Annotated in this window: 51 protein-coding genes and 1 pseudogene (2 of these 52 running past the window's edge); 23 read left to right on the forward strand and 29 right to left on the reverse strand. The window is 35.0% G+C overall.

Translation table 11 applies throughout. The annotated features are described in order from the left end of the window. Positions 1-106: the final stretch of a carbonate dehydratase gene (gene can / locus HMPREF1052_RS02015; protein WP_005759258.1), read on the forward strand. It extends 596 nt beyond the left edge of the window; 106 of the gene's 702 nt are visible here — the last part of the coding sequence; the start codon falls outside the window, past its left edge; it ends in the stop codon at positions 104-106. A gap of 320 nt (positions 107-426) precedes the next feature. Then, positions 427-1,431, forward strand: coding sequence for an HTH-type transcriptional repressor PurR (purR, locus tag HMPREF1052_RS02020; RefSeq protein ID WP_005758996.1), 1,005 nt, complete (start codon positions 427-429; stop codon positions 1,429-1,431). Between the two features lie 52 nt (positions 1,432-1,483). Here purR and HMPREF1052_RS02025 read toward each other — a convergent pair whose 3' ends face one another. The 4 genes from HMPREF1052_RS02025 to sppA all read right to left on the reverse strand — a co-directional run bounded on the left by HMPREF1052_RS02025 (position 1,484) and on the right by sppA (position 6,967). After that, the gene (locus HMPREF1052_RS02025) at positions 1,484-2,455 is read right to left on the reverse strand and encodes an oxidoreductase (RefSeq protein ID WP_005759020.1); all 972 of its coding nucleotides are present in this window, start codon (positions 2,453-2,455) and stop codon (positions 1,484-1,486) included. 135 nt (positions 2,456-2,590) lie between these two features. Further along, positions 2,591-3,718, reverse strand: a complete 1,128-nt coding sequence (gene tyrA / locus HMPREF1052_RS02030) for a bifunctional chorismate mutase/prephenate dehydrogenase (RefSeq protein ID WP_005759199.1) — start codon at positions 3,716-3,718, stop codon at positions 2,591-2,593. Between the two features lie 76 nt (positions 3,719-3,794). Continuing rightward, a complete protein-coding gene (locus HMPREF1052_RS02035; protein WP_005759055.1) occupies positions 3,795-4,844 on the reverse strand; it encodes a 3-deoxy-7-phosphoheptulonate synthase in 1,050 nt (349 codons plus the stop codon). Between the two features lie 233 nt (positions 4,845-5,077). Next, on the reverse strand, positions 5,078-6,967 hold the full coding sequence (sppA, locus tag HMPREF1052_RS02040) for a signal peptide peptidase SppA (RefSeq protein ID WP_005758962.1): 1,890 nt from the start codon (positions 6,965-6,967) through the stop codon (positions 5,078-5,080). Between the two features lie 189 nt (positions 6,968-7,156). On the opposite strand from sppA, the gene HMPREF1052_RS02045 reads away from it, so the two are divergent. Beyond that, the gene (locus HMPREF1052_RS02045) at positions 7,157-7,711 is read left to right on the forward strand and encodes a nitroreductase family protein (protein WP_005758800.1); all 555 of its coding nucleotides are present in this window, start codon (positions 7,157-7,159) and stop codon (positions 7,709-7,711) included. Positions 7,712-7,819: 108 nt separating this feature from the next. Here HMPREF1052_RS02045 and rplY read toward each other — a convergent pair whose 3' ends face one another. Then, positions 7,820-8,107 carry a 50S ribosomal protein L25 gene (gene rplY, locus HMPREF1052_RS02050; RefSeq protein ID WP_005759123.1) on the reverse strand — a complete coding sequence of 96 codons (288 nt, stop codon included), beginning with the start codon at positions 8,105-8,107 and terminating at the stop codon, positions 7,820-7,822. A gap of 244 nt (positions 8,108-8,351) precedes the next feature. On the opposite strand from rplY, the gene HMPREF1052_RS02055 reads away from it, so the two are divergent. Further along, entirely contained in the window at positions 8,352-8,975 is a 624-nt protein-coding gene (locus tag HMPREF1052_RS02055; protein WP_005758943.1) for a DedA family protein, read from the forward strand. 29 nt (positions 8,976-9,004) lie between these two features. Here HMPREF1052_RS02055 and HMPREF1052_RS02060 read toward each other — a convergent pair whose 3' ends face one another. The 3 genes from HMPREF1052_RS02060 to glnS form a co-directional block, all read right to left on the reverse strand. Next, entirely contained in the window at positions 9,005-9,445 is a 441-nt protein-coding gene (locus tag HMPREF1052_RS02060) for a YcgN family cysteine cluster protein (protein ID WP_005758889.1), read from the reverse strand. 161 nt (positions 9,446-9,606) lie between these two features. Then, positions 9,607-9,753: a hypothetical protein gene (locus HMPREF1052_RS11310; protein WP_005758857.1), complete on the reverse strand. Its 147-nt coding sequence runs from the start codon at positions 9,751-9,753 to the stop codon at positions 9,607-9,609. Beyond that, positions 9,753-11,417 carry a glutamine--tRNA ligase gene (gene glnS / locus HMPREF1052_RS02065; protein WP_005758804.1) on the reverse strand — a complete coding sequence of 555 codons (1,665 nt, stop codon included), beginning with the start codon at positions 11,415-11,417 and terminating at the stop codon, positions 9,753-9,755. The genes HMPREF1052_RS11310 and glnS overlap by 1 nt, the downstream gene beginning before the upstream one ends. Before the next feature lie 357 nt (positions 11,418-11,774). On the opposite strand from glnS, the gene HMPREF1052_RS02070 reads away from it, so the two are divergent. From HMPREF1052_RS02070 to tdeA, 3 genes are all read left to right on the forward strand, one after another. Next, a complete protein-coding gene (locus HMPREF1052_RS02070) occupies positions 11,775-12,959 on the forward strand; it encodes an efflux RND transporter periplasmic adaptor subunit (protein WP_005759208.1) in 1,185 nt (394 codons plus the stop codon). Positions 12,960-12,977: 18 nt separating this feature from the next. Continuing rightward, positions 12,978-14,909: a MacB family efflux pump subunit gene (locus HMPREF1052_RS02075; RefSeq protein WP_005759039.1), complete on the forward strand. Its 1,932-nt coding sequence runs from the start codon at positions 12,978-12,980 to the stop codon at positions 14,907-14,909. Between the two features lie 148 nt (positions 14,910-15,057). After that, a complete protein-coding gene (gene tdeA, locus HMPREF1052_RS02080; RefSeq protein ID WP_005759204.1) occupies positions 15,058-16,449 on the forward strand; it encodes a toxin/drug exporter TdeA in 1,392 nt (463 codons plus the stop codon). Between the two features lie 139 nt (positions 16,450-16,588). On the opposite strand, the gene cspD is transcribed toward tdeA, so the two are convergent. After that, the gene (cspD, locus tag HMPREF1052_RS02085; protein WP_005759081.1) at positions 16,589-16,798 is read right to left on the reverse strand and encodes a cold shock domain-containing protein CspD; all 210 of its coding nucleotides are present in this window, start codon (positions 16,796-16,798) and stop codon (positions 16,589-16,591) included. Between the two features lie 236 nt (positions 16,799-17,034). Continuing rightward, entirely contained in the window at positions 17,035-19,641 is a 2,607-nt protein-coding gene (topA, locus tag HMPREF1052_RS02090) for a type I DNA topoisomerase (protein ID WP_005758915.1), read from the reverse strand. Positions 19,642-19,851: 210 nt separating this feature from the next. Between topA and HMPREF1052_RS02095 the strand changes: the two genes are divergently transcribed. Then, the gene (locus HMPREF1052_RS02095) at positions 19,852-20,745 is read left to right on the forward strand and encodes a LysR family transcriptional regulator (RefSeq protein WP_005758855.1); all 894 of its coding nucleotides are present in this window, start codon (positions 19,852-19,854) and stop codon (positions 20,743-20,745) included. A 28-nt stretch (positions 20,746-20,773) separates the two neighbouring features. Here HMPREF1052_RS02095 and recD read toward each other — a convergent pair whose 3' ends face one another. The 10 genes and pseudogenes from recD to HMPREF1052_RS02125 all read right to left on the reverse strand — a co-directional run bounded on the left by recD (position 20,774) and on the right by HMPREF1052_RS02125 (position 32,927). Beyond that, entirely contained in the window at positions 20,774-22,660 is a 1,887-nt protein-coding gene (gene recD / locus HMPREF1052_RS02100) for an exodeoxyribonuclease V subunit alpha (RefSeq protein ID WP_005759275.1), read from the reverse strand. Between the two features lie 9 nt (positions 22,661-22,669). Next, complete coding sequence (gene recB / locus HMPREF1052_RS02105; protein WP_005758972.1) at positions 22,670-26,314, reverse strand: exodeoxyribonuclease V subunit beta; 3,645 nt, start codon at positions 26,312-26,314, stop codon at positions 22,670-22,672. Between the two features lie 143 nt (positions 26,315-26,457). After that, positions 26,458-28,650, reverse strand: coding sequence for a type III restriction-modification system endonuclease (locus HMPREF1052_RS02110; protein WP_005759048.1), 2,193 nt, complete (start codon positions 28,648-28,650; stop codon positions 26,458-26,460). Beyond that, complete coding sequence (locus HMPREF1052_RS11440; protein ID WP_005759179.1) at positions 28,651-29,559, reverse strand: DNA methyltransferase; 909 nt, start codon at positions 29,557-29,559, stop codon at positions 28,651-28,653. It lies immediately after the preceding gene. A 165-nt stretch (positions 29,560-29,724) separates the two neighbouring features. After that, a complete protein-coding gene (locus HMPREF1052_RS11445; protein WP_231284606.1) occupies positions 29,725-30,069 on the reverse strand; it encodes a DNA methyltransferase in 345 nt (114 codons plus the stop codon). After that, positions 29,997-30,548, reverse strand: a complete 552-nt coding sequence (locus HMPREF1052_RS11450) for a hypothetical protein (protein WP_005758841.1) — start codon at positions 30,546-30,548, stop codon at positions 29,997-29,999. The genes HMPREF1052_RS11445 and HMPREF1052_RS11450 overlap by 73 nt, the downstream gene beginning before the upstream one ends. A 207-nt stretch (positions 30,549-30,755) precedes the next feature. Then, a pseudogene (locus HMPREF1052_RS11625) lies at positions 30,756-30,866 on the reverse strand (IS1595 family transposase); the annotation flags it as partial. After that, positions 30,844-31,062 (reverse strand): IS1/IS1595 family N-terminal zinc-binding domain-containing protein, encoded by a 219-nt coding sequence (locus tag HMPREF1052_RS11685; protein ID WP_430017914.1) that lies wholly within the window; start codon positions 31,060-31,062, stop codon positions 30,844-30,846. The pseudogene HMPREF1052_RS11625 and the gene HMPREF1052_RS11685, both read right to left, overlap by 23 nt. Positions 31,063-31,244: 182 nt before the next feature. Next, positions 31,245-31,601, reverse strand: coding sequence for a DsrE/DsrF/TusD sulfur relay family protein (locus HMPREF1052_RS02120; RefSeq protein ID WP_005758816.1), 357 nt, complete (start codon positions 31,599-31,601; stop codon positions 31,245-31,247). Positions 31,602-31,616: 15 nt separating this feature from the next. Continuing rightward, entirely contained in the window at positions 31,617-32,927 is a 1,311-nt protein-coding gene (locus tag HMPREF1052_RS02125; RefSeq protein WP_005759116.1) for an NCS2 family permease, read from the reverse strand. A 303-nt stretch (positions 32,928-33,230) separates the two neighbouring features. Here HMPREF1052_RS02125 and HMPREF1052_RS02130 point away from each other — a divergent pair, with 303 nt between their 5' ends. Beyond that, positions 33,231-33,554, forward strand: a complete 324-nt coding sequence (locus HMPREF1052_RS02130; protein WP_005759106.1) for an HI1450 family dsDNA-mimic protein — start codon at positions 33,231-33,233, stop codon at positions 33,552-33,554. Positions 33,555-33,597: 43 nt separating this feature from the next. On the opposite strand, the gene bioD is transcribed toward HMPREF1052_RS02130, so the two are convergent. Beyond that, positions 33,598-34,326: a dethiobiotin synthase gene (gene bioD, locus HMPREF1052_RS02135; RefSeq protein WP_005759238.1), complete on the reverse strand. Its 729-nt coding sequence runs from the start codon at positions 34,324-34,326 to the stop codon at positions 33,598-33,600. A 143-nt stretch (positions 34,327-34,469) separates the two neighbouring features. Here bioD and moeA point away from each other — a divergent pair, with 143 nt between their 5' ends. From moeA to yedF, 4 genes are all read left to right on the forward strand, one after another. Next, a complete protein-coding gene (moeA, locus tag HMPREF1052_RS02140; RefSeq protein ID WP_005758888.1) occupies positions 34,470-35,699 on the forward strand; it encodes a molybdopterin molybdotransferase MoeA in 1,230 nt (409 codons plus the stop codon). Between the two features lie 6 nt (positions 35,700-35,705). Then, the gene (gene moeB, locus HMPREF1052_RS02145; protein ID WP_005759108.1) at positions 35,706-36,431 is read left to right on the forward strand and encodes a molybdopterin-synthase adenylyltransferase MoeB; all 726 of its coding nucleotides are present in this window, start codon (positions 35,706-35,708) and stop codon (positions 36,429-36,431) included. Between the two features lie 209 nt (positions 36,432-36,640). Beyond that, positions 36,641-37,855, forward strand: a complete 1,215-nt coding sequence (gene yedE, locus HMPREF1052_RS02150; protein ID WP_005759009.1) for a selenium metabolism membrane protein YedE/FdhT — start codon at positions 36,641-36,643, stop codon at positions 37,853-37,855. 36 nt (positions 37,856-37,891) lie between these two features. Then, positions 37,892-38,161: a sulfurtransferase-like selenium metabolism protein YedF gene (gene yedF, locus HMPREF1052_RS02155; RefSeq protein WP_005758852.1), complete on the forward strand. Its 270-nt coding sequence runs from the start codon at positions 37,892-37,894 to the stop codon at positions 38,159-38,161. 118 nt (positions 38,162-38,279) lie between these two features. Here yedF and purF read toward each other — a convergent pair whose 3' ends face one another. The 3 genes from purF to yfbV form a co-directional block, all read right to left on the reverse strand. Next, positions 38,280-39,797: an amidophosphoribosyltransferase gene (gene purF, locus HMPREF1052_RS02160; RefSeq protein ID WP_005759083.1), complete on the reverse strand. Its 1,518-nt coding sequence runs from the start codon at positions 39,795-39,797 to the stop codon at positions 38,280-38,282. Between the two features lie 13 nt (positions 39,798-39,810). After that, entirely contained in the window at positions 39,811-40,302 is a 492-nt protein-coding gene (locus tag HMPREF1052_RS02165) for a CvpA family protein (protein WP_040596165.1), read from the reverse strand. A gap of 185 nt (positions 40,303-40,487) precedes the next feature. Then, on the reverse strand, positions 40,488-40,928 hold the full coding sequence (gene yfbV / locus HMPREF1052_RS02170; protein WP_005758924.1) for a terminus macrodomain insulation protein YfbV: 441 nt from the start codon (positions 40,926-40,928) through the stop codon (positions 40,488-40,490). A 222-nt stretch (positions 40,929-41,150) separates the two neighbouring features. Between yfbV and HMPREF1052_RS02175 the strand changes: the two genes are divergently transcribed. The 10 genes from HMPREF1052_RS02175 to HMPREF1052_RS02220 all read left to right on the forward strand — a co-directional run bounded on the left by HMPREF1052_RS02175 (position 41,151) and on the right by HMPREF1052_RS02220 (position 53,074). Further along, entirely contained in the window at positions 41,151-42,371 is a 1,221-nt protein-coding gene (locus tag HMPREF1052_RS02175; protein WP_005758809.1) for an acetate kinase, read from the forward strand. A 67-nt stretch (positions 42,372-42,438) separates the two neighbouring features. Further along, positions 42,439-44,577 (forward strand): phosphate acetyltransferase, encoded by a 2,139-nt coding sequence (gene pta, locus HMPREF1052_RS02180; protein WP_005759202.1) that lies wholly within the window; start codon positions 42,439-42,441, stop codon positions 44,575-44,577. 411 nt (positions 44,578-44,988) lie between these two features. Continuing rightward, complete coding sequence (locus HMPREF1052_RS02185) at positions 44,989-46,890, forward strand: FTR1 family iron permease (RefSeq protein ID WP_005759013.1); 1,902 nt, start codon at positions 44,989-44,991, stop codon at positions 46,888-46,890. Positions 46,891-47,053: 163 nt separating this feature from the next. Next, positions 47,054-47,578 (forward strand): iron transporter, encoded by a 525-nt coding sequence (locus HMPREF1052_RS02190; RefSeq protein WP_040596188.1) that lies wholly within the window; start codon positions 47,054-47,056, stop codon positions 47,576-47,578. A gap of 188 nt (positions 47,579-47,766) precedes the next feature. Beyond that, on the forward strand, positions 47,767-49,158 hold the full coding sequence (locus HMPREF1052_RS02195; protein WP_040596167.1) for a Fe-S-containing protein: 1,392 nt from the start codon (positions 47,767-47,769) through the stop codon (positions 49,156-49,158). Next, positions 49,158-50,465 (forward strand): ABC transporter permease, encoded by a 1,308-nt coding sequence (locus HMPREF1052_RS02200; protein ID WP_005759255.1) that lies wholly within the window; start codon positions 49,158-49,160, stop codon positions 50,463-50,465. Before HMPREF1052_RS02195 ends, HMPREF1052_RS02200 begins: the two co-directional genes overlap by 1 nt. Beyond that, positions 50,452-51,609 (forward strand): ABC transporter permease, encoded by a 1,158-nt coding sequence (locus HMPREF1052_RS02205; protein ID WP_005758873.1) that lies wholly within the window; start codon positions 50,452-50,454, stop codon positions 51,607-51,609. Before HMPREF1052_RS02200 ends, HMPREF1052_RS02205 begins: the two co-directional genes overlap by 14 nt. A 1-nt stretch (position 51,610) precedes the next feature. Then, on the forward strand, positions 51,611-52,282 hold the full coding sequence (locus HMPREF1052_RS02210; RefSeq protein WP_005758951.1) for an ABC transporter ATP-binding protein: 672 nt from the start codon (positions 51,611-51,613) through the stop codon (positions 52,280-52,282). After that, complete coding sequence (locus HMPREF1052_RS02215; RefSeq protein ID WP_005758882.1) at positions 52,272-52,760, forward strand: TlpA family protein disulfide reductase; 489 nt, start codon at positions 52,272-52,274, stop codon at positions 52,758-52,760. Before HMPREF1052_RS02210 ends, HMPREF1052_RS02215 begins: the two co-directional genes overlap by 11 nt. Positions 52,761-52,765: 5 nt before the next feature. After that, positions 52,766-53,074, forward strand: a complete 309-nt coding sequence (locus HMPREF1052_RS02220) for a c-type cytochrome (protein WP_005759158.1) — start codon at positions 52,766-52,768, stop codon at positions 53,072-53,074. A 108-nt stretch (positions 53,075-53,182) separates the two neighbouring features. Here the strand turns inward: HMPREF1052_RS02220 and HMPREF1052_RS02225 are convergent, their stop codons facing one another. The 5 genes in view from HMPREF1052_RS02225 to HMPREF1052_RS02245 are tightly spaced (at most 21 nt apart) and all read right to left on the reverse strand, a layout consistent with a single transcriptional unit that may run on beyond the window. Beyond that, the gene (locus HMPREF1052_RS02225) at positions 53,183-54,292 is read right to left on the reverse strand and encodes a lytic murein transglycosylase (protein WP_005759063.1); all 1,110 of its coding nucleotides are present in this window, start codon (positions 54,290-54,292) and stop codon (positions 53,183-53,185) included. A gap of 21 nt (positions 54,293-54,313) precedes the next feature. Then, the gene (locus HMPREF1052_RS02230) at positions 54,314-55,123 is read right to left on the reverse strand and encodes a glycosyltransferase family 2 protein (RefSeq protein ID WP_005758927.1); all 810 of its coding nucleotides are present in this window, start codon (positions 55,121-55,123) and stop codon (positions 54,314-54,316) included. Positions 55,124-55,125: 2 nt separating this feature from the next. Then, positions 55,126-56,010 carry a glycosyltransferase family 2 protein gene (locus HMPREF1052_RS02235; protein WP_005758782.1) on the reverse strand — a complete coding sequence of 295 codons (885 nt, stop codon included), beginning with the start codon at positions 56,008-56,010 and terminating at the stop codon, positions 55,126-55,128. After that, positions 56,010-57,197: a hypothetical protein gene (locus HMPREF1052_RS02240; protein WP_005758935.1), complete on the reverse strand. Its 1,188-nt coding sequence runs from the start codon at positions 57,195-57,197 to the stop codon at positions 56,010-56,012. Before HMPREF1052_RS02240 ends, HMPREF1052_RS02235 begins: the two co-directional genes overlap by 1 nt. After that, positions 57,197-57,671, reverse strand: partial view of a glycosyltransferase family 25 protein gene (locus HMPREF1052_RS02245; protein WP_005759156.1) — the 3' portion only. Its footprint extends 299 nt past the window's final position; the window shows 475 of its 774 coding nt (coding positions 300-774); its start codon lies beyond the right edge, outside the window; its stop codon occupies positions 57,197-57,199. Before HMPREF1052_RS02245 ends, HMPREF1052_RS02240 begins: the two co-directional genes overlap by 1 nt.

Consider the following 57,671-nt stretch of genomic DNA (forward strand, 5'->3'; position numbering starts at 1 on the left):
AACCCTAGAAATTTCTTATCGTAATGCAATTGCTCGTTTAAAAACCCTTAGTGAGGGTGATATTTTACGCAAAAATATCCCGTTGCCTGAAGATAATTCAAAATAAAATTTTTCATAAAAAAACCGCACTTTGATAGTGCGGTTTTATATTTTATAGTTAATTAAAAAATAGCTACAGATAAGCCCACAACAATAGCTAATGAAAGTACAACCATTACCATTGCATAACCGAAGTCGCTCATTTCTCACTCCTAGATCAATTATTGTCTAGTTAATTCTAACAAGAAACTTGATATAAATCTATTTATATACTTCTATAATTAAAAATATGTGACAAACTGCAAACTTTTGTAATTATTAGCTATAAAAGATTAACCTAATGCCATTCTATCTTTATAATAGATAAAATTTTTAGGAGATAAATATATGGCAACAATCAAAGATGTCGCAAAAATGGCTGGGGTTTCCACTACAACCGTTTCCCATGTGATTAATAAAACTCGTCATGTCGCAGATGAAACCACACAAGCTGTAATAGATGCAATAAAAGCCCTTAATTACTCTCCTAGTGCGGTTGCTAGGAGTCTAAAAGTAAATACGACAAAATCTATTGGTATGGTTGTAACAACAAGTGAAGCACCTTATTTTGCAGAAATTATTCATGCTGTTGAGGAGCAATGTTATCGCCAAGGCTACTCTCTATTTTTATGTAATACACAAAATGATCCAGATAAAGTGAAAAATCATTTAGAAATGCTAGCTAAAAAACGTGTTGATGGCGTTTTAGTAATGTGTTCTGAATATTTAGATGATAGTCGCCATGCATTAAAAGATTTCAGTTATATGCCAATGGTGGTTATGGACTGGGGTCCTGTAAACCCTGATACAGATTTAATTCTAGATAATAGTTTTGAAGGTGGTTATTTAGCGGGTAAGCATTTAGTAGAAAATGGACATAAAAAAATTGGCTATTTAAGTGCCGAATTAAAAAAAGTAACGGCTAAACAGCGTTATCAAGGTTTTATGAAAGCGCTTTCTGAAGCGAATGTAACAATGAATCCAGATTGGTTATTTGAAGGTTCTTTTGAACCTGAAGATGGCTATGAATGCATGAATAAATTACTTGCTATGGAAAATAAACCGACGGCAGTTTTCTGTTGTAATGATATTATGGCATTAGGTGCAATTTCAGCGATTGCAGATAAAGGTTTGCGAGTGCCTGATGATATTTCTGTGATCGGTTATGATAATGTTCATTCATCAAGATTTTTTGCCCCACCTCTTACGACAATTCATCAGTCCAAAGCACATTTAGGTGAAAGAGCATTAAAATTACTTTTTGAACGAATTAGTAATAAAGAAGCAAAACGTGAAACTATTGAAATTCACCCTGAATTAGTGGTTCGTAAATCAGTAAAAAAAATTCTATAACTAAAAGAAAAGGCTCAATAATATGAGCCTTTTCTTTTAGTTATAGAATAGATTAATAGCCTTGTTCATAGATTAATTCAACTAGTTTCACCGCTAAAAATGCCAAGGTAAAACGCTGTTCATCTGCCACTAACCAAAATTGTACGCCGTTATCAATACTTTCGGCATTACTGATATGTAATTGAACAATTTGTTCATTACTTTCCATTTCGCCATTAACCACTGGTGTAATCATTTTTTCACTATGATATTGAATAAAATCATGAGAATTCCATTGGTTAAGTAAATTATCAAGATTCAATTCATATTCTGATTTTACACTTACCATTTGCGCTAAGCCATAAAATACAGGCACTTGGATTTGGTGAAATACCACATTATCTAATTGAGAAAAAACTTTTTGTAATTGTGCAGTTAAATTTACAGGAGCCGCAGGAAATACATCAAAGGCTAAACGTTGTTGTTCATCATTTAATGGAATACCATTTAGCAATTGTGCAGTTTGTCCAACTAAGCTACTTACCGTTTCTGCATTAACATAAGACGCTGGCTGCAAAGAGCTTACCATTAATTGATGAATAGTTGATTCATTAGTAATATCTCGTAAAGCTAGAGCTAGCTGGCTCACTTGAGGATCTGGCAATGAAACAATATTACGTTGACGTAGCTCCACTAACTGATCATTATTCACTGTAGGAACCACGACAGGAACATCAGATAAAGGTGAACAAATGCCTTTCATATCAATTACAACACATCCTGTCTCTGCTGCTTGAGCTAATAATGAGGCATGATTGAAATCACCCGCGAAAAATAAATAATTAAAGTCAGACCATTCCACTTTATCTGTCGTTAATTGTGCTACAGCTTTATTATTGAAACGTACGCCTTGTTCTTCTGAAAATGGATAAATTTCTACAATGGAAAGTTTTTCAATATTCAGTGAGCTTTGTTCTAAAAACTCAGCCACTTTTTCACATAAATCAAACTCTGCGGCAATTGCAACATTTAAACTTGAACCCATATACTCTCCTTAGAAAATAAAAGGATATATTCTACTTATTTTTTTAATGAAAACAAAATAACTCATCTTTAATTATGCAATATAAGATAAAAGTGCGGTATATTTTGGGAAAATTTACGCTACGTAATCAGTTATCTAATCATGTTGTCTATGGTCATTTGCTTGTTGTAATAATTGTCGGCTTTCTCTCATAAATTGCTCTGAATAATCTCCAAACCATTGTTTTATTTGGTTAAATGTTTTGATAAAGCCATCTTTATCAGCATTTTCAAAAAATGCTAGACTATCCGTATAACTTTTCTGTAAACTTTTTATTACAGCAAGATTTTCAGGTTTATCCATGATAATATCTGCATATAATTCACCATCTTGCGCAAATAAGCGCCCAATCATAGCCAGCTCTAAACGATAAATAGGTGATGACAATGCTAATAAACTCGCTAATTTTACTGGTTGACGAGATAAATGTAGCCCACTAGTAAAGGTCACAAAGTGACGTAACGCTTGAATATATGTCATGCTATGATCGTGTTCAGCCGCATCTACTTGATAAACTTTTGCTCCCCATATTTGAATTTGTTCTAACAGCCATTCATAACGTTCAGGAAAACGTCCATCACAACGAACTACAACTTGTTTTGCCAGACTTGCTACATCTGGACCAAACATAGGATGTAACCCTACTACTGCTCCTTGATGTACTTCTAACATTTTTTCTAAGGGCTGACGTTTAACAGAGGTTAAATCTGTTAATAACATATTATCCTTCAAATAAGGTTTTAAACGTTCAATCGTATCTAAGGTTTTTGCAATAGGTACACAAACAATCACGACATCAGCATCTGCAAAAATGGCTTCTGCACGATCCCAATCTTGACTCCCTAATGCTTCTACATGATAACCTGAAGTAATAAGAAATCGCCCCCAAAGTCCACCTAATTTTCCTTTACCACCCACAATAACAATCTTTTTGATATCAGGATTAACTGTTTTAAAGCCATAATTATTTTCATTAACGTAAGATTCACGCATTAAACGACGTAATACATCTTCTATTAAATCTGCAGGCACGCCTATTTTTTCCGCTTCTATACGACGTGCTCTCAACATATCTGTTTCACGCTCAGGTACATAAATTGGTAAACCATGTTGATGTTTAATTTCACCCACTTTTTTTACTAATGCTAAGCGTTTGGCAAAAATATTTAAGAGTTCTCGATCTAATGCATCAATCTCATTTCTAATTTCTTTTAAGGCTTCCACATTGATATCCTCTAATCATAAAATTTTCATCATTATATTAAAATGGCTAATATTCACACAATTGATATTAGAAAGATTATTTATTTTTTAAATCTTGAGCAATTTGACGTAATAATGTATCGGTAGTTTCCCAATTAATACAAGCATCGGTAATTGATACTCCATATTTCATTTCAGAAATAGGTTGTTCAGAACTTTGATTACCCGCATTAATATTACTTTCAATCATTAATCCGATAATAGAACTATTACCATGTACAATTTGATGAATGGCATTCTCTGCTACCATTGGTTGACGCTTATAATCTTTATTAGAGTTACCATGGCTACAATCAATCATAATTGAAGCTTCTAAGCCCGCTTTTAATAGCTCTTGTTCGCATTGCTCAACAAATTCTTGATAATAATTTGGTGTTTTACCCCCCCGTAAAATAACATGTCCATCAGGATTACCTTCAGTATGTAATAAGTTTACTTGACCATGTTGGTTGATTCCTATAAAGCTATGTCCCATTGAGGCCGCTTTTAACGCATTAATAGCGGTAGATAAACTACCATCGGTGCCATTCTTAAAGCCAACGGCCATAGATAAACCTGAAGCTAACTCACGGTGAGTTTGAGACTCTGTAGTACGTGCACCAATTGCAGACCAACTAAATAAATCTGCCATATATTGAGGTGTCATAGGATCTAAAGCTTCTGTCGCCAATGGTAAACCTAAGTTAGCCAAATCTAATAGTAATTGACGAGCAATATGTAACCCTTCTTCTACATGAAAAGAACCATCAATACGAGGATCATTAATTAGCCCTTTCCATCCTACCGTTGTACGAGGTTTTTCAAAATAAACACGCATCACAATATAAAGTTGATCTTTTAACTCATCTGATAATGCTTTTAATCTCTTGGCATATTCAATAGCGGCAATAGGATCATGAATTGAACAAGGCCCAATCACAACTAATAAACGTTTATCTTTTTTATGTACAATATCAGCAATTTCACGGCGATGCGTTTCGATTTGTGTACGTAATCTATTGGTTAAAGGTAATTTTTGTTTTAATTCTGCGGGGGTGATCAATATTTTCTCATCAACGATATGAATATTGTGAATGCTATCTTTCATATTTTCTTCCTAGTCTAAACATTTCATTGTAAATATTTTATTACATTTAATTGTAATAAATAAATTACACTATACATAAAAACATTTCAAGACTTAAGAATGAATAATTGAAAAAATACGATTAGAGAAAAATTCTTGCTATTTAATCATAAAAAATCTGCACCTTAATAAGTGGGTTGTTTATCCCAACTTTTAGGGTGCAGATCAAATGATTTGCTTTTACAATTCCAGCATTATTTAATTTGACTGCAATTTAAACAATAAAGATATTGTCCTTTAGGATCATTAAATTGAGTCCATATACTAAGTTGATTTTTAACCTGATTTAGTTGTTTTGGTAATCCTAGCATAGAATAGAATGAAGAACTAAAGAATGATTCTGCTCCTCGTTTAAAATCTCTCATTAAGCTACCAAATAAACCACGATCATCACTTAACCATTCGATACTATAATCTGCACCTTTCTTATCTTCTGGCAATTTATCATTTAGTAGTTTCTCTACTTGAGCAACCGCTGTATCAAAGTCTCCGATCTCATCAACTAACTTATTATTATAAGCATCCTGACCTAACCAAACACGTCCTTGCGCAATTTTGTCCACATCTTCTTTTGACAAATGACGACCTTGGCTAACCACAGAAAGGAATCGATCATAACCATGGTCAATTTGCAATTGTAAGCTTTCATTTAACTCAGGAGTTAATGCTGTAAAACCACTAGGAGATACTAGCTCAGAAGTGGCTAATCCATCAGCAGATATACCCGCTTTCTTGATGGTCTTTTCTAATGTAGGAAACATTGCAAAAATGCCAATCGAGCCAGTCAAAGTATTTTTATCTGCAACAATGTAATCTGCCGTACTTGAAATCCAATATCCACCTGAAGCTGCCATATTTCCCATTGATACAACAACTGGTTTTCCTATAGCTTGAAGATTTTCAGTTTCTTGTCGAATAATTTCGGAAGCAAATGCACTCCCACCAGGGCTATTGACACGTAATACGACAGCTTTTATTGATTCATCATCATAAGCCTGGCGTAATAATTTAGCGATAGTATCACCACCTACGCCTTGTTCTGTTGAATCTCCATCGATAATAGTCCCTTCAACATTAACGACCGCAATTTTATTTTCTGAGGATATCAATCCCTCACTTTCACCATTCATACGATCTGGCAATGATGCAAGATAAGTCTCAAATTCAACCATTTTAGGTTGTTTTTCTTTATTTTCGCCAAAAAGTGCAATTAATTTTTTCGATAAATCTAAACGAGTCACGGTCTCTGTTATTAATTTACGTTGTTTGGCATAATCTGTATTATTTCCATTGAGTTTCTTTAACTCAGTGAGGTATTGTGATGCTTTAGGCAATACCATTCCTTTATCAATTTGACGATTTTGTGCAATGATATCTTGATAATTTGACCACATTGGATAAAGCCATTGCTTTAGATTATCTCTTGCTTCTTCTGACATATTGTCACGTAAAAACGGCTCTACGGCAGACTTATAGGTACCGACACGAAAAACATGTGGCGTAACCTCTAATTTTTCTAACATAGATTTAAAATAGAGATTTTGTGCTGATAATCCTTCAATACCGACTTCACCTATCTTATTCAAATAAATTTCATCCGCATAACTGGCTAATAAATATTGGGCTTGAGTATAATTATCTGCATATGCAATCACTGATTTGCCTGTAGATTGAAAATCCTGAATAGCTTTCCCAAGATAAGTTAAAGCAGGAATATCTGCACCTTCAAGATGATTTAAATCTAACACTAGACCTTTAATTCGCTCATCTTGTGCCGCACTTTCAATAGCATAAAATACATCAAAGGTAGAATATTGGTGAGGAACTTTTTCACCATTAATTTCTTGATATGCACTTTGCCAATTTAAGTTATCACCACGTTCATCAGCCAGATAACCATATAAATTGACCAATAATGCGCCTTGTTCACCTTCTAATACGGTTTTTTCTTTTAATGCACTGGTGAGACTAATTATTGACATGAATAAAAAGATAAAAAAAAGGAAAAATAAATTCATAACACAGTCACGAATAAAAGTTAAGCCTCTCCAACACCATTTAAAAAGTTTACAAATACTTTGCATAAATCTCCTTACACCTCTTTATTTGAGCAAAATTTATCACTAGTCGTGCCATTAGTTTACCGTTGAATAAAGTCGGCATAAAGTATTATTGCAAACTCCATATAAATTTATTTAAGTTTATGGCTATTCTAAACAAAGATTTGCGGTAGAATACTAAAAAATACCATAATTTAAATACAAGGATTATATATGGATGCCTTAACTTTATTAACAACTCGCCGTTCTGATAAAAAACTATCAAATCCAGTTCCAAATAAACAACAATTAGAAATAATTTTTCAAGCAGCAACTCATGTGCCAGACCATGGTAAATTACAACCTTATCGTTTTATTGTAATTGAAAAACAAAAACTGGCTAAATTAGCAGACTTATTAAAAGCTGCCGTAGTTGAATTAAAGCTAGATGAAAAACGCTTACAAAAAGCAGAAAAAATTGCCTCTATTGCTCCAATGATGATTGCAGTTGTTGCTAAAATTGATAAAAATATTGATAAAGTGCCTGGGTGGGAGCAAATGTTAACGGCGGGATGTTCAGCTTATGCCATACAACTTGCTGCAAATGCACAAGGTTTTGATAATGTTTGGCTAACGGGACCTTGGGTTGATGGAACAGAATTACGCCAAGCTTTAAATTGTCAAAAAGATGATAAAATTGTATCACTACTTATGATCGGAACCGCTGGCGAAAAAGAAGCTCGTGAGCCTAAAATCGTCAATACCGCAGATTTTGTATCTTACTTGTAGTTTTTCTTCAAGTGCGGTCGGTTTTGATAAAATTTTATTTGAAGACAGCATTGAGCATAAAAAACACCAATAATTTAGATTATTGGTGTTTTTCTATAAACAAACTAATTAAACACGTTTAAAGTCAATGTGAACTAGTTTTGGTTTGAATGGATGGCGTTGCATCGCTTGCACTTTTACTGCCACTTCTTTACCATCAATAACGAGTGTAATGACGTCAGAATAGAATTCATCTTGTGCTTGAGCATTGTTTACTTCATCGTGATTTAATACGATTGAAACAGGTGCTTCTTTACCACCATAAACGATCGCAGGGAATTGACCATTGTTACGAAGGCGGCGGCTCGCACCCTTACCTTGCGTAGAACGAACTTCAGCGTTAAATTTAAATGCCATTTTAATGTTCTCTTAAATTAAAAATTAATCTTTCAAAAATTGCAGGCGACCCAGCAATTTCCATAATTTGGCTCAAAGACTTTTTTGAGCCTGTGGATTATAAGTAATCCAATTTAAAAAATCAAATAAAATCACAATATTAGTATAAATAAATTACTAAATTAGACTGGCTATTTTTATCTAAAAAAGGCACAATAATAGCAATTTTCAGTGAAGAAATAACATACTTAGAGAATAATACCATATGGATATACTAATAGATTTTTTTATTAATTATGGTTATTTAGCCGTACTGCTCGTTTTAATCATTTGCGGATTTGGTGTCCCAATTCCAGAAGACATAACTTTAGTATCTGGTGGAATTATTGCTGGTTTAGGTTATGCCGATCCACATATTATGGTCGTAGTAAGCATGATCGGTGTCCTTGCTGGTGATAGTGTAATGTATTGGCTAGGTCGTATTTATGGTGTGAAAATTTTACGTTTTCGCCCTATTCGAAAAATTATGACACTACAACGCCTCAAAATGGTACGTGAAAAATTTGATAAATATGGTAGTCGTGTATTATTTGTCGCTCGATTCTTACCAGGCTTACGAGCACCTATTTATACTGTATCTGGCATTACTCGTCGTGTCAGCTATCCTCGTTTTGCACTTCTTGATTTTTCTGCTGCGATTATTTCTGTGCCGATTTGGGTTTATTTAGGGTTTCATGGCGGTAATAACCATGAGTGGATTGAAGCCCAAATCAAAAAAGGCCAAATGGGTATCTATAGTATTCTTGCCTTAGTGCTTTTATTTGTGGGTTGGAAAATTTATAAAAGTAAAAAACAACAAAAACAAGAGCAAGACAACATTCAAGATTAAATAAAAAGTGCGGTATTTAACCGCACTTTTTATTGTTCATCAATAATAAATTCAAACCAATCGATAACATTATCTTCATTAATCCCATTCTGAATTAGCACTTTCGCCTTAATAACAGAATCATAACTCCCTGAAATTAAAGGATGCCAAGCATTTAAAGGTTTATTTTCATAAAGTAAACGATAAGCACAGGTTTTAGGTAACCAACCAAAATCAGGTAAATTATCTTTTGTTAATTTAGTACAGTCTTCTTCTATCTCAAAACGATGTTGATAATCTCGGCACTTTCCTGTTTCACAGTTTAATAAATTGCAAGCAATACGGGTAAAATAAAGTCTTTCGCGTTTTCCCTGTCCTTCAATAAATTTACGATAACAACATTTACCACAGCCATCACATAATGCTTCCCATTCAGCATCATTCATCTCTAACAGCGTTTTATGTTTCCAAAATTCAGGCTCTAATTGCATGGTTATTTCTTTTTATTCAAGGTGATGAATATCTAAGCTATCAGCTATCTAACAAACTCAATAAATCTTTTAATCAATATCATGATACCTTTATTGTAAATAAGAAAGTGCAGTTAAAATTTTATAAATTCCAACCGCACTTTCAATATCAATACTGTCAATTATTGATTATTTACTGAGACTTTATCTGTATGATGATCATATTTAAGACCAGAATGTGAACCTTCTGAGCCATTAAAATAAATATCTTTATTTGCACAAGCTGTCATCAATGTTGCTGCTAATATCACTAAAATAAATGCTTTCATTAGAAACCTTCTTTTAAGCTTACAGTTAAATTAAATACCAAATTACCCACTTTGCTATCTTTATTATCTGCACAGTAGTAACCTTCTCGTTCAAATTGGTAAGCTTTTTCAGGTTCCGCATTGGCTAAACTTGTTTCCACTACACCATGTTTTACAACAAGTGACTCTGGGTTAATTGCCGCAATAATATCTTCCTCAGCACCTGGATTAGGGAGATTAAAGAGGCGATTATAAACACGGAATTCTGCTGGCACATTTTCAGTTGCTGATACCCAATGAATAACCCCTTTTACTTTACGCCCATCGGCTGGATTTTTACCTAATGTTTCAGGATCATAAGTACAATATACGGTAGTGATATTGCCATTATCATCTTTATCACAACGCTCAGCTTTAATTACATAAGCATGACGTAAACGAACTTCTTTGCCTAATACTAAACGTTTATATTGTTTATTAGCCTCTTCACGGAAATCCGCTTGATCAATATAAATTTCTTTTGTAAATGGCATTTCATGTGTTCCTAATTCAGGGTAATTAGGATGATTTGGTGCAGTTAATATTTCTTTGTCACCAAAGTTTTCAATTACAATACGTAATGGATTTAAAACTGCCATTGCACGTGGAGCATTAGTATTCAAATCATCACGAATACAGCTTTCTAAAGCTGAATACTCTACTACGTTATCTTGTTTTGTTACCCCAATACGACGACAAAATTCACGTAATGATGCTGGTGTATAACCACGACGACGTAAACCTGAAATAGTTGGCATACGAGGATCATTCCAACCATCAACCACACCATCTGTGACTAATTTCAATAATTTACGTTTTGAAGTTAAGGTTCCTTCTAAATTTAAACGTGAAAACTCATATTGATGTGGCAATGGACGTTCAATTGAAATATGTTCTAACACCCAATCATATAAACGGCGATTATCTTGAAATTCTAATGTACATAATGAATGCGTAATTCGTTCGATCGCATCTGAAATACAGTGCGTAAAATCATACATTGGATAAATGCACCATTTATCTCCAGTTTGGTGATGAGTAGCAAATTTAATGCGATAAATGACAGGGTCACGCATTACCATAAATGGCGATGCCATATCAATTTTCGCACGTAATGCTGCTTTCCCCTCTTCGAATTCACCATTTTTCATTTTTTCAAATAAAGCTAAATTTTCTTCTACGCTACGATCACGATATGGGCTATTTTTACCAGGTTCAGTTAAAGTTCCACGATATTCACGCATTTGCTCTGGCGAGAGCTCATCTACATATGCTAAACCTTTTTCAATTAACTCAATGGCATAACCATAGAGTTGATCAAAATAATCTGATGCATAATGCGGTTCACCTTCCCATTTAAAACCTAACCATTCTACGTCTTGTTTGATTGAATCAACATATTCAACATCTTCTTTTACTGGGTTTGTATCATCAAAACGTAAGTTACATTTACCTTGGTAATCTTTTGCAATACCAAAATTTAAACAAATTGATTTAGCATGTCCAATGTGCAAATAGCCATTAGGTTCTGGAGGGAAACGTGTATAGACATTATTATGTTTACCTGAAGCAAGATCTTCATCAATAATTTGACGGATGAAGTTTGTCGGGCGAGTTTCATCTGTAAGAATTTCGTTATTATCCATTTATCTTTTACTCATCTTGTTTTAATTAAAAAATTCTAATTATTTTACACTGTTTAATAAGATAACAAAAGCTCTCAGGGTTAGTATCATAAGTTTTACTTATATAAAATGAACTTCTCATTTTTCTATTTCATTAGATTATAATGAACTTAATTAGTAAAATTATTTCTAATAGAAGTCATCTCATTTTGATTTTCACATTGGTAATTTCGCATTTGATGATAAAATATTCAATATCCATTAAGAATTTTAATGATGAAGCCCAATGTAGACTATTCTGTCTGATAATGTGGATATTCATCAAGACTCAATAAACATGCATTACACTCCCTATTTGATTTATGGGCATTGGAAGTTATGAACAAAAAATATTTAGCAATTAGCTTATTGGCGATAATGGTAGCAAGTGGGAGCTACTATTTTATGAATTCTAGCAAAAAAGCCCCTACCTATTTAACGGAAAATGTTCAACGCAGTAATATTGAAAAAACGGTTGTTGCCTCTGGATCAATTGAAAGCTCAAATAAAGTTGATGTTGGTGCCCAGGTTTCAGGAAAAATCACAAAACTTTATGTCACTTTAGGTCAAGATGTAAAAAAAGGTGACTTAATTGCTAACATTGATTCAACGACTCAAACTAATAATCTGAATACTAAAAAAGCAGCATTAGCAAGTTATCAAGCTCAATTAAAAGCAAAAAAAACCACCTTTGAAGTTGCCTTATCCAGTTATAACCGTTTATCTAAATTATATAAACAACAAGCTACTTCTCTTGATACTTTAAATACAGCAAAAAGTACTTTAGATATTGCCAAAGCGGAAATGGATGCTTTAGAAGAATCAATCAAACAAGCTGAAATTGAAGTTAATACAGCGGAAACTAATGTTGGCTATACTAAAATTACTTCACCGATTGATGGAACCGTAATTTCAACTCCAATTTCTGAAGGCCAAACCGTTAATGCGAATCAAACAACACCAACGATTGTCACTGTTGCAAACTTGAATAAAATGTTAATAAAACCCGAAATTTCAGAGGGCGATATTACTCAGGTTAAATCAGGACAAGAAGTATCCTTTACTATTCTTTCAGATCGCTCAACAGTTTATAACGCCATAATAGCCTCTGTAGATCCTGCGACCACTACAAATACAGATGCTAAATCAACCAGTAGTACAACAACCTCTTCCTCATCTTCTAGTTCTACTGCAGCTATTTATTACTATGCTAATATGGAAGTTGACAATCCTAATCGTATCTTGCGAATTGGTATGACTACGGAAAATAAAATTAAGATCGCCAGTGTTGAAAATGTATTAACCGTCTCCAATATGGCATTGAAAAAACGAGAAGAAAAATATTTTGTGACACGCTTAACCGCACAAAATCAACCTGAAGAATGCGAAGTTATAATTGGCATACAGGATGATTATCATACTGAAATCAAGTCAGGGCTAAATGAAGGTGATAAAGTGATCTTGTCACAAGTCGCTGAAGGTGAAAAAGTTGGAAACAGTAACCGTGGGCCTCGTTTATTTTAAAAGTGCGGTGTAAATTTAATGAATATTATTGAAATAAATAAGCTTAATCGTTATTTTGGTGAAGGCAAAAACCAAGTCCATGTTCTGAAAAATATTTCTATCAATATTGAAAAAGGTGACTTCGTAGCAATTATCGGTCAATCAGGTTCAGGAAAATCAACTTTAATGAATATTATAGGTTGCCTGGATACCGCAAGTAACGGCTCATACAAAATTGATGGAAAAGAAACCAATGAATTAAGTTCAGATCAACTCGCTGATTTACGGAGCCAGAAATTTGGTTTCATCTTTCAACGTTATAACCTACTAGCCTCTTTAACCGCAGCTGAAAATGTAGCATTACCGGCAATTTATGCAGGAAAACCTCAATCAGAGCGTCTCGCTTATGCACAACAACTGTTGAACAAATTAGGCTTAAGTGACAAAGCATACAATAAACCGAGTGAATTGTCTGGAGGACAACAACAACGGGTCAGTATTGCTCGTGCACTTATGAATGGCGGAGAAATTATTCTTGCCGATGAACCTACAGGAGCATTAGATTCTCAAAGTGGTCAAAATGTGATGGCAATTCTTCGTCAATTACATAGTGAAGGTCATACCATCATTATGGTTACTCACGACCGTGAAATCGCAGCTACTGCTAATCGCATTATTGAAATCAAAGATGGTGAAATTATTAGCGATACACAAAAAGCACCTATAGTTGAATCTGATTCCCAACCAATTATTCCCTCTCCTCGCTTTACATTTAGTAAAGACCAATTAATTGAAGCATTTAAAATGTCAGTTAGTGCAATTATTGCTCATAAATTACGTTCTTTATTAACTATGCTAGGGATTATTATCGGGATTACTTCCGTAGTTTCTGTGGTGGCATTAGGGAATGGATCACAACAAAAAATTCTTTCTAATATTAATGGCTTAGGCACAAATACCATGACCATTTTTAATGGGACTGGATTTGGCGATCGCCGTGCAGAACAAATGCAAAACCTAACAGTTAATGATGCAAACGCTCTTGCTAAACAAAGTTATGTACAAAGTGTTACACCTAATAGTGCTGCAAGTGGCTTATTAATTTATGGAAATCAAGCCTTTACTTCAACTAACTTACGTGGCATTGGTGAACAATATTTTAATGTAGAAGGAATGAAACTATTACAAGGACGAACAATTCAGACACAAGACATTATCGAAAGCGCACAAGTCGCACTATTAGATCAAAGTGCTAAAAAAGCACTTTTTCCAAATGATGACCCTATTGATAAAATTGTGATATTTTCAAAACGCCCATTCCGTATCATTGGTGTAGTTTCAGATCGTCAAATGGGTGCAGCAAGTAGCTCATTAACGCTTTATGCTCCTTATACAACCGTGATGAATAAAGTTACAGGAGGGGTTAAGATCGGTTCAATTACTGTAAAAGTCGCAGATAATGTGAATACGACAGTAGCTGAAAAAAGTTTAACGGAATATTTGTTAGTTCGCCATGGCAAAAAAGACTTTTTTATCATGAATAATGATACCATCAAGCAAACCATTGAAAGCACAACAGGCACAATGAAATTGTTGATTTCCTCAATTGCGTTTATTTCATTGATTGTAGGTGGAATTGGAGTAATGAATATCATGCTTGTTTCCGTTACAGAACGGACGAAAGAAATTGGAATACGTATGGCAATTGGCGCACGAAAAAACAATATACTTCAACAATTTCTCATTGAAGCTGTGCTTATTTGTATGATTGGCGGGCTTTCAGGGATTTTACTTTCGCTCATTATTGGTGAAGTTTTTAATGTGTTTATGCATGATTTTACTATGTCCTTCTCTACATTCTCCATTGTAGCGGCAGTACTCTGTTCAACTTTAATTGGCGTTATATTCGGTTATATGCCTGCTAAAAATGCAGCAGAACTAAATCCAATTACCGCTTTAACTCGTGAATAGATCGTAGAAAAAATTAGGAAAAATAAATTTTTCTGTTACAATATTGCCACATACTGAACGAACGTTCATTCACATAAATAATAGCAAGCATGCAGTGAAATTTTTTCAAAATATCTACCGCACTTTTTTCCAATAAAAGGAAATATTAATGTTAAAACTTACTCAATTAGCCTTAACAGTTTTGTTCTCCACAACCCTAGTCAGTTGTGCAAACATTGATGATTCATACAAAGCATCGCAAGATGATTTTAAACAATATGAAGAAGTTACAAAACAATTCAATGTCAAAGATAATTGGTGGACGTTGTATAATGATACACAACTCAACCGACTCGTTGAACAAGCCTTATTAAATAATAAAGATTTAGCTAAAGCAGCAATTTCTGTTAATGCTGCACTTTATAAAGCAAATTTATTAGGTGCAAATTTAGTTCCAACGTTTAGTGGTTCTACAAGTTCTTCAGCAAGTCGTGCAACACATCACTCCACACAAACTGTAGCAAATAATGCCTCAACAATTAGTCACGGTGCCTCATTAAGTGTAAATTACACTCTAGATTTATGGCGCCGTTTAGCCGATGCCGCATCAGCTGGAGAATGGACATATCAAGCGACTCAACAAGATATGGAAGCTACTCGCCTTTCATTAATCAATGCTGTGGTTGTCACTTATTACCAGCTTGCTTACCTAAATGATGCGATTGCGGCAACGAATGACACCATTAAATATTATTCGCAAATCAACACCATTATGCAAAACCGTTTAACTCAAGGTGTTGAAGATCGTGCGAGTACCGATCAATCTCAACAAGCATTACTTACAGCTCGTAACAATTTAATTAATTATCAAACAACACAAAAGACCGCAGAACAAACGCTGCGTAATTTACTGAACATAAAACCAAATGAAGCATTAAATCTGAATCTACCCCATATTCTTAATGTGAAACTCGCAGGGGTAAACTTAAATGTACCTATTTCAACTATCGGTAATCGACCTGATGTACGAGGCTATTTATATCGTTTAAATAGTGCATTTAAAGATGCTAAAGCGACACAAAAGAGTTGGTTCCCTGAAATTACTTTAGGTGCTGGTCTTTCTTCAAGTGGTAATAAAATTAGTAATGCATTAGATAATCCAATTGCCGTCGGAACGGTAGGTATTAGCCTCCCATTCTTAGACTGGAATCGTGTAAAGTGGAATGTCAAAATCTCTGAAGCGGCTTATGAGACAGCTCGTATTAACTATGAACAAAGTATTACTACTGCATTGAATGAAATCGACACCCACTACTTTGCTTATACTCAATCACAACAAAATTTTAGCAATTTACAAAAACGTTATGACTATGATAAACGTATTGCTCAATATTACAAAAATCGTTATGACGCAGGCGTTTCAGATTTAAAAGATTGGCTATCTGCAATCAATACTGAACGTTCTTCGCAAGTTTCCATCTTGAATGCAAAATATAGTGTTATTCAAAATGAAAATGCGATTTACAGTTCAATGGCGGGTTATTACACACCTAAATATTAATATCGGTATTGTAGAAATAAAAAGTACGGTTAGAATTTTTAAAATTTTAACCGCACTTTTTTTTATAAATAAGATAAAAAGGCTGGTGATTAGCCCAGCCTTTTCAAATAAAATGACAAATAAAGAGTGTTTAGTGAAATTATTCTACAATAGGAATAATTTTGGTAGCGTTTGAACCTTTTTCGCCGTGAATAACTTCAAAATTAACTTTTTGACCTGCTTTTAACGAACGATAACCATCCATCTCAATTACTGAATAATGCGCAAAAATATCGACATCACTACCTTCTGCGTTAATAAAACCAAATCCTTTTGCATTATTAAACCATTTTACAACACCGACTTCCATAAATTACCTCTAATGTGGCTTTTAGTCTTTTCAGACAACGTTACTACTCAATAAGACTTAGTATGCCTTATTTCCTAAACGGCTCTTATTGTCGATAAAATGTAATTGATTATCAACAATCAAATATTGAAAATCCAACGGAGATCACAAAATTAATAGCAAAATAAAAAGAGTAACTTAAATAATCGCATATTAAGTTACTCTTTAGTAAGAAAAGTATTGTCATTAAAAATGAATTATTTGTTGCGTGGTATCCATTTACCATCTAAATAATCTACAATCCATTTTGTTGCTTTACCATCTTTTTCAGAGGTGACATATTGACGTTTTTCTTTGCGACTGAAACGAATAATTGCCTCATTACCTTCGGGATCTGTTTGTGGTGCTTCAGCTAAATAACGCAACTTTTCAGGCAAACGTTCTTTAAATTTCGCTAATTCAGCCACTTTAGGCGCTCTTGTTTCACGAGATTTAGGGAAGTTATGAGCTGACATAAATACACCGCTCGCACCATCACGTAATACAAAATAAGCATCTGATTTTTCACATTTTAATTCTGGGAAATGTGTTGGTTCCTCTTTTGGCGGGGCAACTTCACCATTTTTCAAGATTTTTCTGGTATTATCACAATTTGTACAAGCCATATATTTACCAAAACGACCAAGTTTTAAGTGCATATCCGCACCGCATTTATCACATTCAACAATTGGACCATCATAACCTTTAATTTTGAATGAACCTTGTTCAATGACATAACCATCACAATTTGGATTATTACCGCAAATATGAATTTTACGAGCAGGATCAATTACATAACTATCCATAGCTGTACCACATTTAGGACAACGCTTACGTTCCATTAATGCTTTAGTTTCTGACGCTTCATCTAATACATTTAATAGTTCAGCTTCAGGAATTAAATTAATTGTGGTTTTACAACGCTCTTTAGGTGGCAATGCATAACCTGAACAACCTAAAAATACACCAGTGCTTGCTGTACGAATTGCCATCGGACGATTACAAGTTGGGCATTTAATATCTGTCATCACCAAACTATTAGGCTTCATTCCTCCTTCAAGTTCATCTAATTCTGCGGTAGTTAATTGACTAGAAAAATCTTTAAAGAATTGGTTTAATTCTGTTTTCCAATTTTTTTGACCATTAGCGATTTGGTCTAACATATCTTCTAAACTTGCAGTGAAATCATAACTCATTAATTCACTGAATGATTGATTTAGACGATCTGTAACAATTTCGCCCATTTTTTCAGCATAGAAACGACGATTTTCGGTATAAACATAACCGCGGTCTTGAATCGTTGAAATAATAGTTGCATAAGTTGAAGGACGACCAATACCACGTTTTTCTAACTCTTTTACTAATGCAGCTTCGGTAAAACGTGCTGGTGGTTTAGTAAAATGTTGAGAAGGTTGTACTTCTTTTAACGTTAATTTGTGGTGTAATTCAACCGCTGGTAATTCTTGGTCTTCAGGTGATTTGGTGGTTTGTGGTAATACTTTTGTCCAACCATCAAAACGTAAAATACGACCTTTTGCTTTAAGCGTATAATCGCCAGCCGTAACTGTTAATGTAGAGCTATCATATTGTGCCGCTGTCATTTGACAAGCCAGTAATTGACGCCAAATCAAATCATATAAACGTACAGCATCTTTTTCCATTCCATGTAAATGATCTGCATGCACATTCACATCTGATGGACGAATAGCTTCATGAGCTTCTTGTGCATTATCTTTACTTGAATAAAAATTAGGCTTTACAGGAAGATATTTAGAACCAAAATTTTCCTCAATGTAAGCTCGAGTCATATTTAATGCATCTTGGCTTAAATTAGTTGAATCCGTACGCATATAAGTAATATAGCCTGCCTCATATAAGCGTTGAGCTAACATCATTGTTTTCTTCACACTAAAGCCTAAACGGGTACTGGCTGTTTGTTGTAATGTTGATGTGATAAAAGGCGCTCTTGGTTTTGATGTAGTCGGCTTAGTTTCTAAATCTGAAACTACATAATCCGATTTTTCTAAAAAATCTACCGCACTTTTAGCATCTCTCTCATTCTTAGGTGAAAATTTCTTGCCTTTATAATCAGTAACATCTAAACGAATCTGTGCTTTATCAGCCGTTTTAGTAACTACTGCCACTTCCCAATATTCTTCTGGTTGGAAAGCTTTAATTTCTCGTTCACGTTCAACTATGAGTTTTACTGCAACAGACTGTACTCGACCTGCTGATAAACCTCGAGCGACTTTTTTCCATAGTAATGGAGATACCATAAAACCCACAACACGGTCTAAGAAACGACGTGTTTGTTGAGCATTAACACGATCCAAATTTAAATGTTCAGGTTTTTCAAAGGCTTGTTTAATGGCATTTTTAGTAATCTCATTAAACACTACTCGACTAAAACGATCATCATCACCACCTATTACTTCACGTAAATGCCAAGCAATTGCTTCTCCTTCTCTATCCAAGTCGGTTGCAAGATAAATATGATCCGCTTTTTTAGCTAATGATTTGAGTTCAGCGACAACTTTTTCCTTTCCTGGTAAAATTTGATAATTAGCCTTCCAACCATGGTAAGGATCAATCCCCATACGTTTTACCAAGGCTTTTTGTTCTTTTTCCGCTTTAATCGCTTGTTTTTGTTCTGTGCTTAATCCTTTGGTTGAAACTGGCTTATTTTTTTCACCTGTAGCCGTACCAGCAGTGGGTAAATCACGGATATGCCCCACGCTAGATTTCACTACATAATTGTTACCTAAATATTTATTAATGGTTTTCGCTTTGGCTGGCGATTCCACAATAACCAAGGATTTTGTCATTTCTCTTACCTGATTTTTTTTGTTTGGTGTAAAATTCTGTTTAATTTTGTAAATTAGCTTTATATTTGAAATCTATCCAGTATGATACCCGCTTTTAAAATTGGTATGGCTGAGATTTATCAGTTTTACTGGACATATTTCAAATATCGCCGCTATATTGCCCAACTCTCTATAGCTAGGTCAACAACTTTTTTATAAAAGGTGAAATAAATGGATAAACTCAATGCAATTTCTGTCTTCTGTCGAGTCATTGAAACACAAAGTTTTACTCAAGCAGCCGCATTAGAAAATATTTCAGTGGCCATGGCAAGTAAATTGGTTGCCCAATTAGAAGAACAGTTAAAAACCCGCCTATTACAACGAACTACCCGAAAGATTGCACCTACTGAAGCAGGTTTAGTTTATTATCAACGCTGTCATCCTATTTTAGTTGAGTTAGAAGAAGCTGATTCAAGTATCAGTGATCTCTCTTCCTCTTTACAGGGAAATATTGTTGTTTCTATTCCAATGGATTTTGGACTTCGTTTTATCGCACCAGTTTTACCTAGTTTTATTAAAGCAAACCCAAATTTACATGTTGAAGTAGAATTCAGTGATCGCCGTGTCGATTTAATGTCAGAAGGATATGATATTGCATTACGTATAGGCGCACTACAGGATAGCACATTAGTAGCCAAAAAGCTTGCTACAACCACCATGCATTTTGTTGCCTCCCCTAAATATCTTACGGAATATGGTATTCCAAAACAGCCAGAAGATTTAGAACATCATCATTGCTTACTTTACAAAGCCATAGGAAACCAAATTTATTGGGAGTTTGCTCACAATGGTAAAGTTCAACGTATCAAAATGCGTTCAAGAATGATTTGTAATAATGGATTAACTTTAGTCCAAATGGCAAAAGATGATTTAGGCATCATCAATTCTCCTCGTTTCTTAGTTGAAAAAGAACTTAAATCAGGCGAATTAATTGAAGTATTGCCAGAATATAAACAACAACGATTAGATTTACATGCTGTTTATCCTCATCGTCGTCATTTAGCGGCAAAAGTTAAAGCCTTTATTAAATTCCTAAGCCAATTAAATTTGGGAGAAATGGCTTAATCATTTCAATCAACAAAGCGTTTTTTTGTTATTTAGCGAGTAAATAACTTAATCCGCTTTGTCTTTTTACTTGATTTTTTACTGCTATTTGCCAAATATTTTTACTAGCAAATACAGTAAACTGTTCCTTGGCTCGTGTAATGGCCGTATAAATTAATTCTTTTGTGAGTACTGGGTTAAATTCCATAGGTAAAATAAGATAGGTATGAGCAAATTCAGACCCTTGAGATTTATGTACCGTCATTACATAAGCAGGTTCATGGCTAGGTACACGGCTTGGCAATATGTGCTTGTATTTACCCTCACCTAATTCAAACCAAACTTTACCATGAATAAATAAGCCAATATCTCCATTATATAACCCGACATTCGCATCATTTTGCACAATCATTACTGGTTTACCTTGGTACCACTCACGGCTATATTTAAAGTTCACTAAGCCTTTCCGACGCAATTGTTCAGCAATCATTTCGTTTAATGATTCAATTCCTAAATCTCCCATACGTAAAGCCGCTAGGAAACGTACTTTTCTGAACTGTGCAAAAATTTTTTCTATATCAGCTTCTGTCAATTCTGTTAATTTTGCTGATCGAGTTTCAATTTCCCGTAAATACAAAGCATATTCTTCTATAGCTTTGTTCATAACATTAAAAACCGATAGTTTACGTTTATGTTCTGAATCATGTTCTAAATTGATAAATTCAATTTGTTCGTACTGTTCAAACAATGCAAGACTTTCTGCTGCTTTACGTTGATTGACTGAATTCGCTAAAATACCAATAGCAGATTTATTGGTAAAACGACGACTCTCCGTTAAATAACATAAATAATCCCTAATCTCATTGCCCTCAGTATGGTTATCGACTAATTGAGCATCTGTCACAACATTTAAATATTGAATATGTTCTGAGCTATAACCTTGATTTAAAAACTGACCTAATTCCCCCAAAATTGCTCCCGCCTCTACAGAAGCTAATTGATCTTTATCACCTAATAAAATCAGTCTGGCTTGTTTAGGTAACGCTTGCAATAAACTAGACATCAAGGAGAGATCGACCATCGATGCTTCATCCACAATTAACAAATCTACAGGTAAGGGATTTTGTGCATGGTATTTAAAATGACGGCCACCTAATAAACGATGAATAGTCATCGCCTCTGTGGGAATACTACTTCGCAATTGTTCGGGGAGCACCATACTTCCTAAGGCATTTTCAATACTTTCGGTTAAACGAGCGGCCGCCTTTCCTGTAGGTGCTGCCAATTTAATTAATAATTTTCCTTGGTTTAAGGATTGAAGTGCCACCAGCAAACGTGCCACAGTATAAGTTTTCCCTGTGCCTGGACCACCTGAAATCAAACAGAATTGCTGACGAAGAGCGGTAGCAATAGCAATTTTTTGCCCTTGATTAGAATCAGCATTTTCTTCAATAATCGACCTAACTTCATTATTTGCCAATTTATCCGATAAAATTTTGCTATTTATGACCGCACTTTTGAGATACTCTGCAACTCGATATTCATCTTGCCAAACTCGATAGAAATATAATGCATTAAATTGAAAGACTAAAGGTGAAATAGAGGTTAATGGCTCTGAAGTGAAAGCATTGTGACGTTGTAATTTAGTTTGCCATTCAGATACAGATAAATGCTCAATTTTATCATCAATTTTATGTAAAATATCCTTAAATTCTGATTGATGTAAATTAAATAAATTATGTTTTAGAGTCTCATCTAAAAATAGACAAGTATTTCCTTGTTGATGACTGTAATTACAAAGTGCCGCTAATAATATCGCAAGATTTTTTTCTACCTCAGAGCTTGCATTTTGTTTATCTGCAATCATCTTGGCAAAGTAATAATCTCCTTGGCTAATAATCTTGTTCTGTTTTAATTGAAATAAAATATCTAACATAGAATAACCTTAAAATAGCTTATCTAAACATTCAATCAGTGCACGCTGAGGTTTATCAAAATACACTCCATAGTTTGCATTTTTACCATTCATGCCACGAACAAAACAATACAATATACCACCAAAATCCCGATCATAATTATAGTTTGGCAAACGTTGTTTTAAATAACGGTGCATTGCCACACTGTACAATAAATATTGCAAATCATAATGTTCTTGCTTTATCGCATGAGATAAATGTTCTTTTGCGTAACAATTCAAATGATTACCCAAAAAATTGGATTTATAGTCAAGCACATAATATTGACCATTATGGCGGAATGCTAAATCGATAAATCCTTTTAACATTCCTTTAATTTGCTCAAACTCATAATATTCTGATTGAATAGAATGATATTGTGCAATTATCTGATTAAACGCTTTTACATCTAAAGTATTTTCAATTTTTAAATAGAATTGCATTTCTTTTACACAATCCTTTAGATTGAGATTAGATAAACTAAAACTGTTAGCCTGTAATAATGGCGTGGTTAACAATTGGTTCATCCACTGAATAAGAGGTTCTTTCCAGGATTTCTCTAATTGCACTATTTCCAATAATCTATCAATCAAGACATCATCTAGTGGTTTGCTAAAATCTTGCTTTTCGAAGAAATAATGCAGTGCCGTTCCCACCGCCATACCACGTGGAAAATCAAAGGGTGAATAGCCTACAGGATAATCTGTGACGTTGTCATTTAACTCAACATTATTTTCGATAAAATCCATAGAGAGTTCTGAATCGACATCTTTTGCACTATCTAAAATTTCTGAAAATCCTACCGCACTTTCAAGAGTTAATAATTCAGTAGGTTTATTTTTGGCATGAGATAAGTCATTCATACGTTTTAATGAACTGAAACTATTTACTCCCCAATCTCGTTCAATATTGCCATGGGAAATTTTAGCTTGATATTGTTTGGCTGGCTTCTCTGGTGAATACATTTCGCCTTGCACTTCATCTATGTTATAGCGTGCAATATTTTCTTGATTCACTTTTTCTACTAAATGATCTAATAAGTCAGTTGTACAATATTTTTGTTTAGGCGCATCTAAACCAATTTCACCTTCTGATAAGGCATATAACAATGCATTCCACTGAGCAGAAAACTCGTTAGCTAAACCTATCGATAAATGATATTTCGCTCTCGTTAATGCCACATAGAGTAAGCGCATTTCTTCAGCATAACTTTCTTTAATCACCGCATCATTGTGTTGTTTTTCCATATCCCATAGGACGGATTGCTTTTCTTCATTATAATAAGTCGCAATGGTGCTATTATTCCCCTTTGCTTTAGCGCCAATAAAAGGTAACCATACTATAGAATATTCAAGCCCCTTTGATTTATGGATAGTGACAATTTTTACTAAATCTTGCTCACTTTCTAAACGAAGTGCCTGTTCATCTTGACGATTTTCACCACGAATCTGACGTTCAAACCAACGTAATAACGCTGAATCACTTTCATTTAATGCTGTAGCCTCTTGTAATAATTCAGCTAAATGAAGTAAATCGGTTACACGACGTTCACCATTAGCCATATTAATCAATTTTTGTGGAATTTGCTCAGCTAAGAATAATTGATGCAACATTGCTAAAACACCTTGATGTCGCCATGTTCGTTGATAATTCAAAAAACGATTAATCCATTGTTCCCAATCATTTTCATTTTGTTTTAAATGCTGAATTTCTGCACTTGTTAAACAAAATACTGAAGTGGCGATAGCATTTAATACGTTGCGTTCACTAAACGGATTTAAACAAGCTTCTAAAATCAATAGCAATTCTTTTGCTTCATCACAATCAAATACATTACTTCGATCAGATAAATATACCGAGGAAATGTTAAATGCCTGCAGCGCATTTTTGACTAATCCAGCTTCATAACCGTTACGGACTAAAACCGCAATATCTTTAGGTCTAAGTGCCTCTAGTCCCTTATCTGTACGAAACCCCGTTTTATTTTGTAACGCCCCCATAAGCCATTGAGAAATAGTTTTTGCACAAACTTCTGCAAGTTGTTCATTAGAAGGATTATCACCTAAATAAAAACCTAACGGAGCTTCTGTATTTCCATTTACTTCAAAACGCCCTTGTGGTTTACCTGCACCTACAGCTAAGAAATCAATATTTTGATATAAGAAAGGTTGTGTATTAGTAAAATCAAAAATTTGATTAACTGAATGAAGAAGATTTTCTTCTGAACGATAATTTTTATTTAAGGTAAAACGTTGTTTAGCTTGTTCTGCGGCTTTAAGATAAGTGAAAATATCCGCACCACGAAATTGATAAATCGCCTGTTTAGGATCGCCAATCATCACAAACCCCGTATTAGCATTTTGAGGCGCAATATAAATTGTCGAGAAAATTTTATATTGCTGGCTATCCGTATCCTGAAATTCATCGATCATAGCAAAAGGATATTGCTGTCTAATAAGTTGGGCTAATTTTTCTCCATGAGTTGAAGTCAATGCTTCTTTTAATAAACGCAATAAATCGTCAAAACTCTTCTCTTGATGATTAAGTTTATAATCTTTAAGTTGGGTTTTAATCCATTGAATATAATGATAATAAAACACCTGAACATATAATGGATGATTTTGATATTTAATAACCACTTTATCTGCTGATTCAAACACAGCATGTGAAACAGGTTGATCTTTAGTAAGATAACTATCCATAGCTGATTGATTAAAATATTTAGACAGCGCTTCGGGTATAGATAGATCCGTAGGATTATTTGCCCATTCTCGAATAGCTTGAAAACGCCCAGGTAAATGATTAGATTTAAAAGAAGCACCTTTAATTAATTTTTTATCTTTTGCTTCATCAATTAATCGAATAATTTCTTCTTCATGTGCTAACCAAGTGGCTTTTAATGCATTTAATTCATGAATATCCTTTTCAATATATTGATGAATAAAATCCTCAAAATTTAAAGCTAATAATTTAGGATCGACTATATCAATACCTATTTCATCATTAGTAACAAATTTCTGAATTTTCTTTAATAGTTCTGCTGGCGTCCCTAAATGATGATAAATGTAATTAGTTGCTTCAAAAGATAAAGGATAAAAATGTTCTCTCCACAGTTCATTAGTAAGACGAGTTAGCAACGCTGATTCATCAGTGACTAATTCAAGATTAAAGTGAATACCAGAATTAAACGCATATTGCATTAACATTCGACGGCAAAAACCATGAATAGTATAAATCGCAGCTAAATCCATATTTTGCTCGGCGATCTTTAAACGCTGAATTGTTGCTTTTAAATCTAACTGTTCAACAACATCTACAATAAATTCATTATCAGTTTTAATAAATATAGCTTTGTCTTGATTCTCTGAATATTGTTCAAACTGTTGTTTAGCTAAATGAATTCGATTACGAATACGTTCACGCAACTCTTGCGTTGCAGCCTCTGTAAAGGTGACAACTAAAATTTCTTCCACCGATAAAGGCTTATTAAAACAATTTTCCCCTATTTGCAGTAACAAACGCAGATATAGCGAAACCATCGTAAAGGTTTTACCCGTACCCGCAGAAGCCTCAATTAAAACAATGGAGTTTAAAGGTGTTGAAATAGGATTGAGTGGAAAAAATTCTTTCGTCATATGAATAAATATTTTAGCTACATATAATATTCATTTTAGCAAAAATCCTATTAATTTGAAAAATTCTTAAAAATCTAACCGCACTTTTACACATAAAAAGCCTATATTCTTTGGAATATAGGCTTTTTAACTATCAATATGGTTTAAACATAATTAAAAACTTTACGGTAATTCATCGTGTTAATCGGCTCAAAGCTGTCATCAAAAACACTGTCATTTTTGACCACACTTAATAAACCTTTGCTGACCTTGATTTCGCTTTGCACCGTGCGTATGCCTGTTGGTGTGAATTTGTTGGCATTGTCGCGCAGGTATTGCGTGAATAATGCCAAAAATGCCGCTTCATCTTTGATTTTGTATTGCAACAAGGCTTTTTGGTTAATCGTTTCCCACAAGGCTTTGAGTTCATCGTATTTGCCCACGCGCATTTTGACTTTGCTGGTTTTATCGCCCGAACGGGTAATTTTGCCGTTTTTCAGGCTGCCTGAAACTTCAAACGCTTTGGGAAACATTTTTTTGGTTTCGGCAAAACCCTTTTCCACAAAAAAATCATTGTCATCAGTCAAATCCGCCAATTTATGGCGTATGCTTTTCTTGCTTTCATTGGGATAGGCTGCCAAGATTTTTTCAATCAATTCATCGTTTAATGCGGCAAAAACCATCGGTTTTGCCACCGCACTATTGACTTCGGCGGTCAATTTTTCCACAAAATCGCTTTCGTTGCTGTCCACAAAATAGTTTAAGAAAAATTGATGGTCTTTGACCCTTGCCATATATTCGTTCACAGGCAAACGCAAGTCGCGCCCTACTTCCTGCAATTTACTGGTTTCGCTGCCGCTGGAACGCAATTTGCAAATCTGAAACACATTCGGATTATCCCAACCTTCGCGCAACGTCCATTTGGAAAACACAAAACGGCGCGGATTATCCAGCGACAGCAATTTTTCTTTATCGTGCAGAATTTCATTCACTTCCTGCTCGATTTTGTCGTCTTTGTCGCTGTTGTCTTGGGAAAAATAACCGCCGTGGGTTTGGGCAATGTCCTTTAACGCCCTTTGCCAATACTGGCGCAAAAAATCATTGCTTTCGTTTTTCAGGCAGCCTGAAAGTTGGCTTTTTTCATCACGATAACCTGCAATATCGTCAATAAAAAACAAGGTCAGCGGTTTAATCCGTCCGCCGCTGCGTGTGAGTAATTGTTTTTCCAGCGCAAAATGCTGCCGTACCGCTTGGCGCATCATTTTGTCGCGCACGGTATCGCTGTAAGAATAAGGGTTAATGCCATCGCCTTTTTTCAACTCCACGCCATTACTTAATACCAGCGTGGTTTTGTTCATTTCTGCCACAAACAAATCGTCAATTGCCTGATGAACACAGCTTAAATTATCGCCTTTGCTTAATTTAAATTCTTGTTTATTTAAAACAAAAGTCGCTTCTTTGCCGTCTAAATCCAGCAATTTAATCCGTTCGCCATTGTCGCCGTCAATCTGTTCGGTAAAGGCGCGAATGCCTTTGACCAAATCATCATTAAACGCGTCAATCGCGGTTAGGCGATACAGCAAATTTTCAAATTGATTATTAAACGTCGCACCATAACGCAAAATAAATTGGGCATTGAATTTCAACAAATTTTCCCAAGTTTTTTTGTCTTTGGGGAATTTATGCGGCTCGTCCACAATCACAAAGGGCTTAACCGCCGCTAGTGCCTCAAACGGCACGGCGTATTTATCCTTAATCAAGCGACTGCCGTCATTGCCTTTATCCTTGCCAGCCATCGTGTCGGAATTAATCATTCCAGCATTAATCAGCAAAATATGGATTTTTTGCTTGTCGTCAGTTTCCACAAAACGCACGATTTCCGCTGGCATAAAGGCTTTTTTTGCCTTGGCTTTTTGGCTTTCCACCACATACAACTTAATTTCTTTTTCGCAATAACGCCCGGCAAAATCCTTGCGAAAATGCTCGGCAAGTGCGGTGCTTTCTAGGAAGTTTTTTGTGCCAGCCTTAATGGAAAGGGTCGGCACAACCACAATAAACTTAAACACGCCCAAAGTGCGGTTGAGTTCAAACATCGTTTTGGTGTAAGTGTAGGTTTTGCCCGTGCCTGTTTCCATTGCAATATCAAGCACATTGCTGCCTGAAAGCGGCACATCATCTACGCTGTTAAACTGCTGAATTTGGCGTAAATTATCGGCTTTCAGGCTGCCTGAAAACACGATTTCGGGGTTTTCATCACGGCTGCCCTGTTTTAAATGCACGCAGTCAAACAGGCTCAAAACCGACTCAATCGCCTTTTCTTGGTGCGGTAAATTTTTTTCGTAAGTAAAACCAGCCATTTACACCCTCACCAACACGCTTAAATTGCTTAACCCTTTTTTATTGGCATAGGTTTTCACTGCTTGTGCCAATTCTTTTTGCATTGCGCTTTCCATATTTTGGCTAAATAACACAATGCGTTCGGGGATAAAATCCTTGTCGTTATCCAATTTTTCAATCAAAGCTTTAACGCATTCGGACGAAAAACCGCTCGCCAACAAATACAAATGCTGACGGCAGTAATACGCCGTATAGCCTGCCAAATCAATGGTTTGTACCTTTTCAGGCAGCCGTGATCCGTCATAGACACGCCAAGTGGTGAAAAGCGTGTGTAATTGTTCATCGCTCAACATAGCGTTTTGCGTATAGGGTAATTCAGGCTGTGTCGGGTTAAAATCCGTATCCAATGCAGTCTGAAAATTCAGTTCGGTTTGGAAAATTTTAAAGCCCAAATCGCCTGAATAATCAGGGTTTTCCGTTTTGATTTTGGCGGCGGCTAATTCAATTCTTGCTTTGGTAATGCCAAAAATGGTTTGATAGCCAGCTTTGATAGCTTCTACTTTAGGTTTTTCTGGAATTTGAATACAAATAAAACGGCGATTTCCTTTGTCATTTTTATTCATATCCATCACGGCGTGGGCGGTTGTGCCAGAACCTGAAAAAAAATCTAAAACCAAATGATTATCGGTAGATGAAGTAGCTAATTGTAAAATTCTTTTTAATAAAGTAATTCCTTTAGGGTCATTAAAAATTCCTTTTCCTAACAAATCGGCAACTTCTTCATTATTTCCATGTGAATGCCCAACTTCTTCATATCCCCATAACGTTCCGCAAGTTACACCATTGCGAACTTCGCTAAGATATGTTTTTTTGTCTACTCCTCCATTCTTATTAAAATATAAAGCTCCTTCTTCATATAATTCTTGCAATCGAGCTTTTGAATATCTTGGATAGCGACCTGTTGGAGCTGTCCATGTTATTCCATTTGAAAATTCAATAGTATAAATTCCATTTTCAGTTCCACTTCGTGCATGAATTGGAGTTGCTTTCCAAGCACCTTTCGGGTCATTATCACGATTTTTATAATCTTTATTCTATTTTTCTGTTCTTTCTAATAAATTTAGAGAGAAAATCGTTCTACTTTTTGAATAACACAGAATGTGTTCATGTTGATATGAAATGTCCGTATCATTGGAAACGGTATATTTATTGTTCCAAATAAAACTGCCAACAAAATTCTCTTCCCCAAACACTTCATCACACAAAATCTTTAATTGCGCCTGTTCATTGTCATCAATGCTGATAAAAATCACGCCATCATCGCGCAACAATTCACGCGCAATATACAAACGCGGATACATAAACGTCAGCCACGCGCTGTGGGAATTGGATTTTTTCGCGGTAAATTCCAGCACACGTTTGGCGTCTCCAATCTCCATACCGCCCAATTGCGCCAAAGTTTCAGGCGTAAATTTGCGGTCATCTTGATAGACAAAACCTCCGAACCAGTGTTATACGGTGGGTCAATGTAAATCATTTTGACGGCGTTTTTGTAGGCGTTTTTCAGGTGTTTCAACACTCCCAAATTGTCGCCTTTAATCAGCTGGTTTTCGCTGTTGGTATTTTCAGTCTTTTGATTGTGTTCAATATTTTCAGCCAGCAAAGTTTCAGGCGGCGTGTCTCTCAACACTTTGGCATAGGACTTACCCAGCCAATTTAAGCTGTAACCTTCTTTTTGAGTGGTAACGCCTTTTGCGTGCAATTCTTCCGCCATTTTTTCAGGCAGGAATGCGCCATGTTTGTCAAAGCAGTTGGGGAAATGCTGTTTTAAGAATGCCAGCCGTTCGTTTTCGCGCGGAGCTTGGCTTTCAGGCTGTGTGTTTGATGAAAACAAGATTTCTTGGGTAATGTTACTCATTGCATTACCCCTTGTTTTATTGAGGAACTATTGAGATTTAGTGTACAATTGTGCTGTGCTGTGCTGTGCTGTGCTGTGCTGTGCTTGCCATAATTACGCCTTTCGTAAAAACTCTAGTTAAACAGGAACAACAGGAAGTTAATAAACCTATGCTTATTTAATGGAACACAAGATATTCGAATAAAATTCAGCAATTCCACTTTTTTATAAGGCACCGAGAATTTTGTGTCGCCAGTAAAATGCAGTTTGTAGTGTGATACCGCAAATCTGTGCATATTTGCGCAGTAGATATTTTTCAACCATGCAATGAATGTATTTTCCCTAATAGCAATGTTTTTTGAGAACCATACATAATTGTTCCTGTCTGTTCGACAAATGATTTTTTGCAATTTGAATTGCAGCAGAGATGCTTTTGATGACCGCATTTTTTGCTATTTTTAACAAAATGAGTTGACTGACAATGTAGGCAGCAAGCGATCTGTTTGGGTTTTGCCACTTTTTTTAATCTCATCATTCTGAGAAACTAAAATCAAAAATTGTTATTTTTCATCATCTGAAAGGTTATTTGAACAACTATTTCAAAATATCCAATACTCTTGCGATGTCAGAGATGATAAAATCCCTTACGAATCAAATCTCTATAAGGGATTTTATTAGATTGAACCAAATTTATCAACCGAATATCAAAACACGGTCTTAAAAATTAATCACTTTATCTGCCCATAAGGTCCATTCAGATACATCATCTAAAGTCCCTAATACTACACCTTTTACTAATGGCAAATGAGTGATACCTCGTGCTTTTGTACAACTTGTGCAAAGCTTCACTTCTGCACCTAAACCTGTTAACACTTCTAAAGTTTGTTGCACATTTGACCCATCATTTGGAGCTTGTCCTGCCAAACCTGATAATACAGAATCAGAGAAACAGAACACTTTCACTTCGACTTCTTTCGGGTGTTCTTCAATCAAATTGATTGCAAAACGTAATGCGTTAAATGCTTTTTCTGTACCATAAGGTGATTCATTTAAAATAAATAAAAGTTTTTGCATATTAAAGCCTTAGGATTATCCAATCCAAATAAATTTCAGTAAGAATAAAAGTGAAACCACCCATACTGGTGCATTCACATCTTTCCACCGTCCCGTACCAATTTTCATCACACAATAACTAATGAAACCAAATGCAATACCTTCCGTAATAGAATAGGTAAATGGCATCATCGCAGCAGTAATAAATGCGGGTGCAGCTTCAGTCAGATCTTGCCATTGGACTTTAATCAAACTTGATGCCATTAAAATACCAACATATACTAATGCTCCCGCCGTTGCATAAGCTGGAACGAGCCCTGCTAATGGTGAAAGAAAAATGGTTAATAAAAATAATACACCAACGACTACCGCAGTTAAACCTGTCCGTCCACCAACAGAAACCCCTGATCCACTTTCCACATAAGTACTAATGGCAGATGTACCTATTGATGAACCAATAACAGCACTGACACTATCCACATATAAGGCTTGTTTCATTTTAGGAAAGAGTCCTTTTTCATCAGTAATGCCTGCTTTTTCTGTTACCCCAAGCATAGTGCCTGATGAGTCAAAAAGATTCACTAATAAAAATGAAAAAATAATCCCTAATAACGCAGTATCTAACGCACCAACAATATCTACTTTTCCTACTACTGCATCTAAGCTTGGTGGCATAGAAACTAAACCACGATATACTACATTTTCATCAAACTGTAATGCCAAAGCAGTAATCACAACAATAGAGACTAATACACCAGAGAAAATATTACGGGCGGCTAATACCACAATAATAAAGAAACCTAAAATTCCCATAAGTACTTTAGGATCATGTAAATTACCTAACGCAACGAGCGTTGCAGGGTTGGCTACCACTAATCCCATATTTTTAAAACCAATTAACGCAATAAAAAAGCCAATTCCTGCACCTATACCAACACGCAATGCAAGAGGGATAGAAGAAATTAGCCAATAGCGAATTTGAAATAAGGTTAAGACAAATAAGCCAATTGAACCCCAAAAAATGGCGCCCATCCCGACTTCCCAAGAATAACCTAATTTACCTACGACAACATAAGCGAAAAAGGCATTCAATCCCATCGCTGGAGCTAAAGCAATAGGTAAATTACTAAATAGCCCCATTGCAATGGTACCAAAGGCTGCAATTAAACATGTAGTCACAAATACAACTTGCTTATCCATACCAGCATCACCAAGCACTGAAGGATTAACAAATACGATATAAACCATTGTGAAGAAAGTAGTAATTCCTGCAATGATTTCTGTTTTTGTGGTAGTTTTATGTTGATTTAATTTAAAAAAATGTTGAAGAAATGATTGATTTTCCATTAGATGTTTCCAAAAAAATTGAAAAAAGGGTTAATGAAAAACAAGAATAATAAGATTGGTGTTTTTCCTTTGGATTCTATCAAAATATTTTTCATTCTGCTATGAATATTTACAGCTTCTTAACAACAAATTTGTGACAATGTGCGGTGAGTTTTTGAAAAATTATTTCCTATCAATAAGTATCAGAAGTCATTAAAATTCCAGGACAGTGGCTTTTATATGCAGAATATGAATGCTTTTTATTTGACTAAAATTAAGCTATGATGTGCCAACTAAAGATTACCGTTTAATTGGAAAAGGATAATGACAAAACAAATTTCGAAATTACAGCCAGATGCTGCTATTGATATAGCTTATGATATTTTTCTTGAAATGGCACCTGAGAATTTAGATCCTGCTGATATCATGTTATTTAATTTACAATTTGAAGATCTAGGAGCTGTAGAATTTGTTGAAACTGCGGACAACTGGGATGAAGAAATTGGTGTTTTAATTGATCCTGATGAATACGCTGAAGTATGGATCGGCTTAGTGAATGAACAAGATGAAATGGATGATATTTTTGCCAAATTTCTCATTTCTCATCGAGAGCAAGATCGGGAATTTCATGTAATTTGGAAGGCATAGCAAAAGAAAGGCTTAAGTATTATTTTTTACTTAAGCCTTTTATTTATTTCAATAATTCCGTTTTCATATACGTCAATCTTTCAATATCTGTAATATAATGTCCTAATTCTTGAGTTTCAGGTTTATGAAGATAAGGAATTTTACCTAATAATGGCGCATTAATCCGATGACTTAAGTCATCAATAATCTCCGCATAATGACCCAACATTGGGTTAATTCGATTCGCAACCCAACCTAACAACGGCAAGCCCATTGCTTCAATAGATTGCACTGTCAGTAAAGCATGATTAATACAACCCTCTTTAATCCCGACAACTAATACTACTGGCATATTTTGTTTTACTGCCCAATCTGCAAAAGTATAGTGTTTATTGATCGGTGTAAGCCAACCAAAAGTACCCTCTACTAAAATTGATTGATATTGTGAAGATAAGCGTGTTAGATCAGCATTAATTTTCTCAATATTAATACGTTTTGTATCTTCTGTTAACATTGGCATAGTATGCTCAAATGTGTAGCTATTAATATCTTCATAACTCACTTTTTCATGAGTAGAATTCATTAATACTAAAACATCATGATTATCTCGTTTACCATAATCATCTCGTGGCCCATTCTGAGCATCAATATACACAGGTTCATCTTGCCCACACGCAAGGGGTTTATATCCAACGGTTTGAATGCCCACATTTTGCATAGCCTGAATAATTGCACGGCTTACTGTTGTTTTCCCAACATTTGTATCCGTTCCTGTTACAAAAAAAGCACTCATAAGATCCATCCCCTTCTATTTATGTTTTAAAATATTAAAATATTTTTTAGGAATAAACATTGAGCTATCACAAGTTTTTAGCAATTTTTTAAATATTTCTATATACTTATCAATAATTTTTTTGAAAACAGGATTTAACCCAAATGAATGCTTTAATTTCGCTTGAACAAGCTTTAGATAAATTAATGACCACAATTCCATCACCATCTCTTGAAAATACTGAAACGCTCTCTTTAGCACAAGCTCAAAATCGGATTTGTGCTCAACAGATAATTTCTCCTATCAATGTCCCTTCATTTGATAATTCAGCAATGGATGGTTATGCAGTACGTCTGGCTGATTTAGAAAAATCACTTACCCTCAGCATCTCAGGCAAATCATTTGCTGGTATTCCATTCGAAGGTGAATGGACAGCCCAAAGTGCCATTCGAATTATGACGGGCGCAATGATTCCAGCGGGTACAGATGCAGTGATTATGCAAGAAGAAGTCATTGTTAACGAAGATGGTTCAATCACGGTTTCTCAATTACCTAAATTAGGACAAAATATTCGCCGTATAGGCGAAGATGTAAAAAAAGGAGACGTGGTCTTAAATATCGGTGCGGTGTTAAATACAGTTTCATTGCCATTATTAGCCTCCCTTGGTATTCCTGAAGTCAAAGTATTCCCTCGTTTAAAAGTTGCTGTACTTTCTACGGGTGATGAATTAGTTCCCGTTGGAAAACCACTTGGCGAAGGTCAAATCTATGATACCAATCGTTTTGCAGTAAAACTTATGCTCGAGCAATTAAATTGCGAAATTTTAGACTTTGGTATCCTGCCTGATAATGAAGAACAATTTGAAAAAGCCTTTATTGAAGCACAACAACAAGCGGATCTTGTTATCACTAGTGGTGGAGTTTCAGTTGGTGAAGCTGATTTTACTAAAACCGTTTTAGAAAAAGTAGGACAAATTAACTTTTGGAAATTAGCGATTAAACCTGGAAAACCTTTTGCTTTTGGTAAATTGCCTCATGCTTGGTTTTGCGGTTTACCTGGTAACCCAGTTTCTGCATTAGTCACTTTTTATCAATTGGTGCAACCTGTTATTGCCAAATTGAGTGGAATTCAAAACTATAAACGACCTCAACAGCTTATGGCAATCTCAGTGAACAAATTGAAAAAATCACCAGGTCGTTTAGATTTTCAACGTGGTTTCTATCATGTTAATGCTCAAGGGCAAATTGAAGTACAAGCGGTCGGATTACAAGGTTCACATGTTTTTGGTTCATTTGTAAAAAGTAATTGTTTTATTGTGCTTGAACGTGAGCGTGGCAATGTTGAAGCTGGCGAAACAGTGACTATTGAGCCTTTCAATCATTTATTAGGTTAATTTATTATGACTGAACTTACTCATGCTGAAGAGCTCCGTTACAATCGACAATTGGTATTAAAATCCATTGATTTTGATGGGCAAGAACGCTTAAAAGATAGCAATATGCTAATTGTAGGTTTGGGAGGGTTAGGCTGTTCTGCAAGCCAATATCTTACCGCCGCGGGTGTTGGCCATTTGACCTTATTAGATTTTGATACCGTGTCACTTTCTAATTTGCAACGTCAGGTTCTTCATACAGATGAACGTATTGATATGCCTAAGGTAGAATCTGCGAAGATGGCTTTACAATCAATTAATCCTCATGTAGAAATTAGCACCATTAATGGATTATTATCTGAAGAAAAATTATCTGAAATCATACCGCACTTTGATGTGGTTTTAGACTGTACCGATAATGTAGATACGAGAAATCAACTAGACACTTGTTGCCAGCAAGCTAAAGTTCCCTTAGTTTCAGGCGCAGCAATTCGCATGGAGGGGCAGATTTCAGTATTTACTTATGAGCCGCATACTCCAACTTATCATTCATTGAGTCAATTATTTGGAGCCAATGCCCTCAGCTGTGTAGAAGCAGGCGTACTCTCTCCTATTGTTGGTGTTGTAGGCTCATTACAAGCATTGGAAGCCATAAAAGTGCGGTTAAAAATCGGAAAAAATTTATGTGGGCGACTTCTCATGATTGATGGTCTTAATATGGCGATTCGAGAAATTAAATTACCTGCAGCTTAAAAATAATGTCTGCCTATCAGGCATTATTTTTTTATCTTATTTTAAGTCTTTTCTTTCTGCTAAGTATTACGTAAAATACACTTCGTCAATTTTCGACATTCATTTAGTTATATCGCAAGTTTTGTGTATAGGAAAATGAGTGAATCACTGTCCCATGACATCTTCCCATTTTATACCATTCTTGCAATTTCTTCTTATTGGATATTTTTATGAAAGAGATTTTGCAACAATTCAAACAAAATTATTTAATCAAATATTGGAATCCTATCGTTGCGGTTACCGCTGCGGGATTAATTTCTGCCTATTATTTTGGTATTACTGGTACTTATTGGGCAGTTACAGGTGAATTTACACGTTGGGGAGGTCATCTTCTACAATTACTTGGAGTCAATGTTTCTGAATGGAGCTACTATAAAATCATTGGTATGCAAGGGACGGTGTTTACTCGTGTTGATGGGGTTATGATACTCGGTATGTTTGCTGGTTGCATTTCTGCTGCTCTTTGGGCAAATAATATAAAATGGCGTAACCAACCTCATAAGCGACGTATTATGCAAGCATTAATTGGTGGCGCATTAGCTGGCTTTGGCGCTCGTTTAGCCATGGGATGTAACCTTGCATCATTATTTACAGGAATTCCTCAATTTTCCGTTCATGCCTGGTTCTTCACTCTTGCTACCGCAGTTGGTACTTATTTGGGTGTAAAAGTGACATTATTACCGATATTTCGTGTCAAGCTTACCCTAAAAAAAGGAGCCGCAGAGTTAAAGGAGAAAGATCCTAAACAGGCGACACGGCGTTTCTGGATTGGAATGCTAATCTTTTTTGCCTATTTACTTATTTCACTGTATGTCATGCAATCTTCTATAAAACTCGGTTTTGCAATGCTTTGTGGACTCGCCTTCGGCTTGTTAATTGAGCGAGCACAAATTTGTTTTACCTCTGCATTCCGTGATTTATGGGTCTCTGGTCGTTCTTATATGGCAAAAGCCATTATCTTTGGCATTCTTGCTGGAACTATTGGCGTATTTAGTTATATTCAGCTCGGCGTACCTGCCAAGATTATGTGGGCTGGACCCAATGCAATCATTGGCGGTTTATTGTTCGGTTTTGGCATTGTATTAGCTGGGGGATGTGAAACTGGCTGGATGTATCGTTCAATGGAGGGACAAGTTCACTTTATGTGGGTTGGCGTGGGAAATGTGGCAGGATCTACCCTACTTGCTTACCTTTGGGATGATCTCGCACCTGTACTCGTATTAAATTATGAAAAACTCAATTTATTAAAAACTTTTGGCTCAGTAGGTGGGTTATTGATTAATTATGGACTATTAATAATTTGCCTTATTGCTGTAGTGTGGTGGGAAAAATATTTTTTAGCCAAAGCAAAAGCTAAAATTATCACTAAAACAAACTTAGCTTAAATCAGCTGTTAAATTTAAATAAATAAGGAAAACACAATGACATTCACTATCATTCAAAAATTAGACAAAGATCCGAAAGATATCACACCAGATTATACATTGGATACCTTAGGTGAACCTTGTCCCTATCCTGCAATTGCCATGTTAGAAACGATGCCTGAATTAAAACAAGGTGAAATTCTAGAACTACTCAGCGATTGTGCTCAATCTATTAATAATATCCCTGTTGACAGTAAAAATCATGGCTATACATTATTAAGCGTTGAACAAGATGGCACAACATTGCGTTATTTAATTCAACGTTAGGTTATTCATCTTATTAAACAGAAGCTATAATGATATTTTAACAAAAATTCATTTTATAAAAAAAGCGATCATATCTAATCATATGATCGCTTTCGAAAATGCATTTAATAGATAAAATTTAATTTTCGTTATGAATCTCTAAGTATGCAGCATTAGTTTCACGTTTTTTCTTTGCTTTATCATTACGTTGTTTATCAATATTATCAAGGTATTCATCATTAATATCCCCTGTAATATATTGTCCTGTAAAGACAGAACAATCAAAAGCTTTAATATTAGGATTTTCTTGTTGAACTGATTTCACTAAATCATCTAAATTTTGGAAAACAAGCTTATCCACATTTATTAGCTTTGCCACTTCCTCAACAGAACGACCATAAGCAATCAACTCGTGCTTGCTTGGCATATCAATACCATACACATTTGGATAACGAATTTCTGGTGCCGCAGAAGCAAAATAGATTTTTTTCGCACCTGCTGCACGTGCCATATTAACAATTTGTTCAGAGGTTGTTCCCCGAACTATAGAATCATCTACTAATAAAACATTTTTACCTTTAAATTCCGAAGCAATCGTATTTAATTTACGACGAACAGAGCTTATTCGCTGTGCTTGTCCAGGCATAATAAAAGTACGGCCGACATAACGGTTTTTCACAAATCCCTGACGATAAGGTTTATTCAATACATTAGCAATTTGTAGAGCAATATCTGTTGATGTTTCAGGAATAGGAATAACTACATCAATATTATCCACCTCATCCTTCCATTCACGAGCAATCTTATGGCCTAAACGCTCTCCCATATGTACACGAGCTGCATAAACAGAAACGCCATCTATTATTGAGTCTGGACGTGCAAAATAGACATATTCAAAAATACATGGATTTAATTTGGCATGTTCAGCACATTGTTCCGAATAAAGTTTACCATCAAAGGTTACATAAATTGCTTCACCAGGTTTTACATCTCTTACAAATTCAAATCCTGCTACATCCAAGGCTACGGTTTCAGATGCAAACATATATTCTGTTACGCCATTTTCCTCATGTTTTCCTAACACTAAAGGACGAATACCATTAGGGTCGCGAAAAGCCACCATACCATGATCAATAATCATAGCAATACAGGCATAAGCACCTCGAATATCTTGATTAGTCGCTCGTATTGCATTAAAAATATCTTGGGGTTCTAATTGATACTTTTTAGTATCATCAAGGTGATTAGCTAAGATGTTTAATAGTAATTCAGAATCAGAATTAGTATTCACATGACGACGAGCAATATGAAAAAGCTTTTCTTTTAAGTCCGAAGCGTTTGTCAGATTACCATTGTGAACAAGCGTTAAACCATAAGGAGAATTAACATAAAATGGCTGAGCTTCCGAAACACTTGAATCTCCTGCTGTAGGATAACGAACATGACCAATTCCAGCATGACCTTGCAAACGTAACATATGGACTTGTTGAAATACATCGCTGACCAAACCATTTGATTTACGTAAACGAAAACGGTTTTCATCATCTACAGTAACAATCCCCGCAGCATCTTGTCCTCTATGCTGCAATAAGATCAATGCAGCATAAATTTTTTCATTAACAGGGGTTTGACTTACTATTCCAACAATACCACACATTAGTGCTATCCTCTTATTTACCTAGGGTTGAGTTTAAGAAACTTGAGTTTGCTTGCAACTGTTCGAAGAACCACTCAACAATAAAGCCAAAATGTGGAATCATTTTCGATTCTTTCCATAACTCACTTTGGTCTAAATTGGTGAAGGTATCAACGAAAAATAACAATGCTGCGACAATTAATACGCCACGTAAAAAACCAAAACACGCACCTAATACGCGATCTGTGCCACTTAATCCTGTTTTATCAACAAGTTGCCCTACCACATAATTGATAACGGCTCCCACAATTAAGCTCAGAATAAACAAAATACCAATGGCCGCTCCATTACGGATATATTCTGATTCAATTTGAGTTAATAAATTTGCCAAATAAGGATAAAACTGACTTGCGATAATAAATGCAACTACCCAGCTGGCAAGTGACATTACTTCTCGGACAAAGCCACGTAATAGGCTCACGACGATCGAAAAAAGGATAATACCGATGATAATATAATCAATCATTAATAATTCTCTAAAAAACAATACGTCTATTTTTTCTGTGCTATTCTACCGAATTTTACAAAAAAGAAAACGTTTGCGTAAGTTAAATTTTATTTACCCAGTCATAAAATGACCACCAAATGTATACTATACCATTGTTCTATCTTAAGCTAAACAGCCATTTATGGTTAAACGCTCTATCAATACTAAAGTGTATCCCAGAATGCTGTATTTTTGGATTTATCAATTTTAGCTAATAAATTAGCTAAATCTTGATACGTTGGAGAAGTTATTTGTGACGTTGTCATATTTTCTTTATTAAATTGATTAGAAATTTCAAAAAATTTGACCGCACTTTGTGGAGGAAGCTTAGTTACAGCACGTTTACCTAGCCAATATAAGCCTTGTATAGGAATACACAAAGCTACGATTGCAGATATTACAGCTATCGCTAATGAAAAATGATCATGTTTTGCATAAAACTGTTGCCAAACAATAGAGAACACGGCAACGAATGGCATCGCCTTTTGTGCAAATTGAGTGGCTTTAATAATCCGATTTTCAGGAAAAATAATTGATAATTTAGGCACTAATGGCCAAGTTTTCAAGTAAGTCTGTCCTTGAGATAACGTAGAAAAAAAGCCCATATCATATTTATCCTTAACAAAATAACTCATTCCTATATTGTATAATAATTAATTAAAAATTGAATTATTTTGACTTAAATCGTTTTTTTAGACGCTTCATAATTTATTTTATGCTTCAAAAAGTGTATCCTACTCGCTATTATCATTAAGATATATGAGTGTTCGTTCTTCTATGAGCGAATATCCTTTTAAATCTGAAACCCACAATATGATAGGTTATTTATGTCTCAAAAATTAGTTCTTATCCTTAACTGCGGTAGTTCTTCATTAAAATTCTCTGTGTTAGATCCTAAAACTGGTGAAGAAAAATTGTCTGGTCTTGCTGAAGCATTTTTCCTAGATGATGCTCGTATAAAATGGAAACTCCATGGAGAAAAAGGCAATGCTGACTTAGGTAAAGGTGCTGCTCATAGTGAAGCATTAAACTTCATCGTAAATCATATTTTCCCATTAGACCCGACTTTAAAAGAAGGGATTGTTGCAATCGGTCACCGTATTGTACACGGCGGTGAAAAATTCACTTCTTCTGTTGTTGTAACAGATGAAGTAGTGAAAGGTATTGAAGATGCTATTCAATTTGCTCCACTTCATAACCCTGCTCACTTAATTGGTATTAAAGAAGCATTCAAAATTTTCCCTCATTTAAAAGATAAAAATGTGGTGGTTTTTGATACAGCATTCCACCAAACTATGCCTGAAGAAGCATATTTATACGCTATTCCTTATAGCTTATATAAAGAACACGGTATTCGTCGTTATGGTGCACATGGTACAAGTCATCTATTTATCACCTCGGAAGTTGCTAAACGTGTCAACAAACCAGTAGACCAAGTGAATGCTATTATTTGTCACTTAGGTAACGGTGGTTCTGTCTCTGTTGTTCGTCATGGAAAATGTATTGATACATCAATGGGGTTAACTCCATTAGAAGGCTTAGTAATGGGTACTCGTTCTGGTGATATCGATCCAGCAGTAGTGTTCTTCCTATGCAAAAACTTAGGTATGACAATTGAACAAGCTGAAGAAGTCCTCGTGAAAAAATCAGGGCTTTTAGGTTTAACTGAAGTAACCAGTGACTGCCGTTATGCTGAAGATAATTATGATGATGCTTCTAAACCTGAAGCAAAACGTGCATTAGAAGTATATAGCTATCGTTTAGCAAAATATATCGGTGCTTATATGGCTGTTTTAGGTGATGATCACTTAGATGCTATTGCATTCACTGGTGGTATTGGTGAAAATTCTGCTCATGTGCGTGAATTAGCTTTAGCACACTTAAAATTATTTGGTATCAAACTTGATAATGAACGTAACTTAGCCGCTCGTTTCGGCCATGAAGGCATAATCACAACAGATGATTCTGCATTCCAAGCCATGGTAATTCCAACAAACGAAGAATTGGTTATCGCTCAAGATACCGCACGTCTTTGTATTAAAGATTAATTAAATAATAAACTGCCGAATAAATCGGCAGTTTCTTTTTTCAACAATTAACATTCTAAGGTTTATTATGTCACGTACTATTATTCTTGTTCCAATCAGTGCAGGCGTAGGACTAACTAGCGTTAGCCTTGGTCTTATTCGTTCTTTAGAACAAAAAGGAACAAAAATTGGTTTTATGAAACCTATTTCACAACCTCGCTCTGGTGAAGATACTCTTGACCGTACAACTTCAATCGTTCGTAACAGTGCAACCATTGAAACAAGTGAACCGGTCATGCTTAGTGAAGCTGAAATTTTAATTGGTCAAAACCAGACTGATGTTCTATTGGAAAAAATTGTCGCTCAATATCAAAAAGTTAATAAAAACAATGATATTGTTATTGTTGAAGGTTTAGTGCCAACTCGTAAAAATACTTATGCCAATACGGTAAATTACGAAATTGCTCAAGCATTAGATGCTGAAATTATTTTAGTTGCTTCACCTGGTGCAACCACCCCAACACAATTAAAAGAGCGTATTGAAACAGCAACTGCTGCGTTTGGTGGTAAAAACAACCCTAACTTATTAGGTGTTGTGATTAACAAATTTAATGCTCCTGTTGATGAAACTGGTCGCACTCGCCCTGATTTAACTGAAATTTTTGATTCATTCCAACACAGCCAAAATAAAGTGAAGGAAGTCTATAATTTATTTGAAAATAGTCCAATTAAAATTCTAGCGATTATCCCATGGGCGCCAGAACTCATTGCTAGTCGTGCAATTGACTTAGTGAAACACTTAGGTGCATCTATCCTTAACGAAGGAGATATGAACCGCCGTATTCGTTCAATTACTTTCTGTGCAAGAACATTGCCTAATATGTTAGAACACTTTAAGGCAGGTAGTCTCTTAGTTGTTTCTGCGGATCGTCCTGAAGTATTAACTGCTGCCGCACTCGCTGCAACCTCAGGTATCGAACTAGGCGGTATCTTATTAACGGGTGGTTATAAACTAGATTCTCAAGTCAAAAAATTATGTAATCCAGTATTTGAAAATACTAAGTTACCAGTATTCCGTATTGAAGGTAACACATGGCAAACTGCATTAAGCTTACAAAATTTTGATCTTGAAGTACCTGTTGATGATAAGGAACGTATTGAGAATATCCAACAATATACAAGTGAACATTTTGATGGAGATTTTATCCATTCATTAGCATCAGCTTCAGCACGTGCTCATCGTCTATCGCCTCCAGCCTTCCGTTATCAATTAACAGAATTAGCCCGAGCAGCTAAGAAACGTATTGTTCTCCCTGAAGGAGATGAACCTCGCACCATTAAAGCTGCGGTACTTTGTGCTGAACGTGGTATTGCTGAATGTGTACTTTTAGCCGATCCAGCTTCAGTGCGTTGTGTCGCTGAATCGCAAGGAGTACAATTAGGTAAAGGAATCACTGTTATCAATCCTAACGAAGTACGTGAAAACTACGTAGCTCGTCTAGTTGAATTGCGTAAAGCCAAAGGAATGACTGAAGAAGCAGCTCGTGAGCAATTAGAAGATACCGTGGTTTTAGGCACAATGATGTTAGAAGCAAATGAAGTTGATGGTTTGGTTTCTGGTGCAGTTCATACTACTGCAAATACAATTCGTCCACCAATGCAAATCATTAAAACAGCTCCAGGTAGCTCAATTATCTCTTCTATTTTCTTTATGTTGCTACCTGATCAAGTCTTAGTTTATGGTGACTGTGCAGTAAATCCAGATCCAAATGCAGAACAATTAGCAGAAATTGCTATTCAATCTGCAGAATCTGCTAAATCATTTGGTATTGAACCGCGTGTAGCAATGATTTCTTATTCTACTGGTACATCTGGCTCAGGTGCAGACGTAGAAAAAGTGAAAGAAGCAACTCGTATAGCACAAGAAAAACGACCAGATCTATTGATCGATGGCCCATTACAATACGATGCAGCTGTTATGGAAGATGTTGCACGTTCTAAAGCACCAAACTCTAAAGTTGCAGGGAAAGCTACAGTGTTTGTATTCCCAGACTTAAATACAGGTAATACGACATATAAAGCTGTTCAGCGTTCAGCTGATTTGGTTTCAATTGGTCCAATGTTGCAAGGTATGCGTAAGCCTGTTAATGACCTTTCTCGTGGTGCATTAGTTGACGACATCGTATATACCATCGCACTAACAGCGATTCAAGCCACTCAATGCTAATGGCTTAATAAAATTTTCTAAAATAAAACCGCACTTTTTAAGTGCGGTTTTTTATTGTTTAATAAATTCATCATATTTTAGACAAAAAAAAGTGCCTTAGGAAAGGCACTACTCGGAAAGCAAAATATTAGGCTATTGCTATAGCACTTATTTTTATTGCTGGTTAGCATAATCAATATTTATTACCCCTTCAATTATCAGTTTCTTATTTTGTGATCTAGCCCACATAATTATGCTAAATATCTAATTTAATTCATTTAATTATTTATATTCTAATCAAGAAAATAATATTTTTTAGCTATTTTTTGTTTTATATCATATTAATAGGAACTCTATCTTGATTTATACAATAATAGGTGCATAATGCACTGAGATGATAATCAATCTTATTCAATTTAAGGTACATGGTATATGAATTTCTACCGTTCTTTAATTCTTCTACTATTTTCTTTCTTTATCAATACAGCCTTTGCTGACAATTTCAACAGTTTTGTTGATGATATTAAAGGGCGTCTAGATAAAACAGCCAATTTATATCAGCAACAAAATATTGATGAAGCCAGAACTGAGGTTCAAATGGCTTATTTTGAAGTTTTTGAAAATCTAGAAGGTCCAATTCGCATCAATTTCTCTGCACAAAAAAGTTATCAAATGGAAGCAACTTTCGGAGAAATTCGGAAAATGATTGGTGAAGGTAAATCACTAGATGAGGTTCAGACAAAAATAAATGGTTTGAAAGCTGATCTTGATGAAGTATTACCCGCTTTGAATGCTGGTCATCAATTAAATGCTGAAGGTCAACATGGTGCTTATGATAATCAAGAAATTGCTCCTTACTGGCAACAAAGTTTTAAAACTATTGATGATCTGATTGCTGATGCAATTAGCAGTTATCAAAAAAATGATCTGGCTACGGCTAAAACACTTTTCCAAAAAGCGCAATATGATGGCTTTAAAAATTCTGAAATGGAAATGTCTATTAGACAAAATAGATCAGCTAGTATTTCTGCGGATATTAATCAACAATTTTATGATCTTATTCGTTTAAGTGAACAGCCTAATCAATTAGAGGCGATCGCCTATCAAGCAACTACATTGCTTCAGTCTATAGAAGAACAACTCCCTCAATTACCAACAACTCGTGACAGCCAAATAGTACAGTCATCAGATACTAAAAATGTTCAAGATACAGCATCTGAGCAAGATTGGGCAGCCGTGAGCAACGAAATTAATCAACGTATCCAAAAAGCGATTAAGACTTATAGTAGCGGTGCGGCTAAAAAAGCTATATTAGATATCCAAAATACTTATTTTGATATCTTTGAGAGTACAGGTATGGAGAACAAAGTGGGTTCTCGTGACTCTAATTTTAAAACGCAATTAGAGGGTTACTTTACTCGTTTAGTAGGACTAATGAAAGCCAATGCAAGTACTGAACAATTACAAGAACAAGCTTCTGGCTTAAGCAATGATCTAAGCAAGGCAGTCACTATGTTACAGGGCAATAACCAAAGTGATTGGGGAATGTTCCTCTATAGTTTATTGATTATTGTACGGGAAGGCCTAGAAGCTTTATTAATTGTTGCTGCAATTGTTGCTTATTTAGTAAAAAATAATCATCAAGATAAATTACCGACTATTCGCCAATCTGTCTATGTTGCCTTAGCAGCCAGTTTAATTACTGCTTGGTTATTCCAGATGATTTTTGAGAATTCTGGTGCAAATCGAGAATTACTTGAAGGCTTTACAATGATTATTGCGGTATTTATGCTTTTCGGTATGAGTTATTGGCTATTATCTAAAGTAGAAGCCCAAAACTGGAAACGCTACCTAGAAGGCAAATTATCTACCGCTTTAACAACTGGATCTGTCATTGGTCTATGGTTCACCAGTTTCTTGGCTGTATATCGAGAAGGTGCTGAAACGGTACTATTCTATTATGCACTTATTGGTGATGCTTCAAGTTCAAGTAGTTATTTTTACTTATTAGCAGGTTTCTTAGTTGGCGTCATTATCCTTGCCATCTGTTACTTTATTATGCGTTATACCGTTGTTAAATTACCATTAAAACCATTCTTCCTATTTACAGGTGGTTTTATGTATCTAATGGCATTTGTTTTTGCTGGTAAAAGTATTCTTGAATTAATTGAAGGAAAATTATTTGAACCGACATTAATATCAGGATTACCTGAAATTTCTTGGTTAGGTATCTATCCTTATGTAGAAACCTTAACACCACAGATTATTTTAGTGATTGCTGCCCTCTTTGCATTATTCTATATGAAATATCAAAGTAAAAAGCAATCATCATAATTAAGCCTTAATCGCTCGGTCATTCGGCTCCCCAACTGAACCGCCCGAGCGACTTACATATATTGTAAGAAAGCTGAAACCGCGGTTAAGCTGGGGGGATTTGTACTTATTTTTAGCACTAAAAGTAAGAAAAATTCAATCAATAGAAAGGAAAAATCCTATGATGAAAAAAACATTTTTAGCCACTGCGCTATTAGCAGGTGTTTTCGCGTCTACATCAGCATTAGCTTTCCAAGAATATCCAATTGGTGAAGCTCAAACCATGAATGAAATGGAAATTGCTGCAGTATATTTACAACCTGTGGATATGGAACCTCGTGGTATGGGATTATCAGCTAAAGATTCTGATATTCACTTAGAAGCTGATATTCATGCAGTGAAAGGCAATAAAAATGGCTTTGGTGAAGGTGAATGGATGCCTTACCTAACGATTAACTATACTTTAGTCAATACAGATACAAACCAAAAACAAGAAGGTACTTTCATGCCAATGGTGGCTGGTGATGGTCCTCACTATGGTGCTAATGTTAAAATGATGGGCGCAGGTAACTATAAATTAACTTATCACATTGATCCGCCACCAAAAGCAGGTATGCACCGTCATACAGATAGCGAAACTGGTGTTGGCCGTTGGTGGAAACCATTCGATGTAAGCTATGAATTTAAATTCACTGGCATTGCTAAATAAAATACATTGATTAGATTATTTATCTAATTAATATTAACTCACGCAAGTATGGAATTTTGCCATACTTGCGTTTCCAATTTTAGAAAGTCATTTTCATTTAAAAAATTTTCTAAAATAATACCGCACATTAGGTGCCAGAATTTAAATTCTACATTTAAAATTACTATGCTATTGATGTGGAACGGCTTATGACGTACTTCTTTACTTTTTTACTACAAACACTGTTACCAACAGCTTTACTGCTTAGTTGTAGTTGGTCTATATTTCCGACGCTTAAAATAAAAAAACTTATTGGCTTAAGTTTAATTGCCATATTTTTAGGAATGATATTAGCGACTATTTTACCGAATAATCAAACGATAACATTAACTATTAACATTATAATGCTAATTTCGGTTCTACTCTTTTGCATATGCCAATTATTTAAATCTCAACAACTCAATAGCCTTTGGCATTGCATTTTACTCATTCTAGCAAGTTATATTTGGGCAAAGGATCCTAGTATCAAAGGCATCACTAATACAGATGTGATTAATACGGACTTTATCCTTCACCTAAGTGCAATTATTCTTGGTGTTATCTTTTGCTTTTTTCTCGCATGCTGGTTTTATATTTTAATTCAACAGTGCAAAAAAGATAAAAAACTAACCGCACTTTCAAGCTTATTCCTCATTGCTTCAGCAATAATTATCTTAATACCTGTAATTGGAAACCTCATTTTAGGTTTAATGAAATTACAAGTTATTGAACTGACAAAATTCCGCTTAAGCTTTGTAGCCAAATCGGGCAATTTATATCACTTTTTTAATTATATCTATGCATTACTGCTCTTTATTGTTCTTATTTTGTTTGGTTGGAAAGTACATCATCAACGTCGTTTTAGAATGAATAATGAAATGCAGCCGATTGAAAAACGTAAAAAAACGGCTTCATTCCAACATACTAAAAAGACCTTGCTATGGGGAATCCTGAGTATTCTAATTATGATTAGTACTCAACTTTATTGGGATAATATAGCCTCTCGCCCACCACAACTTTCAGAAGCTATCAAAGTTAGTTTAGACTCAGAAAAAAATGTTCATATTCCTATTGAACAGGTAAAAGATGGACGTTTGCATCGATTTGTATGGATTGCTGATGATGGTAAAGCTATACGCTTTTTATTAATAAATCGTCAACCAGATAAACTTAGTTTTGCTCCTGTATTTGATGCTTGTTTATTATGTGGTGATCAAGGCTATGTTATGCAAGATAATCAAGTTGTTTGTGTCGGTTGTGGTGTTCGCATTTTTACCCCATCAATAGGTAAAGAAGGCGGTTGTAACCCAGTGCCAATTGCGGATTGGCATCAAACTGATACAGATATTGTGATTAGCAAAGCTGGGCTGCTTGAAGGCATTAATCTATTTACAACTATTGTGGAAATTCCCGTTGTTGACCCTGTGGATGGTTCTAAATTAACTAATAAAAAAACTGAATTTAAATACAGTTATGAAGATAAAACCTATTTCTTCTCTACAGAAGAAAATTTAGAACGTTTTAGAAATACCCCTGAAAAATATATACAAGAGGATAAATAATGCTAACAAGAATGTTATTTCAATCTTGGAAACACAACCTCAAACGAAAATTATTAGCCATTATTACTATCTTCTTGGCGTCTGGATTAGTTTCTGCATTACTTGCAGTGTCAATTGATATTGGCGATAAAATGGCTAAAGAATTGAAATCTTATGGTGCCAATATTCTGATTGAGCCCACAAGTAGTGCTATTCTGCCTGAAATATCAAACGGTAATACTTCACTTTCTAGCCAAGATTTTATTGATGAAAAAGAATTACCTAATGTGAAAGATATTTTCTGGCGTAATAATATTGTTGGTTTTGCACCGCAGATTAATGCCGATGTGATGGCGAATGGAAAAGATAAAATTAGTATTTTAGGCACTTTCTTTGATCATTACATTGCCATTCCTGATGAAGAAGATTATCACACTGGGCAAAAAATTATTAGCCCCTATTGGTCAATCAAAGGTGAATGGGTAGATGATAGCCATAACCAATTTGCTGAGTTTATACCTGCTTTAGTAGGTACACAATTAGCAAAAACTCAAAATTGGGAAATTGGTGATCGGGTGTCATTAAATTACCAAGGTGAACAAAAAGAAAATACTTTACAAGTGGAAATCAAAGGCATTCTTTCCACTGGAGGCAATGAAGAGCAACAGTTAGTTCTTCCTCTTAGTGCAGTACAACAATTAGTCGATTTACCTGGAAAAGTACAATCTATTAAAGTTTCCGCATTAACTGTTCCTGAAAACGATCTTTCACGTAAAGCTCGTACTAATGTAGATGCCTTAGATGCTGCTGAATATGATCGCTGGTATTGTACAGCTTATGTTTCTTCTATTTCACATCAATTAGAAGAGGCTATCTCAGGCGTGGTTGTTCATCCTATTTGGCAAGTCGCCGCTTCTGAAGGTGTCGTTATTGGAAAAATTCAATTATTACTTGCTGTAGTAACTGTTGCAGCACTAATAGCTGCCGCAATGGGAATTGCCTCATTAATGACGACAACGATTATTGAACGCAGTAAAGAAATAGGTTTAATGAAAGCTTTAGGGGCTTACCAATGGCAAATCGTACTTCTTTTTTACTGTGAAGCAATTTTAAGTGGCTTAATTGGCGGAATATTGGGTTGTATTGCAGGCTGGGGATTAGCGCGATTTATTGGTGATGCCTTATTTGGTGTACCACTTAGCTTTGCTTGGATTGTCATCCCTTGTGTTCTAGTGTTGGCTATTCTTATTGCCTTAATTGGTACTTGGTTCCCTGCTCATCGTATTGCTCGTTTATATCCTGTCGAGGTGCTTTATGGCAGACAATAAACAAAAATTTATAAAAAATAACCGCAGTATGTTTTGGCATCTAATCTTTAAAGCTTTACGTTTACGCTTACAGCGAGTTTTAATTATCTTTGCAGCACTGACTGTAGGTGCTAGCATCGTTACTGCTATGGCAGCCGTATATTTTGATATCAATACTAAAATGAGCCAAGAGCTACGTACTTTTGGTGCCAATTTTTATGTTGGTCCTAATGCCAGTGGAGTGATTAAAGAATCTCAAATCAAAGCTATTCTCCACCATGCTCCTGAAGGTTTGATTAATGCAGCGAGTCCTTATCTTTATGGCGTTGTCCGTAGTGATTTAGAGAAAATTGTTATGATGGGAGTATGGTTTGAAGATATGCAAAAACTTGCTCCATACTGGCAAATTACAGGGCAAGCAATTAATGTTAACTTCGATGATCGAAATGCAATGATTGGTAAAACATTAGCTGAACGATTAAATATCAAAGTTGGCGATAATATTACCCTCAGTAAAAATTCAGTAGAAAAAAAACAATTCAAAATCAAGGGCATTGTTGAATCAGGCGATATCACTGACAATATGTTGATTGTCAGTTTAGAATTTGCACAAGACTGGTTAGAAAAAGATGGAATGGCAAGCAATGCGCTATTTATTGTCAAAAATGACCAAGGACAAGTAGCTCAATTTGCACAAAATCTACAGCAAAAATATCCTGATTTAGATATCCGCCCTATTTTAAAAGTATCCGCATCTGAAGGACAAATTCTTAATAAAATTAAAGGGTTAATGGGGTTGATTTCATTAGTGATCTTAGTATTAGCAACATTATGTGTAAATACGACTCTCATCGCTATTGTGGGTGAACGGGCTAAAGAATTCGCGCTACAAAAAGCTCTCGGAGCCAAAGGCAAAGATATCACCAAACAAATTGCTACAGAAATATTGATTATCGCTATTGCAGCTATTGTGACAGGGTTAGTTATTGGTTATATTCTCGCACAAATCTTAGGTATAACTGTATTTAAAGCCCATATTGATATGCGCCTCCCGGTGATCCCAATTACCATTGCCCTCTCACTTTTAGTCGCGTTTATTGCAGTCATCATACCGACACATCGTGCATTAAATGTTGAAATGGCTAATGTTTTAAAAGGTGAATAATATGACAAATAATGTAATTGAAACGCAACATTTATATAAAAAATTTGGTCAAGTGACCGCTCTAGAAGATATTAATATTCAAATTGCTGAAGGTGAATTTATCTCAATTATGGGCGCATCAGGTTCTGGCAAAACAACGTTAATGAATATTTTAACTGGTTTAGATACAGCTTCTGAAGGTAAAGTAATTTTAGATGGTATAGATGCGGCACAACTGGATGAAGTTGGACGTCAACGATTCCGAGCTGAAAAAATTGGGCTAATATTCCAACAATTTCACTTAATTCCTTATTTGACTGCATTAGAAAATGTGATGCTAGCCCAGCATTATCATAGTGTTGTAGATGAAGATGCGGCTAAAGAAGTATTAGCACAAGTAGGCTTAGAACATCGAATTCATCACTTGCCTAGCCAATTATCAGGTGGTGAGCAACAACGTGTATGTATTGCACGAGCTTTAGTAAATCAACCTCCGGTAATTTTTGCTGATGAGCCGACAGGTAACTTAGATGAAAAAAATGAGCAAATTGTATTAGAATTACTACAATCACTCAATAAACAAGGTCGCACCATAGTTATGGTGACTCATAACCCTGATTTAGGAAAACTCACTCACCGAGTGATTTATTTACAACATGGTAAATTTTTAAGAGAAGAAAAAAATGATATTTAAAGCCCGACTCTATCATTGCTTATTTACTGCAATGATTTTAGCTTGCTCGGCATGTAATGAACAACATGCTCAAATTGGCTCTACTGCACCTGATATTGCCACTTATGATATGCAAGGTAAGGAGACCAAATTATCTGCATTACAAGGCAATAAATTAATTATGGTTTTTTGGTCGAGTACTTGTGGTGTATGCGTAAATGAATTAAAGGAAATGGAAGCATTGCTCCATGACAATCCTCATCATATCCAACTTTTAGCTATTAATGTGGATGGCGAAAAAATAGATCTCGCGAAAGTTATTGAAAAACGTAATCTCAACATTCCAATTGTTCGAGATCAGATGAAAATCACCGCAGAACGCTATGCTGTTAAAGGCACTCCTACTTCCTTTATTATTGATGAAAATGGAAAATTACTTTCAAAATATGAAGGATTAGTGCCTAAAGACGAATTACAAAAACTCTTTAATCAAGGTTAAAAATCATGAAAAACTCTACCAAAATTTTCCTATTTTCAACCGCACTTTTCACCTTAGCTTTTAATGCCTATGCTGATATCGACAAAGGTAAACGGCTTTATAAAATGAATTGTGCAACATGTCATGGTTCCAATGCCGAAAAATCTGCATTTGATCAATCCAAAGTGATTAAGCAACTCAGTGCTGAAGAAATCATAGTTGCATTGCAAGATCGTAAAGCTGGTAAAATCGAAGGTGCTGGAAATAACATCAAAAGCCGTTTGAATGAAGCACAAATGCAAGATCTTGCAGAATTTATTCAAACCTTAAAATAATAAAGTGCGGTTAAAATATTAAAAATTTTGACCGCACTTTATAGCTTTCATTTTTCTTTTATCACTCACTAACATGAGCTTAAAATACTTATTTTGTGCTTGAAGAAACTAAAAACCAACATTCTGCTTAATACGATCTGCAAACATTCCAACACTTAATGCGTAGTAATTTGAACGGTTCCAATTTAAAATAGTACGAAAATTATTCGATACTAAAAATGCTCTTCCAACCTCTTTATCAGGGCGAACAAGCCACAAATCAGTAGATGTTAGTGCATTCCATTTATTCGCTTCATAACCATTCTTTAAACTTATTCCTAAGGCTTGCCACTCACTCAGTGAACGAGCTTTATTCTTTTCTGTGCCAGCAACTGAAAGGTCAATATATTGAGCTAAATCGACTTCAACACCCCAAGGCAATTTATCATTCCAACCTACGGTATGAAGATAATTGGCAATAGAAGCAAACACATCATTTTCATTTGACCAAATATCTGCTTTGCCATCATTATCACCATCAGCAGCATAATTTAAATAAGAAGTCGGCATAAATTGTGTTTGTCCCATGGCGCCCGCCCAAGAACCTAACATTTGATAACGAGTGAGATGTCCACGATCAAGCATTTTCATCGCATTAATAAATTCTTTACTGAATAAATCTTCACGACGTCCATCAAAAGCTAAAGTTGCTAAAACAGATAACACATCAAAGCTACCTTGATAATAACCAAAACTACTCTCCATTCCCCACAAGGCTAAAATAAATTCTTGCTGTACACCAAAGCGTTGGCTCGCTTGCTGTAATGGATTTCGAATATCCCAATAATTCTCTTCTGCTTTATCCACTTTAGCTTGTGTTAGATGTTTAGTGATATACTCTGTCACCCCATTCGGATTCGGCGGTAAGGGAGGTTGATTTTTTCGTCTAGCAGCATTACCTGCTTGTTTTTTATCTAAATCTACCGCACTTTGAATATAATGAATATTTTTCTGTGCGCTTAATGTAGCAATAGAAACACCTTGACCTGCTGCTTTACGCTTTAAGAAATTCACATAATCAGTAAAATTAGTCAAACTTCTTGAATTATGATAAGTAGCTGACGCTGATAATGGACTCAAATCTTCGGAAGAATTGAATACATTTTTATTTGAATTAGAAGAACAGCTTGCCAATAATAGACAGGCAACTAAAGCTGTTAATTTAACTGTTAATTTCATTCATAAACCCTAATATTAATTCTATTTTCTCATCAATTTATAGATTATTTTTAATAACCCAACAGGCATTAATCTTGGCAATGTTCGCATTAAGAAAGTTATAAACCCAGCCACGGTGCTTTGAATTTTTAATGACTGTTTAAGCTTATATAATTTCCATTCACTTTTTGCATAAATTAACCCACGACGACGACCAATCATCGCATCTCCATTGGTACGGGCATAAAGTAAAACCTCAGGTAAATTACCTACCCTTTTCCCCGTAGCAATAATGCGATTCCATAAATTATAGTCTTCTAAGAATAAATGGTGCTGATAGCCCCCGACTTCATCCAGTAAAGATTTACGATAAGCGACCGTCATATGATTAAATGGGGAACGAACTTTATTAAATTCAACAATTTCTTCATAAGAAGTTGGAACATTACGCACACTGGTAATTTGTGTTGGATCTTGATCAAATTCTGCAATTTGAGTACTGAACATCACCACATCAGGATGTTGTTCAATATAAGCCACCTGTTTTGCAAAACGTTTAGGATAACAGATATCATCAGTATCCATGCGAAATATCCATTCATTACGACAATGTTTGATACCTTCATTAAGTGCTTTACCTAAACCTAAATTTTGCGGTAATGGCACAATATTTAATGGAAGTTTATCTTTGAATCGATTCACTTCTGATTCCAATTCTGGCGTAATTGGACCATCAAATACTAAAACTATTTCATCAGCGGGATAAGTTTGGGCAACCAAACTTTCTAAACATTCTGATAAAAATCTAGGATTTTCTTTGATATACAAAGACATTAACACTGAAAATTTCATTTCTAAATAAACCGTTTTAAGTTAATTGCTAATTTCGGAGATAATAAGGAAACAATGGCAACTGCCAGTTGTTTAATATTTAACGTTTCTAAGAAGATTTTAAAATAATAGACTGCTGCTTTACGTGATAATGACATCAAATATGGGAAAGCAAGCATATTAAATCCATTGATTTTAAAGTTCTTTTGTTGTTGTGATGTTGTCACATATCGTTGTTCAATACTTTTAATTGCCGATTCAGTATTGTTTACATTTTTAGATACACTTGCCACTTTACTATAGAAAAAACAACGAGTAAGAGGGAGTTCAACATACAAAGGTCTGAAATTATCTTGCTGCACTAATTTCAATAGGAATTCATAGTCTTCTAAAGCTAATAAATCTGTAGAAAGCCCATTCACTTGTTCATAAAGTGATTTTTTAATTGCCATCATTGGCATTCCACCCACTTTATTCGCTCTCAATAGATTATCTAAAGTAATTAACGATGTATCTGCGAAAGGTTTTGTGAAATAAGTGAAATTTTCATTCACCATTACGCATTCTGCTGGGTGATACACAAAATTAGCATCAGGATTTTGCGTAATACGTTGAGCTAATATTTCACATTTCTCTGCTGCAAAACGGTCATCATCATCTAAAAATAATAACCAATCATAATGAGCCTGTGTGGCACCATAATTACGGCTTTGTGATGGACCTGAGTTTTTTACATTACGTAACACCGTTATAGGAAATGAATAAGAATTATCTACTTTGACCGCTTCTGGTGAACAGTCGTCTACGATAATTACTTCAAAATTATGCATAGTCTGCAATTCTAAGCTTTCTAATAAGCTCGGAATCTGTGCATTACGGTTATAAGATGGAACAACAATACTAAACATTATTTTCTCTCAACTATGATATTTTTTCCTTTACTACCAAATAAAGAAATAAACATTAAAAATACAAACATAATCCCTGGATAGGCATAAGTATCCGCTTTTACATTTAAAATACTTAATACAAATAAAGTAGATAAAATAAATTTCCAGCTACCTGCAAACCAGTTATCAGCAATACGTTTGATAAAATAGGCAGTAAATAAGAAACAGATCAGAATATAACCTACTCCACCATATAAAGCTTGACGGACAAAACCTGAATCAGAGCCACCATAATAGCTACGTGTGGCATTTTCTTGGACATAATATAATCCATCACCCATAATTAATTGTTTGATTTCGGGCATGAATAAATGCTTATGCAATAAAGTGTCAGAAGATGAACTTAATTGACTTCCACCATTGATAATATTGATTACGATCTCCAAGGCATGGGCCACATAAGGATGATTAGGATAGAAATAAGCGAAAGCTAAAACCAATATCGCAAATAATAAAATAGCAGGGATATATCGCACTTTAAAATATACAACTAAACTAATCACTGAAAAAATAAAGAAAGTACGACCTGAAATTAAGCCAATAAATAAGATGAGGAATATATAAATAGCATTTAAATTTTGCTGTTTTTCATTATAGGCTAATAAAAAATGCAAGAGCATTAAGTAAAATGCACTTAATTGGAAAAATGCAGATGAGGTAAAGTTATATAATCTATATTCCTGTTCAGAACCAATAAAACGAGATAGCTCTCCTCCCATATCTGAATTAGTTCCCAAACTCACAGCAATAAACAAAGGAATTCCTGCTAATGCCCCAAAGCCTAAAATTGATTGCAAACTAATACCAAATTTCAAATCACGGATAAGCTGGCTATCCGCATTTTGATGAGCATAAAGCACATTATAAATAATGATGCCTAATACAAAAATAATGGCTAACTTGACATACATACTGATTACACCAAATTCAGTTGTACCATTAATTAAAATAGGAATGAAGGATAATATAATTAAAGCTGCACATACCATTAGACTATCTATTGGAATAATCAATTGCTTAATTTCTTTTTTGAACCATTTATAAGCAAACCAAAGTAACATTAAAAATCCAGTTAACAGGCTCATACGAAGTACATGCTGTAGCCAAGGATCATAAATATAAAATAAATTAACTAACGCAGACATTATAGATTTCTCTTAATTGCTAATAGTTTTTTAAGTGGATATTTAAGCACTTTTTTAAATAAATTATTATTTAATGAGCCTCTTAATCCTTGTAAATTACTGGCTAAATTTGGATTTTCAATCACTAATAATGGACGAATCACTAAACTATCAATATTGAATTTATCTTTGAATAAAATAAAGTCATCGGCGAGCCAAAATGGCAAATGTCCATTAGTCATTTGAGTTAAGAATTTACGGGCTGCTGCTTTAGTAATTAAATAAGATACTGTACCCGCAAAGTAATTTTTATAAGGGTAAGAATAAGTGTAATCGGTACCATACACTTTTTTGCGTAAAACGCTTAAAGTCACTGGATAATTTATTTCTAAATCCGCATCATTAAAAGATAAAATCTTTGATTGACCAGTTAAGATAATATCTGCACCAATATTCTGTTGAATAATAGCATCAATATTTTTATGAAAACCTGTA

This window comes from Pasteurella bettyae CCUG 2042, assembly GCF_000262245.1.
In the GTDB taxonomy this organism is placed as follows: domain Bacteria; phylum Pseudomonadota; class Gammaproteobacteria; order Enterobacterales; family Pasteurellaceae; genus Basfia; species Basfia bettyae.

What these genes read in the sequence shown, in the direction of transcription:
- purR (WP_005758996.1), top strand. Translation starts at nt 427, where the DNA reads ATGGCAACAATCAAAGATGTCGCAAAAATGGCTGGGGTTTCCACTACA.
- HMPREF1052_RS02025 (WP_005759020.1), bottom strand. Translation starts at nt 2,455, where the DNA reads ATGGGTTCAAGTTTAAATGTTGCAATTGCCGCAGAGTTTGATTTATGT.
- HMPREF1052_RS02035 (WP_005759055.1), bottom strand. Translation starts at nt 4,844, where the DNA reads ATGAAAGATAGCATTCACAATATTCATATCGTTGATGAGAAAATATTG.
- sppA (WP_005758962.1), bottom strand. Translation starts at nt 6,967, where the DNA reads ATGCAAAGTATTTGTAAACTTTTTAAATGGTGTTGGAGAGGCTTAACT.
- HMPREF1052_RS02045 (WP_005758800.1), top strand. Translation starts at nt 7,157, where the DNA reads ATGGATGCCTTAACTTTATTAACAACTCGCCGTTCTGATAAAAAACTA.
- rplY (WP_005759123.1), bottom strand. Translation starts at nt 8,107, where the DNA reads ATGGCATTTAAATTTAACGCTGAAGTTCGTTCTACGCAAGGTAAGGGT.
- HMPREF1052_RS02055 (WP_005758943.1), top strand. Translation starts at nt 8,352, where the DNA reads ATGGATATACTAATAGATTTTTTTATTAATTATGGTTATTTAGCCGTA.
- HMPREF1052_RS02060 (WP_005758889.1), bottom strand. Translation starts at nt 9,445, where the DNA reads ATGCAATTAGAGCCTGAATTTTGGAAACATAAAACGCTGTTAGAGATG.
- HMPREF1052_RS11310 (WP_005758857.1), bottom strand. Translation starts at nt 9,753, where the DNA reads ATGAAAGCATTTATTTTAGTGATATTAGCAGCAACATTGATGACAGCT.
- glnS (WP_005758804.1), bottom strand. Translation starts at nt 11,417, where the DNA reads ATGGATAATAACGAAATTCTTACAGATGAAACTCGCCCGACAAACTTC.
- HMPREF1052_RS02070 (WP_005759208.1), top strand. Translation starts at nt 11,775, where the DNA reads ATGAACAAAAAATATTTAGCAATTAGCTTATTGGCGATAATGGTAGCA.
- HMPREF1052_RS02075 (WP_005759039.1), top strand. Translation starts at nt 12,978, where the DNA reads ATGAATATTATTGAAATAAATAAGCTTAATCGTTATTTTGGTGAAGGC.
- tdeA (WP_005759204.1), top strand. Translation starts at nt 15,058, where the DNA reads ATGTTAAAACTTACTCAATTAGCCTTAACAGTTTTGTTCTCCACAACC.
- cspD (WP_005759081.1), bottom strand. Translation starts at nt 16,798, where the DNA reads ATGGAAGTCGGTGTTGTAAAATGGTTTAATAATGCAAAAGGATTTGGT.
- topA (WP_005758915.1), bottom strand. Translation starts at nt 19,641, where the DNA reads ATGACAAAATCCTTGGTTATTGTGGAATCGCCAGCCAAAGCGAAAACC.
- HMPREF1052_RS02095 (WP_005758855.1), top strand. Translation starts at nt 19,852, where the DNA reads ATGGATAAACTCAATGCAATTTCTGTCTTCTGTCGAGTCATTGAAACA.
- recD (WP_005759275.1), bottom strand. Translation starts at nt 22,660, where the DNA reads ATGTTAGATATTTTATTTCAATTAAAACAGAACAAGATTATTAGCCAA.
- recB (WP_005758972.1), bottom strand. Translation starts at nt 26,314, where the DNA reads ATGACGAAAGAATTTTTTCCACTCAATCCTATTTCAACACCTTTAAAC.
- HMPREF1052_RS02110 (WP_005759048.1), bottom strand. Translation starts at nt 28,650, where the DNA reads ATGGCTGGTTTTACTTACGAAAAAAATTTACCGCACCAAGAAAAGGCG.
- HMPREF1052_RS11445 (WP_231284606.1), bottom strand. Translation starts at nt 30,069, where the DNA reads ATGGAGATTGGAGACGCCAAACGTGTGCTGGAATTTACCGCGAAAAAA.
- HMPREF1052_RS11450 (WP_005758841.1), bottom strand. Translation starts at nt 30,548, where the DNA reads ATGAGTAACATTACCCAAGAAATCTTGTTTTCATCAAACACACAGCCT.
- HMPREF1052_RS11685 (WP_430017914.1), bottom strand. Translation starts at nt 31,062, where the DNA reads ATGATGAGATTAAAAAAAGTGGCAAAACCCAAACAGATCGCTTGCTGC.
- HMPREF1052_RS02120 (WP_005758816.1), bottom strand. Translation starts at nt 31,601, where the DNA reads ATGCAAAAACTTTTATTTATTTTAAATGAATCACCTTATGGTACAGAA.
- HMPREF1052_RS02125 (WP_005759116.1), bottom strand. Translation starts at nt 32,927, where the DNA reads ATGGAAAATCAATCATTTCTTCAACATTTTTTTAAATTAAATCAACAT.
- HMPREF1052_RS02130 (WP_005759106.1), top strand. Translation starts at nt 33,231, where the DNA reads ATGACAAAACAAATTTCGAAATTACAGCCAGATGCTGCTATTGATATA.
- bioD (WP_005759238.1), bottom strand. Translation starts at nt 34,326, where the DNA reads ATGAGTGCTTTTTTTGTAACAGGAACGGATACAAATGTTGGGAAAACA.
- moeA (WP_005758888.1), top strand. Translation starts at nt 34,470, where the DNA reads ATGAATGCTTTAATTTCGCTTGAACAAGCTTTAGATAAATTAATGACC.
- moeB (WP_005759108.1), top strand. Translation starts at nt 35,706, where the DNA reads ATGACTGAACTTACTCATGCTGAAGAGCTCCGTTACAATCGACAATTG.
- yedE (WP_005759009.1), top strand. Translation starts at nt 36,641, where the DNA reads ATGAAAGAGATTTTGCAACAATTCAAACAAAATTATTTAATCAAATAT.
- yedF (WP_005758852.1), top strand. Translation starts at nt 37,892, where the DNA reads ATGACATTCACTATCATTCAAAAATTAGACAAAGATCCGAAAGATATC.
- purF (WP_005759083.1), bottom strand. Translation starts at nt 39,797, where the DNA reads ATGTGTGGTATTGTTGGAATAGTAAGTCAAACCCCTGTTAATGAAAAA.
- HMPREF1052_RS02165 (WP_040596165.1), bottom strand. Translation starts at nt 40,302, where the DNA reads ATGATTGATTATATTATCATCGGTATTATCCTTTTTTCGATCGTCGTG.
- yfbV (WP_005758924.1), bottom strand. Translation starts at nt 40,928, where the DNA reads ATGGGCTTTTTTTCTACGTTATCTCAAGGACAGACTTACTTGAAAACT.
- HMPREF1052_RS02175 (WP_005758809.1), top strand. Translation starts at nt 41,151, where the DNA reads ATGTCTCAAAAATTAGTTCTTATCCTTAACTGCGGTAGTTCTTCATTA.
- pta (WP_005759202.1), top strand. Translation starts at nt 42,439, where the DNA reads ATGTCACGTACTATTATTCTTGTTCCAATCAGTGCAGGCGTAGGACTA.
- HMPREF1052_RS02185 (WP_005759013.1), top strand. Translation starts at nt 44,989, where the DNA reads ATGAATTTCTACCGTTCTTTAATTCTTCTACTATTTTCTTTCTTTATC.
- HMPREF1052_RS02190 (WP_040596188.1), top strand. Translation starts at nt 47,054, where the DNA reads ATGAAAAAAACATTTTTAGCCACTGCGCTATTAGCAGGTGTTTTCGCG.
- HMPREF1052_RS02195 (WP_040596167.1), top strand. Translation starts at nt 47,767, where the DNA reads ATGACGTACTTCTTTACTTTTTTACTACAAACACTGTTACCAACAGCT.
- HMPREF1052_RS02200 (WP_005759255.1), top strand. Translation starts at nt 49,158, where the DNA reads ATGCTAACAAGAATGTTATTTCAATCTTGGAAACACAACCTCAAACGA.
- HMPREF1052_RS02205 (WP_005758873.1), top strand. Translation starts at nt 50,452, where the DNA reads ATGGCAGACAATAAACAAAAATTTATAAAAAATAACCGCAGTATGTTT.
- HMPREF1052_RS02210 (WP_005758951.1), top strand. Translation starts at nt 51,611, where the DNA reads ATGACAAATAATGTAATTGAAACGCAACATTTATATAAAAAATTTGGT.
- HMPREF1052_RS02215 (WP_005758882.1), top strand. Translation starts at nt 52,272, where the DNA reads ATGATATTTAAAGCCCGACTCTATCATTGCTTATTTACTGCAATGATT.
- HMPREF1052_RS02220 (WP_005759158.1), top strand. Translation starts at nt 52,766, where the DNA reads ATGAAAAACTCTACCAAAATTTTCCTATTTTCAACCGCACTTTTCACC.
- HMPREF1052_RS02225 (WP_005759063.1), bottom strand. Translation starts at nt 54,292, where the DNA reads ATGAAATTAACAGTTAAATTAACAGCTTTAGTTGCCTGTCTATTATTG.
- HMPREF1052_RS02230 (WP_005758927.1), bottom strand. Translation starts at nt 55,123, where the DNA reads ATGAAATTTTCAGTGTTAATGTCTTTGTATATCAAAGAAAATCCTAGA.
- HMPREF1052_RS02235 (WP_005758782.1), bottom strand. Translation starts at nt 56,010, where the DNA reads ATGTTTAGTATTGTTGTTCCATCTTATAACCGTAATGCACAGATTCCG.
- HMPREF1052_RS02240 (WP_005758935.1), bottom strand. Translation starts at nt 57,197, where the DNA reads ATGTCTGCGTTAGTTAATTTATTTTATATTTATGATCCTTGGCTACAG.